The 57,671-nt window shown below is 35.4% G+C and carries 61 protein-coding genes and 1 pseudogene (1 of these 62 running past the window's edge); 14 read left to right on the top strand and 48 right to left on the bottom strand.

All coding sequences use genetic code 11. From position 1 onward, the window contains the following. Together LU301_RS00310 and LU301_RS00305 are read left to right on the top strand one after the other, a co-directional pair. Positions 1 to 53: the final stretch of a hypothetical protein gene (locus LU301_RS00310; RefSeq protein WP_305271381.1), read on the top strand. It extends 652 nt beyond the left edge of the window; the window shows 53 of its 705 coding nt (coding positions 653-705); its start codon lies beyond the left edge, outside the window; its stop codon occupies positions 51 to 53. Positions 54 to 68: 15 nt separating this feature from the next. Further along, positions 69 to 599: a hypothetical protein gene (locus LU301_RS00305; RefSeq protein ID WP_305271379.1), complete on the top strand. Its 531-nt coding sequence runs from the start codon at positions 69 to 71 to the stop codon at positions 597 to 599. 141 nt (positions 600 to 740) lie between these two features. Here the strand turns inward: LU301_RS00305 and LU301_RS00300 are convergent, their stop codons facing one another. From LU301_RS00300 to LU301_RS00265, 8 genes are all read right to left on the bottom strand, one after another. Continuing rightward, the gene (locus LU301_RS00300; RefSeq protein WP_305271377.1) at positions 741 to 1,226 is read right to left on the bottom strand and encodes a DUF934 domain-containing protein; all 486 of its coding nucleotides are present in this window, start codon (positions 1,224 to 1,226) and stop codon (positions 741 to 743) included. Next, positions 1,219 to 2,862: a nitrite/sulfite reductase gene (locus LU301_RS00295; RefSeq protein WP_305271374.1), complete on the bottom strand. Its 1,644-nt coding sequence runs from the start codon at positions 2,860 to 2,862 to the stop codon at positions 1,219 to 1,221. The genes LU301_RS00300 and LU301_RS00295 overlap by 8 nt, the downstream gene beginning before the upstream one ends. 190 nt (positions 2,863 to 3,052) lie before the next feature. After that, positions 3,053 to 4,000, bottom strand: coding sequence for an oxygen-dependent coproporphyrinogen oxidase (gene hemF / locus LU301_RS00290; protein ID WP_370692206.1), 948 nt, complete (start codon positions 3,998 to 4,000; stop codon positions 3,053 to 3,055). 63 nt (positions 4,001 to 4,063) lie between these two features. Next, positions 4,064 to 4,630 (bottom strand): hypothetical protein, encoded by a 567-nt coding sequence (locus LU301_RS00285; protein WP_305271371.1) that lies wholly within the window; start codon positions 4,628 to 4,630, stop codon positions 4,064 to 4,066. A 100-nt stretch (positions 4,631 to 4,730) separates the two neighbouring features. Further along, positions 4,731 to 5,084: a ComEA family DNA-binding protein gene (locus LU301_RS00280; RefSeq protein ID WP_305271368.1), complete on the bottom strand. Its 354-nt coding sequence runs from the start codon at positions 5,082 to 5,084 to the stop codon at positions 4,731 to 4,733. A gap of 10 nt (positions 5,085 to 5,094) precedes the next feature. After that, positions 5,095 to 5,889 carry a nucleoside triphosphate pyrophosphohydrolase gene (gene mazG / locus LU301_RS00275; RefSeq protein ID WP_305271365.1) on the bottom strand — a complete coding sequence of 265 codons (795 nt, stop codon included), beginning with the start codon at positions 5,887 to 5,889 and terminating at the stop codon, positions 5,095 to 5,097. Positions 5,890 to 5,955: 66 nt separating this feature from the next. After that, complete coding sequence (locus LU301_RS00270) at positions 5,956 to 6,294, bottom strand: HopJ type III effector protein (protein ID WP_305271362.1); 339 nt, start codon at positions 6,292 to 6,294, stop codon at positions 5,956 to 5,958. Between the two features lie 70 nt (positions 6,295 to 6,364). After that, entirely contained in the window at positions 6,365 to 7,114 is a 750-nt protein-coding gene (locus LU301_RS00265; RefSeq protein WP_305271359.1) for a hypothetical protein, read from the bottom strand. A gap of 312 nt (positions 7,115 to 7,426) precedes the next feature. Here LU301_RS00265 and rpsO point away from each other — a divergent pair, with 312 nt between their 5' ends. The 3 genes from rpsO (at position 7,427) to plsB (ending at position 12,975) form a co-directional block, all read left to right on the top strand. After that, positions 7,427 to 7,696 (top strand): 30S ribosomal protein S15, encoded by a 270-nt coding sequence (gene rpsO, locus LU301_RS00260; protein WP_305271357.1) that lies wholly within the window; start codon positions 7,427 to 7,429, stop codon positions 7,694 to 7,696. Between the two features lie 414 nt (positions 7,697 to 8,110). Next, positions 8,111 to 10,198, top strand: coding sequence for a polyribonucleotide nucleotidyltransferase (gene pnp, locus LU301_RS00255; protein ID WP_305271354.1), 2,088 nt, complete (start codon positions 8,111 to 8,113; stop codon positions 10,196 to 10,198). 206 nt (positions 10,199 to 10,404) lie between these two features. Continuing rightward, positions 10,405 to 12,975, top strand: a complete 2,571-nt coding sequence (gene plsB, locus LU301_RS00250; protein WP_305271351.1) for a glycerol-3-phosphate 1-O-acyltransferase PlsB — start codon at positions 10,405 to 10,407, stop codon at positions 12,973 to 12,975. Between the two features lie 91 nt (positions 12,976 to 13,066). Here the strand turns inward: plsB and LU301_RS00245 are convergent, their stop codons facing one another. Then, complete coding sequence (locus tag LU301_RS00245; protein WP_370692205.1) at positions 13,067 to 13,699, bottom strand: thiol:disulfide interchange protein DsbA/DsbL; 633 nt, start codon at positions 13,697 to 13,699, stop codon at positions 13,067 to 13,069. Between the two features lie 229 nt (positions 13,700 to 13,928). On the opposite strand from LU301_RS00245, the gene cysK reads away from it, so the two are divergent. Continuing rightward, positions 13,929 to 14,861 carry a cysteine synthase A gene (gene cysK, locus LU301_RS00240; RefSeq protein WP_305271348.1) on the top strand — a complete coding sequence of 311 codons (933 nt, stop codon included), beginning with the start codon at positions 13,929 to 13,931 and terminating at the stop codon, positions 14,859 to 14,861. 74 nt (positions 14,862 to 14,935) lie between these two features. On the opposite strand, the gene glnK is transcribed toward cysK, so the two are convergent. After that, the gene (gene glnK, locus LU301_RS00235) at positions 14,936 to 15,274 is read right to left on the bottom strand and encodes a P-II family nitrogen regulator (protein WP_305271345.1); all 339 of its coding nucleotides are present in this window, start codon (positions 15,272 to 15,274) and stop codon (positions 14,936 to 14,938) included. A 158-nt stretch (positions 15,275 to 15,432) separates the two neighbouring features. Between glnK and LU301_RS00230 the strand changes: the two genes are divergently transcribed. Beyond that, positions 15,433 to 16,095, top strand: a complete 663-nt coding sequence (locus LU301_RS00230) for a riboflavin synthase (protein ID WP_305271343.1) — start codon at positions 15,433 to 15,435, stop codon at positions 16,093 to 16,095. A 48-nt stretch (positions 16,096 to 16,143) separates the two neighbouring features. On the opposite strand, the gene LU301_RS00225 is transcribed toward LU301_RS00230, so the two are convergent. From LU301_RS00225 to hcaE, 9 genes are all read right to left on the bottom strand, one after another. Further along, positions 16,144 to 17,628, bottom strand: coding sequence for a YifB family Mg chelatase-like AAA ATPase (locus tag LU301_RS00225; protein ID WP_305271340.1), 1,485 nt, complete (start codon positions 17,626 to 17,628; stop codon positions 16,144 to 16,146). A 15-nt stretch (positions 17,629 to 17,643) separates the two neighbouring features. After that, entirely contained in the window at positions 17,644 to 17,874 is a 231-nt protein-coding gene (locus LU301_RS00220) for an accessory factor UbiK family protein (RefSeq protein WP_305271337.1), read from the bottom strand. Between the two features lie 78 nt (positions 17,875 to 17,952). Next, positions 17,953 to 18,849, bottom strand: coding sequence for a DMT family transporter (locus LU301_RS00215; protein WP_305271335.1), 897 nt, complete (start codon positions 18,847 to 18,849; stop codon positions 17,953 to 17,955). An 86-nt stretch (positions 18,850 to 18,935) separates the two neighbouring features. Beyond that, positions 18,936 to 20,144, bottom strand: a complete 1,209-nt coding sequence (hcaD, locus tag LU301_RS00210; RefSeq protein ID WP_305271332.1) for a 3-phenylpropionate/cinnamic acid dioxygenase ferredoxin--NAD(+) reductase subunit — start codon at positions 20,142 to 20,144, stop codon at positions 18,936 to 18,938. 12 nt (positions 20,145 to 20,156) lie between these two features. Continuing rightward, positions 20,157 to 21,110, bottom strand: coding sequence for a 3-carboxyethylcatechol 2,3-dioxygenase (locus tag LU301_RS00205; RefSeq protein WP_305271329.1), 954 nt, complete (start codon positions 21,108 to 21,110; stop codon positions 20,157 to 20,159). A gap of 30 nt (positions 21,111 to 21,140) precedes the next feature. Then, positions 21,141 to 21,953, bottom strand: a complete 813-nt coding sequence (hcaB, locus tag LU301_RS00200; protein WP_305271326.1) for a 3-(cis-5,6-dihydroxycyclohexa-1,3-dien-1-yl)propanoate dehydrogenase — start codon at positions 21,951 to 21,953, stop codon at positions 21,141 to 21,143. 2 nt (positions 21,954 to 21,955) lie between these two features. Then, positions 21,956 to 22,285 carry a 3-phenylpropionate/cinnamic acid dioxygenase ferredoxin subunit gene (hcaC, locus tag LU301_RS00195; protein WP_305271323.1) on the bottom strand — a complete coding sequence of 110 codons (330 nt, stop codon included), beginning with the start codon at positions 22,283 to 22,285 and terminating at the stop codon, positions 21,956 to 21,958. Further along, complete coding sequence (gene hcaF / locus LU301_RS00190; RefSeq protein ID WP_370692204.1) at positions 22,285 to 22,812, bottom strand: 3-phenylpropionate/cinnamic acid dioxygenase subunit beta; 528 nt, start codon at positions 22,810 to 22,812, stop codon at positions 22,285 to 22,287. The genes hcaC and hcaF overlap by 1 nt, the downstream gene beginning before the upstream one ends. Next, complete coding sequence (gene hcaE, locus LU301_RS00185; protein ID WP_305271320.1) at positions 22,809 to 24,182, bottom strand: 3-phenylpropionate/cinnamic acid dioxygenase subunit alpha; 1,374 nt, start codon at positions 24,180 to 24,182, stop codon at positions 22,809 to 22,811. Before hcaE ends, hcaF begins: the two co-directional genes overlap by 4 nt. 674 nt (positions 24,183 to 24,856) lie before the next feature. Here hcaE and LU301_RS00180 point away from each other — a divergent pair. Continuing rightward, positions 24,857 to 25,714: an alpha/beta fold hydrolase gene (locus LU301_RS00180; RefSeq protein ID WP_305271317.1), complete on the top strand. Its 858-nt coding sequence runs from the start codon at positions 24,857 to 24,859 to the stop codon at positions 25,712 to 25,714. 80 nt (positions 25,715 to 25,794) lie between these two features. Here the strand turns inward: LU301_RS00180 and hcaR are convergent, their stop codons facing one another. From hcaR to LU301_RS00160, 4 genes are all read right to left on the bottom strand, one after another. Further along, positions 25,795 to 26,691 (bottom strand): DNA-binding transcriptional regulator HcaR, encoded by an 897-nt coding sequence (gene hcaR, locus LU301_RS00175; RefSeq protein WP_305271314.1) that lies wholly within the window; start codon positions 26,689 to 26,691, stop codon positions 25,795 to 25,797. A gap of 352 nt (positions 26,692 to 27,043) precedes the next feature. After that, entirely contained in the window at positions 27,044 to 28,051 is a 1,008-nt protein-coding gene (dmpG, locus tag LU301_RS00170; RefSeq protein WP_305271311.1) for a 4-hydroxy-2-oxovalerate aldolase, read from the bottom strand. 11 nt (positions 28,052 to 28,062) lie between these two features. Beyond that, positions 28,063 to 28,956 carry an acetaldehyde dehydrogenase (acetylating) gene (locus tag LU301_RS00165; RefSeq protein WP_305271309.1) on the bottom strand — a complete coding sequence of 298 codons (894 nt, stop codon included), beginning with the start codon at positions 28,954 to 28,956 and terminating at the stop codon, positions 28,063 to 28,065. Between the two features lie 2 nt (positions 28,957 to 28,958). Further along, a complete protein-coding gene (locus tag LU301_RS00160; RefSeq protein WP_305271306.1) occupies positions 28,959 to 29,759 on the bottom strand; it encodes a 2-keto-4-pentenoate hydratase in 801 nt (266 codons plus the stop codon). A 538-nt stretch (positions 29,760 to 30,297) separates the two neighbouring features. On the opposite strand from LU301_RS00160, the gene mhpT reads away from it, so the two are divergent. After that, complete coding sequence (gene mhpT, locus LU301_RS00155) at positions 30,298 to 31,506, top strand: 3-(3-hydroxy-phenyl)propionate transporter MhpT (protein WP_305271303.1); 1,209 nt, start codon at positions 30,298 to 30,300, stop codon at positions 31,504 to 31,506. 76 nt (positions 31,507 to 31,582) lie between these two features. On the opposite strand, the gene LU301_RS00150 is transcribed toward mhpT, so the two are convergent. The 3 genes from LU301_RS00150 to nrdR are packed head-to-tail and all read right to left on the bottom strand — an operon-like array spanning position 31,583 to position 34,438. After that, positions 31,583 to 32,890 carry a DNA adenine methylase gene (locus LU301_RS00150; protein WP_305271300.1) on the bottom strand — a complete coding sequence of 436 codons (1,308 nt, stop codon included), beginning with the start codon at positions 32,888 to 32,890 and terminating at the stop codon, positions 31,583 to 31,585. After that, positions 32,887 to 33,984 (bottom strand): bifunctional diaminohydroxyphosphoribosylaminopyrimidine deaminase/5-amino-6-(5-phosphoribosylamino)uracil reductase RibD, encoded by a 1,098-nt coding sequence (gene ribD / locus LU301_RS00145; protein ID WP_305271298.1) that lies wholly within the window; start codon positions 33,982 to 33,984, stop codon positions 32,887 to 32,889. Before ribD ends, LU301_RS00150 begins: the two co-directional genes overlap by 4 nt. After that, positions 33,977 to 34,438 carry a transcriptional regulator NrdR gene (gene nrdR, locus LU301_RS00140; RefSeq protein WP_305274093.1) on the bottom strand — a complete coding sequence of 154 codons (462 nt, stop codon included), beginning with the start codon at positions 34,436 to 34,438 and terminating at the stop codon, positions 33,977 to 33,979. The genes ribD and nrdR overlap by 8 nt, the downstream gene beginning before the upstream one ends. A 119-nt stretch (positions 34,439 to 34,557) precedes the next feature. On the opposite strand from nrdR, the gene recD reads away from it, so the two are divergent. Further along, complete coding sequence (gene recD, locus LU301_RS00135; RefSeq protein WP_305271295.1) at positions 34,558 to 36,405, top strand: exodeoxyribonuclease V subunit alpha; 1,848 nt, start codon at positions 34,558 to 34,560, stop codon at positions 36,403 to 36,405. 272 nt (positions 36,406 to 36,677) lie between these two features. After that, positions 36,678 to 37,394 carry a ribonuclease PH gene (gene rph / locus LU301_RS00130; protein WP_305271293.1) on the top strand — a complete coding sequence of 239 codons (717 nt, stop codon included), beginning with the start codon at positions 36,678 to 36,680 and terminating at the stop codon, positions 37,392 to 37,394. A gap of 70 nt (positions 37,395 to 37,464) precedes the next feature. Here rph and tyrS read toward each other — a convergent pair whose 3' ends face one another. The 3 genes and pseudogenes from tyrS to LU301_RS00115 form a co-directional block, all read right to left on the bottom strand. Next, positions 37,465 to 38,679 (bottom strand): tyrosine--tRNA ligase, encoded by a 1,215-nt coding sequence (gene tyrS, locus LU301_RS00125; protein WP_305271290.1) that lies wholly within the window; start codon positions 38,677 to 38,679, stop codon positions 37,465 to 37,467. Between the two features lie 84 nt (positions 38,680 to 38,763). Continuing rightward, positions 38,764 to 39,030, bottom strand: a pseudogene (locus LU301_RS00120) (Txe/YoeB family addiction module toxin). After that, positions 39,023 to 39,286, bottom strand: a complete 264-nt coding sequence (locus tag LU301_RS00115) for a type II toxin-antitoxin system Phd/YefM family antitoxin (protein ID WP_305271287.1) — start codon at positions 39,284 to 39,286, stop codon at positions 39,023 to 39,025. The pseudogene LU301_RS00120 and the gene LU301_RS00115 overlap by 8 nt, the downstream one beginning before the upstream one ends. 135 nt (positions 39,287 to 39,421) lie before the next feature. On the opposite strand from LU301_RS00115, the gene LU301_RS00110 reads away from it, so the two are divergent. Further along, entirely contained in the window at positions 39,422 to 40,552 is a 1,131-nt protein-coding gene (locus tag LU301_RS00110) for an anhydro-N-acetylmuramic acid kinase (RefSeq protein WP_305271284.1), read from the top strand. A gap of 24 nt (positions 40,553 to 40,576) precedes the next feature. Here LU301_RS00110 and LU301_RS00105 read toward each other — a convergent pair whose 3' ends face one another. The 3 genes from LU301_RS00105 to LU301_RS00095 all read right to left on the bottom strand — a co-directional run bounded on the left by LU301_RS00105 (position 40,577) and on the right by LU301_RS00095 (position 42,010). Then, positions 40,577 to 41,050 carry a hypothetical protein gene (locus LU301_RS00105; protein WP_305271281.1) on the bottom strand — a complete coding sequence of 158 codons (474 nt, stop codon included), beginning with the start codon at positions 41,048 to 41,050 and terminating at the stop codon, positions 40,577 to 40,579. Positions 41,051 to 41,150: 100 nt separating this feature from the next. After that, positions 41,151 to 41,510, bottom strand: coding sequence for a hypothetical protein (locus LU301_RS00100; protein WP_305271278.1), 360 nt, complete (start codon positions 41,508 to 41,510; stop codon positions 41,151 to 41,153). Positions 41,511 to 41,530: 20 nt separating this feature from the next. Next, positions 41,531 to 42,010, bottom strand: coding sequence for a hypothetical protein (locus LU301_RS00095; RefSeq protein ID WP_305271275.1), 480 nt, complete (start codon positions 42,008 to 42,010; stop codon positions 41,531 to 41,533). 189 nt (positions 42,011 to 42,199) lie between these two features. On the opposite strand from LU301_RS00095, the gene LU301_RS00090 reads away from it, so the two are divergent. Both LU301_RS00090 and LU301_RS00085 read left to right on the top strand, forming a co-directional pair. Next, the gene (locus tag LU301_RS00090; protein WP_305271273.1) at positions 42,200 to 42,589 is read left to right on the top strand and encodes a helix-turn-helix domain-containing protein; all 390 of its coding nucleotides are present in this window, start codon (positions 42,200 to 42,202) and stop codon (positions 42,587 to 42,589) included. Between the two features lie 95 nt (positions 42,590 to 42,684). Continuing rightward, positions 42,685 to 43,998 (top strand): valine--pyruvate transaminase, encoded by a 1,314-nt coding sequence (locus LU301_RS00085; RefSeq protein ID WP_305271270.1) that lies wholly within the window; start codon positions 42,685 to 42,687, stop codon positions 43,996 to 43,998. Positions 43,999 to 44,127: 129 nt separating this feature from the next. Here the strand turns inward: LU301_RS00085 and tehB are convergent, their stop codons facing one another. From tehB to dnaA, 16 genes are all read right to left on the bottom strand, one after another. After that, a complete protein-coding gene (tehB, locus tag LU301_RS00080; RefSeq protein WP_305271268.1) occupies positions 44,128 to 44,994 on the bottom strand; it encodes an SAM-dependent methyltransferase TehB in 867 nt (288 codons plus the stop codon). A 55-nt stretch (positions 44,995 to 45,049) separates the two neighbouring features. Then, a complete protein-coding gene (locus LU301_RS00075) occupies positions 45,050 to 46,120 on the bottom strand; it encodes a nucleotidyltransferase domain-containing protein (RefSeq protein ID WP_305271265.1) in 1,071 nt (356 codons plus the stop codon). A 12-nt stretch (positions 46,121 to 46,132) separates the two neighbouring features. Then, entirely contained in the window at positions 46,133 to 46,585 is a 453-nt protein-coding gene (locus tag LU301_RS00070) for a GNAT family N-acetyltransferase (protein ID WP_305271262.1), read from the bottom strand. Then, positions 46,585 to 46,830: a type II toxin-antitoxin system TacA family antitoxin gene (locus LU301_RS00065; protein WP_305271260.1), complete on the bottom strand. Its 246-nt coding sequence runs from the start codon at positions 46,828 to 46,830 to the stop codon at positions 46,585 to 46,587. The genes LU301_RS00070 and LU301_RS00065 overlap by 1 nt, the downstream gene beginning before the upstream one ends. Before the next feature lie 64 nt (positions 46,831 to 46,894). Continuing rightward, entirely contained in the window at positions 46,895 to 47,671 is a 777-nt protein-coding gene (locus tag LU301_RS00060; RefSeq protein ID WP_305271257.1) for a nucleotidyltransferase domain-containing protein, read from the bottom strand. Positions 47,672 to 47,818: 147 nt separating this feature from the next. Further along, positions 47,819 to 48,274, bottom strand: coding sequence for a GNAT family N-acetyltransferase (locus LU301_RS00055; RefSeq protein WP_305271254.1), 456 nt, complete (start codon positions 48,272 to 48,274; stop codon positions 47,819 to 47,821). Between the two features lie 28 nt (positions 48,275 to 48,302). Continuing rightward, positions 48,303 to 48,515 (bottom strand): hypothetical protein, encoded by a 213-nt coding sequence (locus LU301_RS00050; RefSeq protein WP_305271252.1) that lies wholly within the window; start codon positions 48,513 to 48,515, stop codon positions 48,303 to 48,305. Beyond that, positions 48,515 to 50,986: a DNA topoisomerase (ATP-hydrolyzing) subunit B gene (gene gyrB, locus LU301_RS00045; protein ID WP_305271249.1), complete on the bottom strand. Its 2,472-nt coding sequence runs from the start codon at positions 50,984 to 50,986 to the stop codon at positions 48,515 to 48,517. The genes LU301_RS00050 and gyrB overlap by 1 nt, the downstream gene beginning before the upstream one ends. 124 nt (positions 50,987 to 51,110) lie before the next feature. Further along, positions 51,111 to 51,734: a hypothetical protein gene (locus LU301_RS00040; protein WP_305271245.1), complete on the bottom strand. Its 624-nt coding sequence runs from the start codon at positions 51,732 to 51,734 to the stop codon at positions 51,111 to 51,113. A gap of 124 nt (positions 51,735 to 51,858) precedes the next feature. Then, positions 51,859 to 52,227: a hypothetical protein gene (locus LU301_RS00035; protein WP_305271241.1), complete on the bottom strand. Its 369-nt coding sequence runs from the start codon at positions 52,225 to 52,227 to the stop codon at positions 51,859 to 51,861. A 45-nt stretch (positions 52,228 to 52,272) separates the two neighbouring features. After that, positions 52,273 to 52,977 (bottom strand): hypothetical protein, encoded by a 705-nt coding sequence (locus LU301_RS00030; RefSeq protein ID WP_305271238.1) that lies wholly within the window; start codon positions 52,975 to 52,977, stop codon positions 52,273 to 52,275. A 286-nt stretch (positions 52,978 to 53,263) separates the two neighbouring features. Continuing rightward, positions 53,264 to 53,611: a hypothetical protein gene (locus tag LU301_RS00025; protein ID WP_305271235.1), complete on the bottom strand. Its 348-nt coding sequence runs from the start codon at positions 53,609 to 53,611 to the stop codon at positions 53,264 to 53,266. Positions 53,612 to 53,614: 3 nt separating this feature from the next. After that, positions 53,615 to 53,803 carry a hypothetical protein gene (locus tag LU301_RS00020; RefSeq protein WP_305271232.1) on the bottom strand — a complete coding sequence of 63 codons (189 nt, stop codon included), beginning with the start codon at positions 53,801 to 53,803 and terminating at the stop codon, positions 53,615 to 53,617. An 11-nt stretch (positions 53,804 to 53,814) separates the two neighbouring features. After that, entirely contained in the window at positions 53,815 to 54,897 is a 1,083-nt protein-coding gene (gene recF, locus LU301_RS00015) for a DNA replication/repair protein RecF (protein WP_305271229.1), read from the bottom strand. 18 nt (positions 54,898 to 54,915) lie between these two features. Continuing rightward, positions 54,916 to 56,064 (bottom strand): DNA polymerase III subunit beta, encoded by a 1,149-nt coding sequence (dnaN, locus tag LU301_RS00010; protein ID WP_305271226.1) that lies wholly within the window; start codon positions 56,062 to 56,064, stop codon positions 54,916 to 54,918. Positions 56,065 to 56,225: 161 nt separating this feature from the next. Beyond that, complete coding sequence (gene dnaA, locus LU301_RS00005) at positions 56,226 to 57,671, bottom strand: chromosomal replication initiator protein DnaA (RefSeq protein ID WP_305271223.1); 1,446 nt, start codon at positions 57,669 to 57,671, stop codon at positions 56,226 to 56,228.

Below are 57,671 nucleotides of genomic sequence, written 5' to 3'. Positions count from 1 at the left end.
GCATTATTCTATTTTGCATAATTATTTTCACAAATGCTTATTTCAAGGTTTAAAGGGTGTACAAAACAATGATTATTCAATTCAACGAAGTACTAAACGACCTATATTCATACTTTTTGCTTGCCGATGTGGTAGTTTTAAGGCATTATCAACAACAAAACCAATTATCTAATGATTTGGCACACGAATTTACGACAACAAATTATGGTGATGAAGTGGTAACAAATGGCACCATGGTTGCTTTGGCAGGTATTGAGAATTATCCTTATACCATTTTATTTAATTTAGATGATACATCGGTTTTATTACAAGAAAATAATCAATTAATACTAAAAGAAAATGGTTATCTAATTAACATTCAAAGTGGCAAACTAACTTTATTGACTTGGCGAGTGTTACAAAATTTTGATGATAAGATGATGAATGATATTGCTAATCATAAACCCTATCCAAGACCAAGCATAGATTTGGATAATGGCTGGTATCAGATTGATGTTTTGGCAGGTATGAAAGATAATGAAAGAGCGTTTGAGTTTTTGATTAAACCTACCAGTGCACCAAAATGCACAGCAGATGTTTTTAGGTTATTTGATTTTTGATGAAATTAACTATCTAATTTTTATCATGTTTTTATAAAAATAGTATTCATCCATTTGTCTGTTTCATGTAATTATTTTCAAATAAAGGGGCAAATAATTTTTCGCCCCTTATTTTAGAGAAAATCTATCATTAAAAAATGATTATTTTCCTGTTTGATAATTGGCTTGTTCCACCGCTGTCGATGCTTGATACGGCGTGGTAAAATCATTGAGACCTTTTACTGCATCTTGAATATTTTTGCCTTCTTTTAAAACAAAACTATCAAAACCTGAACGTTTTAAATAATTGAGTACATCTTTAAACACATCACCCACAGCACGCAATTCGCCTTTAAAGCCTTGACGGCGGAGCAAAGTCGCAAAAGAATAACCACGCCCATCAGCAAAACCTGCAAATTCAATAAAAATTGCATCGAGTTCTGCAAGTGGAAATTGGTGTTCTTCTGGAGATGTTTCAACGGTAATCAATAACGCCTTTTTCCCCTGTGCTTGAGCCAAAGAGTCTAATTGCTCCACACGAAATAATACATCACCTGCAGGAATATTGCCATTTTCATCAATCGCTTGATAGCTATTGGCAATAATTGAACCATCTTTATATACAACATCAGCAGTTAAATTAAGCATAAGCACGCTCCTTAAAGGGTTTAATGCCCACACGGCGATAGGTATCGATAAAACGTTCTTCGCCTTCACGCAAATCTAAATAGGTATTGAGCAATTCTTCTACGACATCTGGAATTTTTTCCGCCGCAAATGAGGGCCCTAAAATATCACCCAATGACGCATCATGATTAGAATTACCGCCTAAGGTAATTTGATAAAACTCTTCGCCTTTTTTATCAACCCCTAAAATGCCAATATGTCCAACATGATGATGACCACAGGCATTCATACAACCAGAAATATTTAAATCTAATTCACGCAAATGATAAACGGTATCTAAATCATCAAAACGGCGAGAAATAGCTTCAGAAATCGGAATAGATTTAGCATTTGCCAATGAGCAGAAATCTCCCCCTGGGCAGCACACAATATCGGTAATAAAACCAATATGAGCACGGGCTAAATTCGCTTGCTCTAAAGTTTGCCATAATTCAAATAAATCTTTTTGTGGCACATCAACTAAGGCAATATTTTGTTCATGTGTGGTGCGTAATTCACCAAAAGTATATTTATCCGCTAAATCAGCGATTAAATTCATTTCTTCAGTGCTAATATCCCCAGGTGCAATACCCGCTCGTTTTAAAGAAATGGTTACAATACGATAGCCTTTCACTTTATGGGCATGAGTATTAATATTAAACCAATGTTTAAATTTTGGATATTGATTAAATAAATCATTAAAATCAACATCATCTAAATTTTGATAATCAAATGGTCTAAACTCATTGTCCATGTTGTGTAAAACATCAGCCTGAATTTTAAGTTGCTGTTTGGTATAAGCAAATTCTGCTTCTACTTTTTGTGCAAATACTTCTGGCGTTAATGCTTTGACTAAAATTTTAATGCGTGCTTTATATTTATTATCACGGCGACCATGTAAATTATATACACGTAATACCGCTTCTAAATAAGCGATTAAATCTTCTCGTGGAATAAATTCTTTAATCACGCTACTAATAATTGGTGTACGTCCTAAACCGCCCCCAACATTGATTTTATAACCTAATTCGCCTTGTGCATTGCGAACAATATATACACCAATATCATGGAATGCGGTTGCCGCACGGTCAGTTTCTTCTAAGGCGGATACTGCTATTTTAAATTTGCGTGGTAAAAAGGCAAACTCTGGGTGGAAAGTACTCCATTGACGAATCAATTCACAAGTCGGACGTGGGTCAGCAATTTCACCTGCAACCACGCCTGCATACTGGTCAGTGGTAGTATTACGAATACAGTTACCTGAGGTTTGAATAGCGTGCATTTGTACAGTAGCTAACTCTGCCAACATATCAGGTACATCTTCTAGGGCAGGCCAATTGAATTGAATATTTTGTCGTGTCGAAATATGTACATAGCCACGGTCATAATTTTTGGCTAATTCAGCAACTTTACGCAGTTGCTTACTGTTCATTAAACCGTAAGGTACAGCCACACGCAACATTGGTGCATAACGTTGTACATATAAGCCATTTTGTAGGCGTAATGGACGATATTCATCTTCAGATAATTCGCCCGCCAAATAACGTTGGGTTTGGTCTCTAAATTGAGCGACACGCTCATCAATCAGTTGTTGGTCAAAATCGGTATATAAGTACATGGCGATAGCTAGTCTTTAAAAAAATAACGTATAGCATACATGGATTTTATATATAATAAAAATATAAATTTTGCATATTCATTGGTTATTTTAGTGATAAAGATGAATAAAAAAGAAAACCGTAACCATTTTCTTAATCATAGTCTACGGTTTTTTATAATATTTTCATATAAAATACGATAATTTATTATCAATTTAACCAATCTCTTGGTTTTAAATAATAATCGGTCAATTTTTGCTCATCGCCTTGCCACTCTGGACGATACGACCAACCTGCTAAATTTGGTAAACTCACTAAAATCGATTCAATACGCCCACCCGTTTGTAAACCAAAAATGGTACCTCTATCATAAACCAAATTAAATTCAACATAGCGACCACGGCGATAAAGCTGGAAATCACGTTGTGCTTGTGTATAAGGTTTATCTTGATTACGTTGGAAAATCGGAATAATCGCTTGCAAATAGCCATTACCCACCGCTTGTATATATTGGAAACAGGTTTCAAAATCCCATTGATTTAAATCATCAAAAAATAATCCACCAATACCACGTTGTTCATCACGATGTTTCAAATAGAAATAATCATCACACCATTGCTTATGTTCAGCATATACATTTTCACCAAAAGGCTGACACAAATCGTAAGCTTTCTGATGCCAAGCGATACAATCTTCATCATTTGGATAAAATGGTGTTAAATCAAAACCACCACCAAACCACCAAATTGGCTCTTGTCCTTCTTTCTGTGCCACAAATAAACGTACATTTGCATGAGATGTTGGCACATTAGGATTTTTAGGGTGAATAACGAGTGATACACCTAAGGCTTGAGCTTTTGCACCTGCAATTTCTGGGTGGCGTGCTGTAGCCGATGCTGGGAGATTTTTAATATCGATATGTGAGAACATCACACCGCCTTTTTCAATCACTTCACCATTTTGCAATACTCGAGAACGACCACCACCACCTTCAGCACGTTGCCAATCATCAATAATAAATTCAGCTGTACCGCCACCGTTACGTTCTTGCTGTTCTAATCCTGCACAGATACGAGCTTGTAAATCCAATAAAAATTCACGTACTTTTTGGATTTTTTCATTGATTGACATATCAGCAGTTGTTGCAAATTGGCTCATGATAAGCTCCTAATAAATATTGATAAGATTGATTATAACATAATTCCATAAAATAATTATGGTTTATATCAACATCTGCTCTAATTGTTGGCGAATTTCACGTTCAACTTCGCCTGCTTTTTTACGATAAATGAGATATGAACCAATTGCCACAATCAAAAGTAACCAAAATGATTTAAACATCATCGCTAGAATAAAAGCACCTATCAAACCGCCCCATTTAATCATACTATAATGATTTTTTGCCAACTCTCGAATTTTACCATCAGCCCATTCAGATTGACGTAAATTCTTATTATTCATTACTGCATATGGACCTTGATTTTTCTTAGGCGGAATAATCCAAATCATCTGCACTTTATGTCCTACTCGGGTAGGTAATGTCCAATTTTGTAAATGAAAATGTTCTTCTTCTCCTTGTTCATTCACTAGGAAAAACTCATCATGAACAATGGTTTTTGATGAAATATTCACAGGTGCCGTTGCTCCTGTTCCATCATAAGTTGCTCCGCCGCCACCATAGCCAGAGACTAAAGTTTCACGTTGACGACTCGTTTCAGCAACATCTCCATGAAAAGAACAAAAACGATAAAGTTGATTGTGTATCATTACTTCTATTACATCAGACATAGTAGCAATCTCCGATTTTTTTTATATAGTTTTTGAATTATAACACAAAAATATAGGACGAATAATTTTCATTATCAATCCTACATAGTTTAAAATAGTTTTAAAGTCCAAGATGTGCTTTATTTTTATTGAACAATTCTTCGCCAATACCTTTCACTTCTTTCAATTGTTCAATCTTTTTAAAACCACCAATCTTTTTACGATAATTAATAATAGCTTTGGCTTTGCTTGCACCAATTCCGTTTAATTGTTGCAATTCTTTAGCAGTTGCCGTATTTAAATTTACTTTACCTGAAAATGCAGGTTTAGTATCTTTTGTAATCTCTTTCACAGTCGTGGATTTGACTACTGTGGAAGTAGGTTGTGCATTTGTAGGTTTTGTTGGTTCAACTGCCTGTGCTGATAGTGTGCCAGCGAATAATAAACCCGCCAAAACAAATTGTGAAAGTTTCATACTCACATTCCTAAGTTTCTAAAGTCTTGGCATAATCCCATAATTTATCCATTTCCGCAAGGGTTAAATCATCAATTTTACGTCCCTGTAATTGGGCTTGTTGTTCAATAATGGTAAATCTTTGGCGGAATTTAGCAATCGTTCCCAATAATGCTACTTCTGATGATATACCCAATTTACGTCCTACATTAATCAAGGCAAATAAACAATCGCCAAATTCTTGTTCGATTTCTGGCTGTTGTTGCTGTGTAATGGCGTGTTGTAATTCGGTTAATTCTTCATCAAGTTTAGCATAAGCTGAATCTACATCAGGAAAATCAAAACCAATTTGCTGGGCAACTTGTTGTACACTTTGTGCTTGCATCAGTGCTGAACCATGTTTGACTTGTGCCAAAATAGACCCCGCAAGTCGGCGTTGTTCATCATTCATGGTGGATAATTTTTGTTGCTTTTCTTGTTGTTTAATGTCTTGCCACAATTGTTTGATTTGTTGTGTATCATAATGTGCATATTGTTCCACGTGGAACACATGGGGATGTCGGCGAATTAACTTTTGTTCTAAACTATGTACTACATCATAAAAATCAAACGCATTTTGTTCGCTATAAATTTGTGCTTGAAATACAACTTGTAATAATAAATCGCCCAATTCTTCTTTAATCGCATCAATATTGCCAGAACGAACAGCTTGTTCAACTTCATACGCTTCTTCAATGGCATAAGGTGTGAGACTCCGTGATGTTTGTTGTTTATCCCACGCACAGTTTTGGCGTAAATATTGCATTAAAGCCAATAAATTTTGCATATTTTATATTCCAAATAAAACCCTAAACACTATAAATGCTTAGGGTTATCACATCAATAATAGCAATTATTTTGCAGTTAAAACCACACCATCAAATGTTACGCCATTCCAACCATGTTGTATAAATTGGCGAATATTTTGATGGTCCGTTGCTTCTGGTGTTGCTAATACAGCTTGATAATGCTCAGCAAATAATGGTAATGTTTGTTCAGCACTTAAACCATTTAATTGTGCAAAATACAACACTTTTGCACTACCTTGATTTTCAGTCGCTTGGTTTTGATTTGCACCATTTTTAAATGCGGTTGGCGTATGCGTATAGCGTGCTTCAATAAAAGCAATGACATCGCTAAATTGGATTTGTTGGTTTTGTGCTTGTTGCACCAAAGTTTGAATGTCTGACATAATCAATTCTCTCAATAATTTGTATTAGCATAACATAAATGAATGAGATTACAACTAGAGCATTAAATAACTAAATTTTACCAGGCCAATTTTTTACATTTTTTACAGCAGAAATTTGTACAGGTAAGAACAAAATATCACCCACTACAGCAAAAGGTAAAATCAAAATACGCTTTACTAAATTACCACCACGCACTGAGGTTTTAGTTTCTTGTGTTAATAAACTAAAGGTATATTGTTTACTCAATGGTTTTGCATTTTTGAGTAATTGACGTGTTGAGTCATTATGTTCATACATTTGCCCAGAAAGATACAATGGCGGGCGATATTGTCGTCCAATATTAGAAATATGCTCATCTTGTAGTAGAAGCCCCATCTGTTGTAAAAATTTAAATTCTTTTTCATCTTGTGGGATAAAAGAGAAGACAGCTTCAAAGGCAAACTTATTATCTGCTTTTAACAAAACACTATTACTTTCATATTTAGAAGGGATTCTATACTGAGAAGGAACTCGTGTTGTCCACGACATATTTTTTAACTGCAAAAATTGTGGATTTTGTAAAATCTGTTTTAATCTATCTGAATGACAATCTTTGCTTTCACAATTATTAAACACATACACATATTTGTTACCAAGCATAATCAACTGATTGTTTTCTTTATGAATGACAAAACCAACAATACTGTCTTGTGCTTGTTGCTGATAATCGGTATTATAATGTAAAACTTTTGTTTCCAGTAGTGCGACTGTAGTAAAACAGCCAGTAAGACTTAAGCACATCGCCCCTGTAATGGTTGTTGCTATCAATAATTTTTTCATCATATGACTCCTAAAGATGATATTTTCATCAACATATCTTGTTCAATATATAACATACTCTCAAAAATAACAACAATTAAAGCGTAAAAATAATCAGTAAGAACGAACTATCTTCTTATCCTACACAAAATCAATAACTTACAATGAGTTGAAGGTGGAATTAATATTGTGAAAAAATAGACAAATTATTTTTTACAAATACTAGAAAAAGGGGTATAATAGATAGAATTACGCTGTAGTGATGCACGGCGGAAGTATTTATAATACTTTTTATATCAATTTTTTTAAATTTAAGCATCTCGGAGACATCGAATGGCCTTAACAACTGCACAACGTGCTGAAATTATTGCAAAATTTGCTCGTGGCGAAAACGATACTGGTTCACCAGAAGTTCAAGTTGCGTTATTAACTGCTCAAATCAATGACTTACAAGGTCACTTCAAAGAGCATAAACATGACCATCACAGCCGTCGTGGTTTGATTCGTATGGTTAACCAACGCCGTAAATTATTGGACTACTTAAACCGTAAAGACCGTGAGCGTTATACTGCATTAATCGGTGCATTAGGTTTACGCCGTTAATTGTTCAGGTGATTTTGCTGATGATGGCAATAATAATGTATTGGACGCAAAATCATCGTGGTTTAATGTCGTTGGGCATTGAGCCGTAAAATAAATGCAGAAAGAGACGATGTGTCTCTTTTTGTTGTTTTTAATCGATTGAAAAATAAAGCATAGATGTTGATTTTGGGCTTCTAAGTTTTGTTATTAGAACATTGAAGATGATAATAAAACTTAGGGGCTGACAACAGTTTTATTTTTAATCAAAAGCTAAGTTTGATAATCAAGATTGCCCTTAATTATTGAATATTTAGAGATAAAAATATTTTCTAATCGTAAGGTGCGTAATACGCACCCTACAACAGTTCAATAGTAAAAATTGGTAATATTTAAAAATCAGCTTAGATGAAATCAAATATTTATTTAGGATATACAATGTTTAATATCGTTCGTAAAGAATTTCAATACGGTCAATATACCGTAACTTTAGAAACAGGACGTGTTGCACGTCAAGCAAAAAGTGTCGTGATTACCATGGGGGGTGTAACGGTTTTAGTTGCGGTGGTGGCTGCACCAACGGCAAAAGCAGGTACTGACTTTTTCCCATTAACGGTAAATTATCAAGAAAAACAATATGCTGCTGGTCGTATCCCAGGTGGCTATGGCAAGCGTGAAGGTCGTGCAACAGAAGCGGAAACCTTAATTTCTCGTTTAATTGACCGCCCAATCCGTCCATTATTCCCAGAAGGTTATTATAACGAAGTACAAGTAACGGCAACTGTCATTTCATCAGACAAGACGATGGAAGCGGATATTGCAGCGATGCTTGGTACATCAGCGGCATTAGCGATTGCAGGTACACCATTCCGTGGTCCAATCGGTGCGGCTCGTGTTGGTTTAATCAATGGTGAATATGTACTTAACCCAAATTATGAGCAAATGGCACAATCTGACTTGGATTTAGTGGTTGCAGGTACAGAAAGTGCTGTGTTAATGGTTGAATCTGAAGCAAAAGAATTATCAGAAGACCAAATGTTGGGTGCGGTATTGTTCGGGCATGATGAACAACAAATCGCCATTCAAGCGATTAACGAATTTGCTCAAGCGGTTGGCGTTGCCGAATCGGATTGGGTTGCTCCAACTCACAATGAAGAATTGCGTGCAAACTTAAAATCAGCATTTGAAGCAAAAATTTCTGAAGCCTATACCATTGCAATTAAACAAGACCGTTATGCCGCTTTAGATGCTTTGTATGAACAAGCGGTTGCTCAATTTGTGCCTGAAGATGCCGAAGAAGGCGTTGCGGAAGAAGTGCAATATTTATTTGAAGATTTAAAATATCGTACCGTGCGTGATAATATTTTATCAGGTAAACCTCGTATCGATGGACGTGATACCAAAACAGTTCGTCAATTAGATGTACAAGTTGGTGTATTGGAGCGTACACACGGTTCAGCGTTGTTTACTCGTGGTGAAACGCAAGCCCTTGTAACTGCAACATTGGGTAATACTCGTGATGCGTTAATGGTCGATACATTGGCAGGCACACAAACAGATAATTTCATGTTACATTATAATTTCCCTGCGTATTCTGTGGGTGAAACAGGTCGTGAATCTGGTCCAAAACGCCGTGAAATTGGTCATGGTCGTTTAGCACGTCGTGGTGTGCAAGCAGTATTACCACCAATTGACCGTTTCCCTTATGTATTGCGTGTGGTGTCTGATATTACTGAATCAAATGGCTCATCATCAATGGCATCAGTATGCGGTGCATCATTAGCATTAATGGATGCAGGTGTGCCACTCAAAGCCCCTGTGGCAGGTATTGCGATGGGATTGGTGAAAGAGGGTGAACGTTTCGCTGTACTTTCTGACATCTTAGGTGATGAAGACCATCTTGGTGATATGGACTTTAAGGTTGCAGGTTCAGCCAATGGTATTACCGCACTACAAATGGATATTAAGATTGAAGGCATTACCGAAGAAATTATGGAAATCGCTTTAAATCAAGCTTATACAGGTCGTATGCACATTTTGAATGAAATGAATAAAGTGATTTCTCGTGCAAGACCTGAAATTTCAATGTTTGCTCCAACTTTTGAAGTGATTAGCATTCACCCAGATAAAATCCGTGATGTGATTGGTAAAGGTGGTGCAACGATTCGTCAAATTACTGAAGAAACAGGTGCTGCGATTGATATTGAAGATAACGGTACAGTACGTATTTTTGGTGAATCAAAAGCCTCTGCTCGTGCGGCAGTAGCGAAGATTCAAGCGATTACTGCTGAAGTTGAAGTGGCGAAAGTGTATCAAGGTACAGTCGTACGTTTGGCTGAATTTGGTGCATTTGTAAACATTCTTCCAGGTACAGATGGTTTGGTTCACATTTCGCAAATTTCAAATGAGCGTGTTGCCAATGTCAGCGATGTATTAAAAGAAGGACAAATCGTCAATGTACTTGTTCAAGAAGTGGATAATCGTGGACGTATTAAATTAACCATGAAAGATATTCCGCAAGGTTAATTTGAGTTTAATCTGATATTAAGCCCCAAGAGTGAAATACTTTTGGGGTTTATTTTTAGGTTATGGTTTAAAAAGTATGCTAGACTCTTAATATAGTAAATATCAATTTCATCATACATTCTTGTTTAAATCTTATAATAAACCTACATCATTTCATCAAGATATTGTAAAATAGCACTTTTAAAATTCAAACAACGAGGCAAACTATGTTTGGTCAATTCTACCGTAAAATGTCTGGTAAAATGTTAGATTTAGTGGTTAAACCGACAGTTTGGGGAGAAGACCCTACACAACAACTGACACAAACTAATGATACTGCACAAAAAGTGGCGGTGTGTTATGTATTGCAAACCCATTCGAGTAGTAATGCAACGGTTGCAGATAATGAAACACGCCGTTTAAAACTCCCAGCATTGCTTGACCCATTAAAATTAGAAGGACAAAGCGAAAAAGTATCTGTTTTTTATTTACATCATGAAAAACAGCGTCGTGGTGAACAAAATTTTCCACCACGTTTAGAACGATTAATTCAATTTTTACAGCAACATCAAGATTGGGATATTCATTTGGTGCCGATTTCAATTTTGTGGGGTCGTGCACCAGATAAAGAAGATTCATTATTAAAACTTTTATTTACTGATACTTGGGCAACGCCAAATGCCATGAAACAACTAATGAATATCGGTTTACATGGACGAGATACTTATATTGAATTTCATGATAAACAATCATTGCGTGCCTTAATTACGACTGCTCAAGAAATTTCGCCTAATATTTCGCCTGTTACTTATATTACCAATAAGCTTAATCATGATATGGATAAAAAACGGGAAGCGATTTTAGGACCTGATTTATCTGATCGCCGTAATGTCATGAATAGCTTAATTAAGTCGCCTGATGTACAAGATGCCATTCGTAAAGAAAGTATCCGTGATAAAATTAGCTTACAAGAAGCTGAACAACGTGCGATTGGCTATGTTAATGAAATTGCATCAGACTATTCATTTTCAACAGTACGTTTTGCCGAGTTAGCTTTAACACGTTTATGGACACAACTTTATGATGGTGTAGAAGTACATAATTTTAATAAAGTGCGTGAACTTGCCCAAGATTATGAAGTGATTTATGTGCCATGTCATCGTAGCCATATTGATTATTTATTACTCTCTTATGTAATTTTTAATCGTGGTTTGCGTGTGCCATTGATTGCTGCTGGCGATAATTTAAATATGCCATTTGTCGGGCAATTATTGCGTGAAGGTGGTGCGTTCTTTATTCGCCGTTCATTTGGCGGAAATGCACTCTATACTTCTGTTTTTAAACAATATTTATATAGTGTGGTAGCACGCAATACGCCATTAGAATATTTTATTGAAGGTGGTCGTTCACGTTCAGGGCGTTTGCTAAATCCTAAAACTGGTATGTTAGCCATGACCACACATGCCTATTTGCGTGCTAAAACTCATGCAGCAGATAATCCAAATCAAATTACACCAAAACCGATTGTTTTCGTGCCAACTTATATTGGTTATGAACGTTTAATGGAAGGTGCAACTTATATTGGCGAATTACAAGGTAAGCCTAAAGAAGCAGAGTCATTATTTGGTTTATTACAAAGTATCCGTAAGATTGAACGTATTTTCGGTAAAGTTCATGTGAATTTTGGCGAACCAGTATTTTTAGAAAAAGCTTTAGCTAAAACAAATGCTGAAAATGTGCGTATTCAGCATAATGATGATAGCTTACCAAATGAAGTTTCACAGGCAATGAATAATATTGCCTATAAGATTTTAGCCAATATTAATAGTGCGGTAGTGATTAACCCTGTCAATTTATTAGCATTGGCACTATTATCAGCCGATAAATATACGCTTGATGAAAATTTATGTATTAAATTACTTGATAATTATCGTCAATTATTACACCTGAGCCATTATGATGATAATATGCAAATTACAGCATTATCAGGCAAAGAAATTATTGAATATGGTTTACAACTGAAATTAATTAAGCGTTCAACGCACGTTTTAGGTAATATCATCAGTTTAGAAAGTGAACAAGCTATTTTATTAACCTACTTCCGTAATAACGTGTTGCATACTTATGTGATTCCTGCATTAATTGCCACGCTTGTCGTGCGTAACGGACAAATGCAACGTGATAATTTAATGCAAATTATCAAAGAGTTATATCCATTCTTAAAAGCAGAAATGTTCTTAAAATGGTCAGTAACTGAACTAGACGAGCAAATTGAACAAAATATTAATGCTTTACTTGAATTACGTTTAATTGAAAGTGAAAATGGTGTTACTCTAACTGCACCATTGCCAAATACACAACGCTATCAACGTATTAAGTTACTTTCTGCATTGGTACAGCAAAGTTTAACACGTTATTATATGAGTATCATGCTCATGCAACAGCGTAATTCTGGCTCAATTTCAACTAAACAAGTAGAGGAATTAAGTCATTTATTAGGGCAACGTTTATCGGCATTATATGAATCTAATTCGCCAGAGTTTTTTGATAAAACGTTATTCCAAAGTTTCTTAAAAGAATTGAGCCGTTTGGATTATATCAATACCAACTCGCAAGGTCAGATTGAGTATGATGAGCGTATGGTGAATATGGCAAATTATGCACAATATGTGTTAGATGATACTACTTTGCGTATGTTGCAAGCAGTAACTAATTTGAGTGAAGATGAATTACAATCTGCACTTAATCAAGTTGCGGAACAAAATGCAAAACGCCGTGCAAAGCGTAAAGCAAAATAAGAATATACTTATAATGGTTCAGACAGTATGCTTAATATTCTAACATACTGTCTGAGACATAATCGAATTAAGTTATTTCAAGCGTAAATAATTATTTAGCTTTACGTTCTTTTTCAATTAAGAAATCAATCACTTGTGGTACTTTAGCATCTTCACCACGCACTAAATATTTACCATTGACGACCACTGCTGGTACACCTGCTAACTCTTCACCATAAGCTTGTGTCAGAGCTTTTGATTGAGCCACACGTTGAGCAACTGGAAACGAATCAAAAGTTTCTTTAAATTTATCTTCAGGGACTTTAAAGTGAACATTGAAGAATTGAGATAATGCTTTTGGACTTAAACCACCTTTTGCTGCATAATGTGCTTCAAATAATGGAATATGTGTATATTGACGAATACCTAAAGCTTCAGATGTAAAATAAGCTTTTGCACCCACTTCCCATACAGGATTCATCGCCGCAGGAGTACGTACAAAACGCACATCGCTCGGTAATTTTTTTAACCAAGTTTGCATATGTGGTTCTAAAGCATGACAATGCGGGCAACCATACCAGAAAAATTCACGAACTTCAATTTTACCTGCTTTTTCAACGGCTTGTGGTTTTGAAAGTACCGTATAATCTTGACCTTCCACAAAGTTATTTGCCATTGCTTGTGTGGTAAATACACCTGCACAGGCAATAACCATTGCACCTAATGCTAATTTTTTAAATGACATAAAATATGTTCCTAGACAATAGAAATTTATTATAATAATGCTAATCGATTCTTGCGTAATTTTCCATTGATTTTGTGTGATAAATGTTAATTTTTACTCATAGCCGAACTCATTTTATTGTTCAATATATTTTATATCACAAAAAAAGATAAAGAACTTACCTTTCTCTCTTTGTTTTTATAAACTTTTTCGGTATGATAACTAGATATTGTACAATCGAGAGTGAAAAATGAATATCGCAAAAAATATTACAGATTTAATTGGCAATACACCTTTGGTTGAATTAAATCATTTAGCAAAAGGTTTATCTGCACGTGTAGTAGTCAAATTAGAATTTTTTAACCCTGCTAGTAGCGTTAAAGACCGTATCGCTTTATCAATGATTGAAACAGCAGAACAACAAGGTTTAATCAATAGCAAAAGCACTATCGTAGAAGCAACCAGTGGTAATACAGGTATTGGTTTAGCCATGGTTTGTGCAGCTAAAGGTTATAAACTCATTATTACCATGCCTGAAAGTATGAGTTTAGAACGCCGTATGCTACTGCGTGCCTATGGTGCTGAATTAGTACTTACACCTGCGACTGAAGGTATGGCAGGTGCAATTGCCAAGGCAAATGAGTTAGTTGAAAAAAATAGTAACTATTTTATGCCACGTCAATTTGATAATTTAGCAAATCCACAAATCCATCGTGAAACTACTGCAGAAGAAATCTGGCGTGATACTGATGGTCAAGTCGATATTTTTGTGGCAGGTGTTGGTACAGGTGGTACAGTCACGGGCGTAGGTGAAGTATTAAAAAGCAAAAAACCAAGCGTACAAGTGGTTGCTGTAGAGCCTGAAGCATCGCCTGTATTAAGCGGTGGACAAAAAGGTCCTCACCCAATTCAAGGTATTGGGGCAGGTTTTGTACCAAGTGTATTAAATACTCAAATTTATGACCAAGTCATTCAAGCACCAAATGAAGCAACTTTAGCAACTTCTCGTGCAATGGCAGAAAAAGAAGGGATTTTAGTAGGGATTTCATCAGGTGCTGCAGTTTGGGCAGGTTTAGAATTGGCGAAAAAGCCTGAAAATGCAGGAAAACTCATTGTTGTGATTGTGCCATCATGTGGTGAGCGTTACTTATCTACTGTTTTATTTAAAGATTTAGTAGATTAATCACATTATGTTAAATAAGAAAATAGGTTAATACTCATCATATTAACCTATTTTTATTGTCTTATTTAAGTAAATTAAATCGCGTCATTGCCTACTTCGCCTGTACGAATACGAATCACTTGCTCTAAATTGCTCACAAAAATTTTACCATCGCCGATTTTTCCTGTACTAGCAACATTTAAAATAGCTTCAATCACGGCATCTAACATTTCATCAGCAATTGCCACTTCAATTTTAATTTTAGGTAGAAAATCTACCACATATTCCGCTCCACGATACAATTCTGTATGTCCTTTTTGACGTCCAAATCCTTTTACTTCCGTTACTGTAATGCCTTGTACGCCAATTTCTGATAATGCTTCACGCACATCGTCCAATTTAAATGGTTTTACAATCGCAGTTACTAATTTCATGGCTTTGCTCCAATCGCAATATCACATAATAAAATAGCTATATCATACATCACATAAATATCTTGCTTCAACTAAGAAGTGCAATACTGTAAAAAAAGAGTTAAAATATAGCATATGCGATTTGCATATTGTTTAAATCTGCCTATAGGTAAAGTCAAATGTTTACAGGTATTATTGAAAGTGTTGGTACGGTAAAAAGTTTACAGCGTATCGATGGTGATGTACGCATTCAAATTGCGGTGGGTGGATTAGATATGTCCGATGTCAAATTAGGCGATTCCATTGCGACAAGCGGAATTTGTTTAACCGTGATTGATTTTGGAACGGATTGGTTTAGTGCGGATATATCAGTAGAAAGTTTAAACCGTACCATTGTACAAAATTGGCGAGTTGGCACACGGGTTAATTTGGAAAAAGCACTGTTACCAACCACACGTCTAGGCGGACATATTGTCAGTGGTCATGTTGATGGCGTAGCTGAAATCAGTTTAAAACGTCAAGATGCACGTTCAATCTATTTTGAAGTTACTTGTCCGACTACATTAGCAAAATATTTATCAGAAAAAGGCTCTATTACCATTGACGGTATTAGTTTAACCATTAACCATTTACGTGGAAATATTGTCAGTTTAAATTTAGTACCACATACCGCAGAAAAAACCACAATTGGTGAATGGCAAGTGGGAACTAAAGTGAATATTGAAGTTGATGTATTGGCACGCTATATTGAGCGATTATTATTGGGCGATAAAGCGTGTCAAACATCGCCATCGTCTAATATTGATATGGCATTTTTAGCTCAACATGGTTTTATGAAATAATTCAATAATTTAGGGCGATATTTAATTATCGCCCTAATTCACTTTAATCTATCCCTGCCCACGATAAGACAGAGCTTCAGATAAATGCGTATTTTGTATCATTTCACTACCTGCTAAATCGGCAATAGTACGAGCCACACGTAACACACGATGATAAGCTCGAGCCGATAAATTTAAGCGTTGTTGAGCCATACTAATCAATTGTTTACAATTATCATCAAGCAATGCCACTTGCTGTAATTGTTGTGGCGATAAATGTTGATTTAAGCAGTTTTGACGTTGCATTTGTAATTGATAGGCTTTAATCACACGCTGTCTAACCACTTCAGAACTTTCACCTGATTGTGCGTCTTGTAATTCATTGGCATTGAGTGGCGGCACATCAATATGTAAATCAATACGGTCTAATAATGGGCCTGAAATACGATTTTGATAACGTTTAATCGCTTCGGCAGAGCATTGACAACGATGGTCTTGATTAAACGCATAACCACACGGACAAGGGTTCATTGCAGCCACTAATTGAAAATCAGCAGGATAGGTAATTTGTCGTGTCGCTCGTGAAATGACGATTTCTTTACTTTCTAATGGCTGACGTAAAACTTCCAAAACTTTACGGTCAAACTCGGGTAATTCATCTAAAAATAGCACGCCCAAATGCGATAGCGTAATTTCCCCTGGTTTAGGGTGAGAGCCACCACCGACCAAAGCAATCGCCGATGCAGTATGATGGGGTGCTCGAAATGGGCGTAAGCCAAATTGATAAGGTTGATTTGCAATCGAATAAATACTCGCTACTTGCAAACTTTCTTGGCTATTTAATGGTGGTAAAATACTCGGCAAACGTGATGCCAACAAGGTTTTTCCTGTCCCTGGTGGACCTTTAAATAATAATGAATGACCGCCAGCCGCTGCAATTTCTAAAGCACGGCGTGGACGTAATTGACCTTTCACATCAGCCAAATCTAAATGATAAGCACTTGGCTGTGGGCGAGTTTTTGGCTCATAAGTCGATAAACGTTGTGTACCAATTAAATGCTCACATACATCTTTTAAATGTTTAACCGCCAAAATATTTAAGCCTTCAAGCTGACTCGCCTCATCGGCATTATCTTGTGGTAAAATCAGCGTACGTCCTGCCTGTTGGCAAGCGATGGCAATACTTAAACTACCTGTTGTTGGACGTAAATAGCCATCTAAAGCCAATTCGCCTATACATTCAAAATCAGGGTCAGATAATTCAGGTAGCTGCCCCGATGCTATCAAAATTCCTAAAGCAATGGGTAAATCTAAACGTGAACCATCTTTGGGTAAATCGGCAGGTGCTAAATTAATGGTTAAACGTTTGGTCGGAAACTGAAAACCGCTATTGATAATAGCAGAGCGTACACGGTCTTTACTTTCACGCACCGCAGCTTCAGGCAACCCCACAATGGTTAATGATGGTAAGCCCTGACTTAAATGCACTTCAACTTCAATCAATGGTGCGTGTAATCCTAGCACACCACGTGTATAGATTTTGGCAAATGACATCGCTATATCACTATATTATTGATTTTTTTCTGCTAACTGTTGCTGTAATTGCTCAAATTGCTGTTGTAAATTAGCCAAACGTTGATTGGCAAGTGCTAAAGCCTGTTGATGACGTTGTAATTCTTCTTTCGATACAATATCCATTTTTTCAATACTTTCGCTCAATAAAGCACGCACATTATGCTCAAAATCTTTTTTAGGCTGTTCAAATTGCTGTAAAATACGTTGTACTAAAGGCTCAATCATGATACTTTACTCATTAAAATAAAACACATTATCGCACCAATATTTAGAATTTTCCAGTAAATAATGCAACAAAATCATTTATTTCAAACGGGTTTGCTTTTGCTCAGCATAAAAATACAAAATAATACCACTCATCGCAATACATACGCCAATCAACATTTTCACAGTTAAAACTTCATTATTTAGCCAAGAACCAACGATTAATGCAATCATCGGTGTCATGATATTACTTAAGGCAAATGTTGATGGTTTAATACGTGGAATCAACCAAAAATAGCAAAAAACAGCAAGAATAGATGAAAAAATTACCGTATAAAAAAATCCAAAGAGTGATTTCCATTGCGGTATTTGTTGCGGAAGTTCCGACCAAATAAAGGGCACTAGCAAAAAACTTCCTAACATTGAAATGAATAATGCTCCCGTCGTTTGTGCCATAGCAGATACAGGGGCTTTAATTTTTTTCACTAAAAATATAGAACAAGTATAAAAAATAATACTGGCAAATAATAAGCCCACACCAATGGGTTTTACTTGCGTTTGTGTTGGGTCTGCGAAAATAAATACCAATCCACTCACACCAAATATCATGCCAACCCATTGTAATAGCGATAATTTTTGTGTTTTAAAAATAAAATAGCCCATTAACCCTGCAATTAAAGGCGAAAAACCATACAATAAAACCATTAATCCAGAAGTCAAATAGGGTACTGAAAAATAAATTAACATTTGAGCAATAATAATATTTAAGCTTCCTGCTAAATAACTTTGTATCGCAAGTTTATCTAAAGGTAAACGCTCTTTAAGAAAGATTAAAATCATCAAACATAAAACAGAAGCACAAATATAGCGAAAAATTAATGCCCAAATTGGATATATGTCTTGTAATGTCCAAACAATTGCTAAAGGCGTAGTTGCCCATATAAATACCAAAATACTATAAATAATAATCAACGATATTTTTTGATTAATGAACATACTATTTTCCACATTTACTCAGATATTAAAATAAAATAGACCTAAATCTGGATTTAGGTCTATTGACTCTTTAGATATGAACTCTATTACACTTTCTTTAAATCAACACTTAAATCCAATAATTTATCTAATTCAAATACACGTTTTTGTGCAACCATCTTTTTTAGATGACGCATATCCTTTGCCTGATTAACGGTAATTCCTGCGACAATTGTGCCATCATCTACACCAAATAAAATAAAGTTTGGCTGTTCATGATTAATCTCTCCACGAATATACCATTGTTGAGCTGACATATCACCAACAAACTGAATGTTAATATTGTATTGATCTGTCCAAAACCATGCTGGATTAAAACTTGGAATATCCAATCCTAAAGCATGAGCAGCAAAAAGGGCTGCTTGATTATTAGCATTTTCCCATGTTTCAACACGGCGATATGAACCATCAGCTTGTTGTTGAATAGTAACATCACCAGCTGCATAAATATCTGGATCAGAAGTTTGACCAAACTGATTAATTTTTATCGCAAAATCAACATCAAGTCCTGCATTTTGAGCTAATTGTACATTTGGAATAATACCAATACCGTAAATGACTGCATCGCCAGTGAGTTGCTCACCATCCGTTAAGGTTAAAACCACTTGTCCATCACATAATTCAGCTTGGCTAATTTGAGTCAATAAACGAATATCCACACCTTGTTTACGATGTTGCTCTAATAAAAATTCACTCAAAATAGCAGGTGAAGAACGTCCCATCACCGTTGTTCCTTGTTCTAATACCGTTACTTGGCAATTTTTACTTCTCGCACTAGAAGCTAATTCTAAACCAATTACACCGCCACCAACAATGAGAATTTTTTTACCCTCTTGGAAAATAGGAATAAGTGCTTGTGCATCTTCAACATTACGTAAAGTATAAACATGCTTTTCTAGTGCATCAAGCATTGGTAAACGGCGTACCGAACCACCTGTAGCAAGTAATAATTTTGAATAATGTAACATTTCACCATTTTCTAATTGAATACGATGTTCAGATGGAAATAAAGCTGTTACTGCTTGATGGCGAATAAATTGTACATTGAATTCATCGAGTTTTTGTTGTGATAAAATCTCGATTTTGGTTTCATCAGGTTTTAAAATCGCATCTTTGGATAATGGTGGACGTTCATAAGGTAGATGATTTTCATCGCCCACAAGTACAATTTTTCCTTGATATTGATTTGCACGCAGAGCAATAATAGCACTTGCACCTGCTTGACCTGCACCCACAATTACAATCGATTCGCTCATCTTTAAGATTCCTTATTTCAAATCTGCTGTTACCATTGCAAAGCCTGCAATCCATTCAGAAATAGGCTCATAACAATGAATGGTTGTATCATACTGACCAATTTCATTTAAGGCAGCAAAACAAGCCATCCATGTACGCACTTCTTGACCACCACGACCACCTTGCTGACGAATATCAAACTCACTCATTTGTGCAAGTGCATCAAACTCAGCATTTTTTAACTTTTCTAATAAGCCTTTATCCCATTCTTCATCAAGTGGTAAAGAAATCGTCGTATCACCTGCAGCTAAACGTTGTCCTACACCAATCACACGTTCTTGGCGTGCCTGACGTGCTTCTGGTGTTGGGTTACGTCCAGCAATTAAAAACTCTTCTACTTCAGGTGGTACAGAACCCATTTGTGGTGTAGGTGGATCATGTGATAAACCGCCTGTACCTAACAACAATACACGCTCTTTATCTAAATCCAATGTTTTTAAGAAAGAACCTACCGCTCGACCTAAAGCAATTGTGCGTTTTGTTGTTGGTAATGGTACAGCTGCCGCATTCACAAAAATAGGAATAATTGGATAACGATCCGTTTGCCCATCAAACATTAAATGTAATGGTTGTGTAATCCCATGATCTGCTTGCATACGATAAGAATATGCCGTATCTATACCTTCATCAAGCACATGACGTACCATGTTTAATGCAATATCTTCTGGCACATCTAAATGACCGCCATAGCCCCAATCACCCACTGCGGTCGCACGCACACCTATACAAAAACTTGGCATTAAATCATAGAAAAAACCATTAAAATGATCAGGACCAACCACCACAATTAAAGTTGGGTTATAATCCTTAACGATTTGTCCAAATTTAACAAAAGTTTCATTCACCACATCTTCTTGACGTTTATCTCGTGGTGAAACATGTCCCATCAATGGACTATGTGATACACACATTAATTTAACTGACATAATATCTCCTTTCGTAAGCATAAAATGACGTTATTCAAAACGTCCTAGATTCGGCTGACGTAAACCACGAATCCCTAAACCACAATCAGCGTTAATAATTACCCCAGTCAGTGGGCGATTATTTTCACGAGAAGCCAATAGGACATATGAGCCTGTCATCTCTTCAACTTCAGGCAAAAATTTTAAAGGCATACCTTGTCCAATTTTAGTCATATCACGGGCATCAAGTAAGCCTACATTTTCCTGCCCCAAAGCAGATGTACCTTTAACATTGGCATTCATACCTGATGGAGCGACCGCATTGACACGGATTTTCGGTGCTAATTCATAGGCTAACTCTCGTACCAAACCTACACCAGCATGCTTTGAAGCTGTATATGCAGGACCACCACCAGAAGGATAAAAAGCGGCATTTGATAAAGTGAAAATCATGGAACCTTCAGTTTTAATCAGTTCATCAAGTGCTGCTTTAGCACCTAATAAATAACCTTTAGTATTAATATCAACCACTTCATCAAATACTTTTTCTAGTTGTTCACCAGTCAATGTCAGAATATCTGCATAATGATCCCAAATACCTGCATTACCAATAAAACAATCTAATCGACCGAAACGTGCAACTACAGCCTGAACTGCTTTGACATTATCATCATATTTAGCAACATCCCCAACAACAGCAACGACTTCACCATTGTACTTCGCCAATACTTCATCAACTTTTTGTTGTGAACGTTGCAAAATACCAACTTTCGCACCTTCTTTTAAAAAACGATCGACCAATGCCAAGCCAAGTCCTGAGCCACCACCTGTGATAAGTACCACTTGATTCTCTAGCCAACCCATTGTCATACTCCTGACATATCTACATATAAAGCATCATCTTCAATCAATACAGGGAATGTTTGGATTGGATCTGTTGCAGGTAAGCATAATGCTTGTCCTGTTTCTAGGCAGAAACGAGCAGCATGTAATGGGCATTCAACAGAGCCATCATCCTCAATATAACCTTCAGACATTGAAGCATTACCATGACTACAACGATCATTCATTGCAAAGAACTTACCATTAGCATGGAATACTGCAAGGGCTTCGATACCCTTGATGCCACAGTCTACTTTCAGTGCTTCGCCTTCATCTAATTCGTCAATTTGACAAACAAAAATTTTTTCACTCATTAGAAGAACACACTCAAGTTATGGGTTGTATAAGTTGCTTGATCAAGCGTAATTTCTCGTTTGCAAATTTGCCAACCTAAACCATCTTCCACTTTACGGATACGGTCTTCACGCTTACCCACATAAATCGCAATATCTTTCTCTTTTTGTGAACGATAAAGCAAGTAATTGGTAAATACATGATATTCTCCTACTACATCGGTTTCTTCTACACGAATATTTGTGATTAAATGACGTGTACGTGATGGTGGTTCTTCTGCCCATGCCATACCTGTTTCTAAGCGAGCTACACGGCGTTCAAGCAAATGCTTAGTATCATTAAAAACCCATGTTGATGGCGGAGCTACACTACGACGACGGTCACGTGTTTGTGCATTGGTAATTGTACGCAGGGTATAATGAATATCTTCCGCTAAAACATCTAACCAAGCACGAAAATCCCAATCATCAATCATTTGAGCTTCAGCATACATAAATTGGCTAATTTCATGATAAAGCTCAATATTTACTGTTTTGATTGCACTCATTTACCCATTACCTCCTGTTCAAAGGCTTCAGATGCTTTATCAACATCTTCCCATTTTTCATGAATTAATAAATCAGCCCAACGACGATACAATGCACGTGCTGCCGTTTCAGAGAAAATATAATTGGTAATACCTGGAATACCATCATCACGGATTTTCTCATTGCCTAAGCCCATTTTTAAAATCAATGGTGTTTGACGTGCTTTATAACCACGTAAAATCTTTTGAATTTCAATCCAGTTTTCAGAGTCATCTTGTTCTAAGAAACCAGCAGGACCAAAAGCACGTGTTGCAGAGCGTTCAAATGCTTCTTTAACATGTTGTGGTGCCTCTTTATCTGCAATACAGAATGCCCAAACCTCTGTTTTATTTGGTCCACGTGGGTGCCAAATACGTAAAGTTGCTGTACCATTTAACCATGATAAAGTTGGAAACATATTGTTATGTCCTGCTAAACGTAGGGCACGACGTTCGCCTAAACGTTCTTTTGCTTCTTCATAGGTTTCACGGAAATAATTAGCCACTTCACCATCAACCCAAACATTTGCATCTGGTTTTTCAGTAAAGAAGAACCCTGAACCATGACCACGCTGACCATATTGCACAGCATCTTTTGCAGTTTCCCATACTGGACGAGCAGTTTGAGCTGCTCCAAGTTGTTTACTAGCATCATCATCTGGCTTAGCACCAAGTACTTGTACTGCTGAAGCATGCGAAAATAATGCATGATATTGGTCAGAGGCAAATTGTTCCGCAGCAAATTTCCAATTACATTCAATTTCCCACTTATGGATACCACCAACGATTTCTGTACCACCTTCACGACGATCAAGTACACCATCGAGATACCATGCTATATCCCCCATATAAGTTTCTAAATCTGGCGTTTCTTCACTCCAACAACCAAAAATTAAACCCTTATAAGTTGCTACACGATTCACTTCAATCAATCCCCATTTTTCTTTACATGCAGAATTTTCAGGGAATGCACGATCTTCTAAAGGAATATCTTTGAGTGAACCATCGGTACCATATGACCAACCATGATAAGGGCAAGTAAAGGCACGTGTATTACCACAATCAGCATAACTCACACGCATAGAACGGTGGCGACATTGATTCAATAGTGCTTTAATTGAGCCATCTTTTTGGCGTACTACAATAATAGGATCTTCACCCATATAAGTATTGAAGAAATCACCAGCTTTTGGAATTTGGCTCTCATGACATAAAAATAACCAACAACGTCCAAAAATACGCTCTAGCTCTAATTCATACAACGCTGGGTCAGTATAAATGGACGGTGAAATATGTCCGTTTCGTGCATCGACTAAAGCATCGATTTGTTGCACATCAATTTTTCCACTCATAATTACACTCCTGCTAATATCTATCAAAACAGATTTGGCTTGGTGTTGATAATGACGATAAATTGCATTTTAGTGAAATATTTTATATGTTTTGATTAAGATATTTTTTCAATAATTATTCTATTCTCATCAAACGCTATCAAACTGATTAATTAGACAAAATCATCGGATTTAACGCTGTATAGTCAGGGAATACGCCATATTTAAAGTATACTAATTCAACCTAAAAATTGGTACAGGCTTGTAGGGGCAAATCACATTTGCCCTTATGCAAACCTTGTGTTTATTGGGCGAATATGATTCGCCCCTACGACACAATGGTGAATGTTGTACCAGCTCTTAAGTTTTTTGACTATATATAAATTCTACGTTATAAGTGATTTGGATAGACATAAATCATCAGACTAAAGTTGGTATTTTTTATTTTAAAATCAATTATATAAAATATAGACTACGTCATATTTAAATTATCTAAATAAAATAATATACTTTTTTATTTAATATAAAAAACAATAGGTTATTTAGATATAAAGCATTTAACGATAATTATTTATATTTATATCCATGGAATGACGGAAATTTTTATCTAACTTGGAAACTTTAGTCTTATTTAATTTAAATAGAAAATATCGATATTATCCACTCATAAATCTTCGTATCACACAAATGAGGTTATGATGACTATACAAGTTCCAAATTACCAAACCGATGCCTTTTTTGGCTTGGAAGACAAATGGATTGAAACCGCTGAAGGTGAATTAACCCACTATCATGAAGTAGGGACAGGGACACCTATCTTATTTTTACACGGTTCAGGCACAGGTGTATCAGCAGCTGCAAACTGGTGGTTGAATTTGCCAAAACTTGCAGAAGTTGGACGTTGTATTGCCATTGATTCTATTGGTTATGGACAAACGATTGTTGCTCCTAATACTGCATATGGTATCCGTGCATGGGTAGACCATGCTGTACGTGTATTAGATGCGTTGGGCATTGAAAAAACATGGATTGTAGGCAACTCATTAGGCGGTTGGTTAGCATTCCAATTTGCTTTAGATTATCCAGAACGTTTACTGGGTATCGTTTCTATGGGGACAGGTGGTGCAAAACAAACTGCGGCATTAAAAGCTCATTCAAATCCTGTATTAACGCATGAAGGTATTCGCAATACTTTAGAAATGTTCGTGGTTGATAAATCATTAGTAACAGATGAATTAGTCAAAGTACGTTTTGAAGCTGCACAGAATGATTATGCATCTGACCGTCTACATGATGTTGTGGCAGCTCGTGATCGTGATCGCTTTGAATTCCCACTTGATTTTGACAAAATGAAAAATATTACAGTACCTGTATTATTAATTCATGGAACACAAGATGTCGTTATTCCTGTATCTCGCACTTGGGATATTTTAAATATTGTACCAAATGCAGATGCACATATTTTTAGTCAATGTGGTCATTGGTCTCAAGTGGAAAAAGCTGATGAATTTAATACAGTAGTTAAAAACTATTTATTAAAACATAGTGTATAACCCCATTTATATTCTCTGATTATCAAAAAATACAAGCAATAATCATTGCTTGTATTTTTTATTTTCCATAAAATAATGGCCTAATTTTGAAATGGATTTAAATGAAATACTTGATTTAAATGCTGTATAAAATGTTTTACCGTAATCAAATCAGTATTTTTACGATAACTCACATATAAATCAAAAAAAGGTAAATCCGCATCTAATGGTCTTGTTACTGTTTTCATTGCTAAAGGGACAATATATTCAGGCAAAATAGTACATCCTAACCCCATTGCAATCGAATTAATATTAAACAAGATATTTTCTGCCTCTTGAACAATATTAAATTGAATATTATGTTGTTGTGCAAAGTTTAATATCTTATGATGTAACGGAGATGATGTTAATGCTGATGGTATCACAAAATCTATATCATTTAATTCAGATAATGGAATACGTTTATAACGTGTTAAAGGATGGTTTTCTGGTAATAAAAAAACCAATGGATCTCTTAATACAAAGTGACTTTGAATATCTTCATCAGAAATACTTTCTCGCAATAATGCCAAATCAATTTTACCAGCACGCAATTGTTCAATTTGTTCAGCATGATTTAAGCTTAACAAATTAATTTTCAAATCAGGATGTTGTACTCTTAACTGTGGTATCACATAAGGGAAAATTTTCATCTCTGCTACAGGCACAAAACCTATACTCAACACTTGTTGCTTCGATTTAGATACTTGTCTAGCCATTTGCACAGCCTTTTCTGCTTGAGCTAAGGTATGTTTAGCTTGTTCTAAAAAGACGGTACCTTCTTCTGTGAGTTCAACTTTACGTTTGGTACGGTGAAATAATTGTACCCCAACATAATCTTCTAAATCTTTAATTTGCTGACTTAGAGATGGTTGAGCTGTATATAGCTTCTCTGCTGCTCGACTAAAGTTTAACTCTTTAGCGACCATCACAAAATAACGAAGATGACGTAATTCCATCAATATTCTCCACAAACAACTTTTACATTTTGGCGGTTAGCGAATGTCATTCTATAACATATACAATATTGGCAATTTGCTAGATATCGTGATGTTTATAGAATGCGTTGCAATCAATAAAATCCTTCCTTTAAATAAGTTAAAAAACTTATATGTTTCCATCATTTCACATGACGGAATCATTGAGCATGACTTATTTATATCATAATTATCATTAGTTTAGTTAAAATTTATCATTTTGGTAAGACATATTAAATATAAATTAATTGGAAAAATATCTTAATAATAGGACATATCAACATACGCCCTATTATCTGATTAAATAAGTATACAAATACAATATGATTAAGATTTATTTTGCTTTCATCATAGTTAATGCAAGGTCTTCAATCATATCTTCTTGACCGCCTACTGTACTACGACGACCTAACTCTAAGATAATTTCTCGAGCAGATACACCATATTTTTCTTCAGCACGTTTAGCAAACCATAAGAAAGATGAATATACACCAGCATAGCCTAAAGTCGCAGCATCACGATCTGCACGAATTGGATTTAACATCATTGGAATGACTAAATCTTCCGCAACATCTTGAACTTTAAATAAATCTACTCCTGTTTCAATCCCCATACGATTTGCAACTGCAATAAATAATTCAAGCGGCGTATTCCCAGCACCAGCACCGAGACCTGCTGCCGCTAAATCAACACGTTTTGCTCCCATTTCAACAGCCATCACAGTATTAGCAACGCCCATACCTAAATTGTGATGTCCGTGAAAGCCGATTTCAATCTCACTATCTAAATGCTCACGCAATAAACCAATACGAGCTTTGACATCTTCAGGTAGCATATAACCAGCAGAATCAGTAACATAGATACAGTTTGCACCATAAGAGACCATCAATTTGGCTTGTTCTAAAAGCTGTTCAGGTGTTGCCATATGTGCCATCATCAAAAAGCCCACCGTATCCAAGCCTAATTTACGTCCCATACCAATATGTTGTTCAGAAACATCGGCTTCGGTACAATGAGTTGCCACACGAATAGTTGAAATACCGATATCAGCTGCCATTTTTAAATGATCAACTGTGCCAATCCCAGGTAAAAGTAAAGCGGAAATTTTTGCCTGTTTCATACGTGGAATTACGGCTGATAGATACTGTTCATCAGTTGCTGCAGCAAAACCATAGTTTACTGAACTACCGCCCAAACCATCTCCATGTGTTACTTCAATGAGAGGCACACCTGCTTCATCTAAAGCTGTGGAAATAGCAATCATTTGCTCAATCGTTGTTTGATGACGCTGTGGGTGCATACCATCACGCAAGGTCATATCGTGCACAATAATTTTAGACATGAAAAATCTCCTTAAGCGTCCGTTGCCAATAAACGTTCCGCAAACATTTCTGCTGTGCGTGCTGCGGCTGCTGTCATAATATCAAGATTACCCGCATATTTTGGTAGATAATCACCCAAACCTTCTACTTGTAAGAAAATGGAAACACGGTTGCCATCAAAAATTGGACCATTGACTAAAGTATAACCTGGTACATATTTTTGCACTTCTGCAATCATGTCTAGTACTGATTGCGTAATTTTTTCTTGGTCTGGTTCGCCTTCAACTAAACAATGTACTGTATCACGCATAATTAATGGTGGTTCCGCAGGGTTAATGATAATAATCGCTTTACCTTGTTTAGCATTACCTACTTTTTCAATCGCTCCTGCAGTCGTACGTGTAAATTCATCAATATTTTTACGTGTACCTGGACCTACAGATTTCGTAGAAACCGTTGCGATAATTTCAGCATATTCCACAGATTGTACACGAGAAATCGCGGCAACCATTGGAATTGTTGCTTGTCCGCCACATGTTACCATATTCACATTTGGTAATTCACCAGCATCTAATAAATCATTTAAATTCACAGGTGGAACACAAAATGGACCTATTGCAGCAGGTGTTAAATCAATCATTTGCACACCTAACTCATTCAGTTTACGACTATTTTCTGCATGTACATAAGCTGATGTTGCATCAAAAGCAATTTTTATCTCATCTTCAACTACATGGGGTAATAAACCATCAACACCATCAGCAGTTACTTTTAATCCCATTTGTTTTGCTCGGGCTAAACCTTCAGATGTAGGGTCAATACCCACCATCCAAACTGGCTCAAGTACTGGACTGCGTTGTAATTTATATAATAAATCGGTACCAATATTACCTGGACCAATTAATGCACATTTAATTTTACCCATATTTACGATTCCCCATCTGAAAAACGTGTACTCAGCGTATCAAAACCATCAATTTCAACAATAAATTCATCGCCTGCTTGTACTACAACCATTGGACCTAATGCACCTGTCAGTACAATATCTCCTGCTAATAATGGACGACCACGACGAACCATTTCATCAGCTAACCATACTGCTGCATTCATCGGATTTGCTAAACAGGCTTTACCCGAACCCTGTGATACTACTTCACCTGCACGTGTCATCTTCATTTTACAATTCACTAAATCAAGTTGTTCCAATAATACAGGACGTGAACCTAATACGAATGCTGCAGATGATGCATTATCCGCAACAGTATCAATTAATGAAATTTTCCAATTTTCAATACGACTATCTACAATTTCAATAGCAGGCAAGGCATAAGCCGTTGCATTAATAATATCAGCATAAGTATGCTTGTTGTGTGTTAAATCTGACTTGAGTACTAAAGCAATTTCTGCTTCAACTTTTGCCTGAATAAAACGTTGAAATGGTACTAATTCGCCATCACCATATGCCATATCAGCAAATAACATACCAAAATCAGGATTATCAACTCCCAATTGCTTTTGTACCGCAACTGATGTTAAACCAATTTTACGACCAACTAAACGACGACCTTGTGCTAAAGCACGTTGCGTATTAATTTCTTGTACAGCATAGGCATCATCAACATTCGCTTGTTCACCACCTAAGGCTGGCTTAATCGGTGCAATAGCTTGTTGTGAATTTTCAGCTTGCCATAATGCTGTCGCTGTAGATTCAATAATAGGATTTGACATGGTAGAGTCCTTTTTAAATATCAAGACAATTTAGATATTAGTTATAATGAAAAAAAAGTACCTAAAATACCAATATTTTTTTTCTTTTAATTAATAGAAATCGTCTATTAAACATCTCATTTCTTTTTTAATGAAAAATAGTAGATTAAAAAATATAAAATTATCATCTAAATCTAAATATTAATTTATAATAATTATCATTTACTTAACTTCATGACAATCTTGATACAAATTGTGTTATACAAAATTAAAAGATTTTAATTGTTTTTAAGACTAAATTCATTTCATCATTTAATCTATTTTTTATATTAATCTCTCAGCATTCACCCTTTAAATACATGGTTATTATCATACATAGAGATAAAATATATCGACTTAAAAAATATATTGATTATAAATTTGATAAAAATACTCGGAATTATATACCTATTTTCTGTTTATGCATTAGTGATAATATAACTTAAGTCTAATTAAGAAAATAATTCAGTTTATCCTATGATAAAAGGACATTTTCCCTGAGTATAAAAGGATTTGAAATATGAATTCTTTAGATAAAAAACATGCCATCATTACTGTTGCTATTTGCTTTATTATTGCAGTCATTGAAGGTATTGATATCCAAGCTGCTGGTATTGCTGGCGTTGCAATCGGTGAGCATTTTGGTTTAGATAAATCACAATTAGGTGTCTTCTTTAGTGCAGGCATTTTAGGATTATTACCGGGTGGTCTCATTGGTGGACGTTTCGCAGACCAAATTGGTCGTAAAAAAGTTCTTATTTGGTCTGTAGCTGTCTTTGCGATTTTTACCTTAATGACTGTTTGGGTAGAATCATTCTACAGTTTATTAGCAGTACGCTTCTTAGCCGGTGCAGGTTTAGGGGCAGCTATGCCAAATTTAATTGCCTTAGCAGCAGAATCTGTTACTGAACAAAATCGTGGTCGTGCAGTAACTTTAATGTATGCAGGTATGCCTTTAGGTGCGGCTCTTATCTCATTTATTGCACGTTTAGACATTGGTGCAGATTGGAAAAATATTTTCTATATTGGTGGTTTTGCTCCACTAATTGTTATTCCACTAATGATTTGGTTCTTACCAGAATCTAAAGTATTCTTAGCAGAAAAAGATAGCCAAACTAAAGCAACTGAAAATGAAGCACCTAAAGAGGGTCTATTTAAGAAATTATTTGGACGTGAGCATATCAGTAAAACACTATTATTAGGAGTTAGCTATTTTCTAACCTTAATGGTTGTTTATATCATGTTATCATGGTTACCATCATTATTTAAAGAATTAGGTTTTTCTCGCCAACAAGGTAGTACAGCTCAATTTTTCTTTATGATTAGTGCTGCTGTAGGTACAGTCCTTCTAGGTGTATTGCTGGATAGCTGGAAAAAATCTTATGTTATCATCTTAATGTATGGTGGAATCGTATTAGGTTTATTTGGTTTAAACGCTGCTAACAGTCTAAATGAAATGTATATCGCAGCGATTATGTGTGGTGCATTTGTTATTGGTTGTCAAGGTGTACTCTATGCTTTAGGTAGCATGGTTTATCCAACAGATGTACGTGCAACAGGCGTAGGGTTGGTATCATCAATTGGGCGAATTGGTGCAATGATAGGTCCAATGGTTGCTGGTCAATTATTAATGCTGAACTATGGTGCAACAGGTGTAATTTCCGCATGTATTCCTGGTATCATCATTTCAGCCATCTGTATGCTAATTGTGATGCGTAAAACAAACTAAGTAAAACTTTACATTCTCCTAAAAAAACGGCTTAAATTAAATTTAAGCCGTTTTCTGCTCAAAATTTCAATACATATTACCACAACTCTAGTTGTGTACTTGGTCCTGTAGTATCTACACCATTTAATTCAGCATAATGGAATAATTGACCCAATAACTGACGAATTGGAGGACCTGATTTAGCTTTAGTATCAGTAACTACAATAAACTCCACCACTTTCGCTCGTTCACTTTGTCGCTGTTTACTCACACGGTAACGTGGTACATCTTGAGTTAATAGTTGTACAAAACCACGTTTTAAATTGGCTTCCAACACATCTTGAGCCGAAATATTACCATCAGTTGAATAACTCGTAATAATATAACGTGCATTAATCGTCTGTAATAATGCTTCATAGGCTTCTTTAGCATGTTTTGATGAATTATACGCACTCGGACGTTCTTTCCGCCATGCACGGTCAATACCACTTTTATAACCTTTAGTATCAGGTGGTGGCAAATCAATTTGATCCCACAATGTTAAAGCATTCAATACATGGTAATTACTACTATAAGCATGTTGATTATACGGTGGATCTAAATAAGCAACATCAACTTCAAAACCCTGCATTTGTTCTGCTAATTGTTGTGCATCCATACACCACATTTCTGCTGATAAACGTTTTGGGTCTCCGTTAGGACAAAAAATACTTGGTTCCAACCATAATTTTGATTCAATGCGTTCCAATGCTGTTTTCGTACGCCCTCCCCAACCCTGATGAAAACTTTTAAATACACCACTAGTATTACTCACAAAACTCGCTGCATACAACAACGGTGCTAATAAAGCACTGGTTTCTACATCATTAATCACGCCTTGCCATTGCCATATCGCAATTTGCTGACGAATCGCATCAATACGCATACCATTACGGCGTTTAAAAAATAAACGGTCTCGGCTTGGATCATATTCATCATCATTGCGTGGACATAAATTATGCGTTACCCAACCTTTTACTTCAGGTAAATGATTTAATGTAGCAATTGCCTGTTTATATCCGCCTAATTGAGCAAATTCAGGTTCTTGACTACAAGCTAAAATTGCATAATTTAAGGCTTGACTATATGGTTCCCAATCATTAGCAATCACACGATAGCCCTTTTCTCGTGCAAAACGTGAAACCACGCCACTCCCCGCAAAAAAATCAACAAAAATTGGTGGATTTTTTCTACGGCGATGATTAATTGTTCCTGTTAATTCTAAAGCTTCCAAAATCAAATGGAGCAAACGGCGTTTATTACCCAAATAAGGCACTAATTGATGAAATAAATATTCATCAGTTGTGCGTGCAGAATGACGGCGTTTATGATAGACAGAGTTTTCTTGTTTTTCTATTGCTGTCATGTTGATATACTCTTACGATTATCAGGCTTTAAATGAATGCGTAAATCATCACCTATATAATAAACGGCTTTTATTTTAAATCGCTGTTGTTGATTTAAATACTCAAATGGTGCATTAAACATTGAACGAGTATTTACCCCCAATAAAGTTGGTGCAATATAATGAATCATTTCATCAACAAGATTTTGCTCAATAAATGATGTCGCTAAAGTCGCTCCAGCTTCCACCAATAAATCATAAAGTTGATATTCACGGCATAATGTTGCTAATAGCTCATCTAATGGCTGGTCTGGTAATTGTATTATACCTAAATCTGCTAACTCCTTGCGATATTTCCCAACCACAATCACTTGTTCAGGTTGAGCAAGAATTTTAGCGATTAAAGGTAAACGCCCTTGTCGGTCTAAAATAATCCGTTTAGGCTGTACAATATCGTCAATATTGACATCTGACAATTGACGTACATTTAACTGGCAATCATCAGCTAAAACCGTATTAATACCTGTAATCACAGCACCCGAAATCGCACGCCAATGTTGCACATCTTGACGTGCGAGTTCGCCTGTAATCCATTTTGATTCGCCTGATGACATGGCAGTACGCCCATCTAAACTACTGGCGATTTTTAAACGTACATAAGGCATTTGCGTTGCCATGGCTTTTAAAAAGCCTTGATTTTGTTCACGAGCTTGCTCTGCCAATATGCCAACTGATGTCATAATTCCTGCTTGTTCTAACATGGCTTGTCCTTTGCCTGCCACTAAAGGATTGGGATCTAAATTGGCAATTACCACACGAGCCACTTTAGCTTGAATTAAAGCATTAGCACACGGCGGTGTACGTCCATAATGAGCACAAGGTTCTAAAGTTACATAAGCCGTTGCACCAATCGCATTTTCGCCTGCTTGTTGTAAGGCAAACACTTCTGCATGAGAGCCACCTACAGGTGCAGTTGCCCCTCGTCCAATGATTTGTCCATCCTTGACTAATACACAACCCACCGCAGGATTAGGACGTGTACGATAAATTGCAGTTTGTGCTTGGGCAATGGCTTGAGACATGAAAAATTCATCAGTCTGTAGTAACTCAGTCATGTTTACGTTTTCTCAACTGCTCAATATTTTGTAAAAAAACATCTAAATTTTGGAAATCTTGATAGACCGATGCAAAACGAATATACGCCACTTCATCTAAAGAATATAAACTTTCCATCACAATTTCACCAATAGTGCGTGAACGAATATCTCGCTCGCCAATGCGTAAAATTTTAGATTGAATATCGCCTACAGCCACATCAATTTGGTCTAATGTAACAGGACGTTTTTGTAAAGCGTGCATTAAAGAACGGCGTAATTTCTGTTCATCAAAGGGTTCATTAGTCCCGTTACTTTTAATTACACGAGGCATTAATACATCATAACTTTCAAACGTAGTAAAACGCTCACCGCAAGCATTACACTCTCGGCGACGGCGAATTTGCCGACCTTCAGCAACAAGGCGTGAGTCAATCACTTTACTATCGGCGGTATGACAAAATGGACAGTGCATAGATTTCCACGAACTAGATAATGCTAACATCTTTATATCTAACAAATTTTACACTAAAATAGCATAAAATGATATGCTTATGTACCACTTCCATGATTTTGATAAAATGAGAATCTGCTATGACACCTACAAACTTATCAATCCTAGCATCTAATCCTACATTATCATGGATCACGCATTGGACAAATTGGTTGATTGAACAATATCAATTAACCGAAGAACAACAAGTTTATCATCTGATTACACAAGTCATGGAACAATTAACACAGGGTAATAGTGTTTATTTTACCAATGATGTTAAAGCCTTAAAATACGCTTGTCAATTACAACAAGATTATTTACAAGATATTGATTTATCAGTCAAAAACACTAAATTTATTCCACAAATCACCACCAAATCTGCTATACCTTTTATTTATGATGGGCAAGCACTCAGTCTCTATCGTTATTGGTCATGGGAAATGCAACTTGCATGGCAACTCAAACGTCTCAGCCAACAGCACATCAGTCATGATATTGATTTAAGCCCATTTGATGATATGCTCAATCCATTAGACCAACATCAAATGAATGCTATCAAATCAGCAATTCACCATCAGCTCAGTTTAATCACAGGTGGGCCAGGAACGGGGAAAACTTTTACATTAGCACAAATTATTGCCATCTTACTAAAATTAAATCCTGATTTACGCATTGCTATGGCTGCACCCACAGGTAAAGCTGCTCAACGTATGCAAGAAGCTCTGCAAAATGCTATTAAATCTCTGCCACAACACATCAAAAATGATAAATTAAATCAATTACAGCCGATGACTTTACATCGTTTACTGGGTATGGGAACATCACAAAAGGCGAAATATCACATTAAAAATCCACTACCTTATGATATCGTGGTGGTCGATGAAGCATCGATGTTAGATTTAAATATGGCTCATTTATTGTGCAATGCTTTACATCATGATACACGTTTAATATTATTGGGCGATGCTCATCAGCTTGCGTCCGTTGATGTAGGGTCAGTGTTGGCAGATATGCAAAATGTGCCCGATTTAGAACCTTATCATCAAAAATTAGTGTATAGTCGCCGTTTTGATGACCAATCCCATATTGGTAAAATCGCCAAATTTATTATTGATGATTGTCAAACTATTCATCAGCAAAATCAACATCATTTTTTACAACAATTCGAACAAATTCTCCCACCAACCACTTTTAGTTTACCGCCAAATACAACTGATAACTTTGCCCAATTATGCTATTTTGACAGCACATCACAACAGACTGATTTTTATCAATATTTAATACAAGGTTATGAGTATTATCAACAACAAATTAAACTTGTTTTACCACAATTAGAAAATATCATGCAACGTTGGATAAATGGAGACCCTGACAGTCAGCAACTGATTCAAACTTTGTGTGATAGTTTCGATCGTTATCGTATTTTAACAGCCACGCAAATGGGGACTTTTGGCGTAACTCAGCTCAATGAACGCATTGAATCAGCATTATTACAGCAGTTACATCAACAACAAGCTCATATTCATCAAATCAAAAAGACCGTTTGGTATATCGGTAAAGCAGTAATGATGACTTATAATGATTATACGCTAGGGCTATCTAATGGTGATATTGGTATTTGTTTAAGTCAAAATCATCAACAATATAGTGTATTCTTTCCAAGTTTACAAAAATGGTTTATCGCATCACGTTTACCACAAAATATTCAACCCGCTTTTGCCTTAACTATTCATAAATCGCAAGGGTCTGAATTTCATCATACCGCCGTGATTTTACATGATGATGCTGAACGCTTACTCAGCCAAGAATTAATTTATACAGGCATTACCCGTGCGAAAAAACAACTGACTTTACTCTGTAGCCGTGAGAGTTTAGCAAAATTACTACGTCAAAGAACACAACGCTATAGCCAACTGGCAAATAAAATAGCATTACTGGATAAATAACACAAAGTATAAATAATGATAAATTTTAACGATAAATATAATTGAAATTTAGAATAAAATGATATAATATAACAAATACAAGCTAATCAAGATGATTAGATATAGCATACAAAACACAAATCTAGCCGATGTTTTGTATCCGTTCAATGGATTAACGTATGTAGACCTGAACCTTGTAATTTTGGGAGAGATTGCAAGGTTTTGTTTTGTCTATAGCTCATAAAAATGATATGATATTTCAAAAATATGTATTTTATTGATAGGTTAAAAATATGCGTAGCGATCAACGTGCTTTAAATCAACTCAGAGATGTTAAAATTACTCGCCAATATACCCGTTATGCTGAAGGTTCTGTGCTTGTAGAATTTGGACATACCAAAGTATTGTGTACTGCAAGTATTGATTCAACTGTACCACGCTTTTTAAAAGGTACAGGTCAAGGTTGGGTTACTGCGGAATATGGTATGTTGCCACGCTCAACGCATACGCGTACCGACCGTGAAGCCGCTCGTGGTAAACAAACTGGACGTACACAAGAAATTCAACGCTTAATTGGACGTAGTTTGCGTGCAATGGTTGATTTAAATAAATTAGGCGAACATACCATTACTATTGATTGTGATGTGATTCAAGCAGATGGTGGTACACGCACAGCGTCAATTACAGGGGCTGCTGTAGCATTGGTTGATGCAATCAATCATTTATTAGCCGAGAAAAAAATCAAACATGACCCACTTGTTGGCTTAGTAGCTGCCATTTCAGTAGGTATTTATCAAGATGAAGTATTACTTGATTTATGTTATGAAGAAGATTCAAATTGCCAAACTGATTTAAATGTAGTGATGACACAAACAGGCGAATTTATTGAAATTCAAGGTACCGCAGAAGATAAACCATTTACTCGTCAGCAATGTAATGCGATGTTAGAAATGGCTGAACAGGGTATTCAGCAATTGATTGAACAACAAAAATCAGCATTAGATTGGTAAATAAATCTGTTTTAAAACAAAATGCCGTTTAACAAAATTTAAACGGCATTTTGTTTTAAATGGAATGATATTAATCTACAAAAGTCACTTCAGCAATGGCTTTTTTACCTGCTTGAATAATTAATGTACAATTTTCTTTCACCGAGAATGATGCTTCAACCACTTGTTGATTAACTTTTACTGCACCACGAGCAACAGTATCTTTGGCTTGAGCAGAATTTTTAACCAATCCAACTAAACGTACAATCGAGCTAATAAATAATTCGCCACCATTTTCCCCACGAGAAATTGTTACTTGCGGAATATCATCAGGGATTTCACCATCTACAATACGATTACCTGCTGATTTATGTGCATTTTCTGCTGCTTCTTTATCGTGGAAACGCTCAATTAATTCTAAAGCTAAAATACGCTTAATCTCTTGTGGATTGCGACCATCAGCCATTTCTTTAAGTAATACGTCAATTTCATCAAGCGGTTTAAAGCTCAATAATTCAAAATAACGTGGAATTAAACTATCAGGCATCGATAAGATTTTTTGATACATCGTACCCGCACTATCAAACACGCCAATATAATTACCTAAAGATTTAGACATTTTATTGACACCATCTAAACCTTCTAAAATTGGCACTGTAATACAAACCTGTGGCTCTTGGTCATAACGTGCTTGTAGTGTACGTCCCATTAAAATATTAAAGGTTTGGTCAGTTCCACCTAATTCCACATCAGCACGCATCGCAATCGAGTCATAACCCTGTACAAGCGGATATAAAAACTCATGAATTGCAATCGGTTGTTGTGCATTATAACGCTTGGTAAAATCATCACGTTCCAACATACGTGCTACGGTCTGTTGGCTCGCTAATTGAATTAAATCTGCCGCCGTGCGTTGATTAAACCATTGTGAGTTAAACATGATTTGTGTTTTATTTGGGTCTAAAATTTTAAACACCTGCTCTTGATATGTCTTGGCATTGGCTTCAACTTGCTCACGTGTTAATGGTGGACGTGTCGCACTTTTACCTGTTGGGTCGCCAATCATTGCCGTATAATCGCCAATCAAGAATAAAACTTCGTGTCCTAAATCTTGAAACACTTTCAATTTATTAATCAGTACCGTGTGTCCAAAATGCAAATCTGGAGCCGTTGGGTCAAAACCTGCCTTAACACGTAAAGGACGCCCCAATTTTAATTTCTTTAATAAATCTTCTTCGGATAAAATTTCATGCGTACCACGGCGAATTAACGCCAATTGTTGCTCTGCTGGTAAAAAATTTGTCATGTTTATCTCGCTTGGCTTATTTATGTGGGCTATATAGTAGCATTTTTTTTAGTTTTAGAATATGGTTAAAATAGGATTTGTCTTTTAATCATCATAATGAAAGCGACAAGCAATGACAGTAATACTATCATCACTCACAGCATAAACTAAACGATGTGTATCATCAATCCGTCTTGACCAATAGCCAGATAAATTTTCTTTCAATGCTTCAGGTTTACCAATTCCTGTAAAAGGTGTACGAACGATTTCCTTTAATAGTGCATTAATACGCTTTAAAGTCCGTTTATCTTGGGTTTGCTAATAAAGATATTGCTCCCATGCTTCAGGAACAAAACTGATTATCCTACTCATCATCAACTTCAATCAATGATTTTACTTGTGCTTGTCCTGATTTATGTTGAGCAATTGCACGTTCTAAAGCATTACGATTCGCTTTACTAGAAAGTAAATATAGCGTTTCCATCAAACCATTAAAATGTGTTTCACTCATTAAAACCGCATTTCCACCTTGTTTACGATGAATGAGAGTAACATCAGCATCATTAATCGTACGGTCAATATGTGTTTTTAAATTACTGCGAATATCACTATAACTTACTATATGCACAACATCACTCCCAATATTTTATCTAAAATTTTATTGTACTGATTTTAAATCTAAAAATCTAGTCTCATGTTTATCTTACACATTTTCACAGAATACGTTATACTAAACCATCTAATAAAATGAGCAAAATTTCCCATGAGTTTAATCTATATCGGTGTGATGACAGGCACAAGTATGGACGGTTTAGATGTTGTTGCGGTTTCTTTTGAACCTTTAACGCTACATGCGACACTTACTGTACCATTCGATGAAGATTTACGCAGTCAATTAATGGCATTAACCTTGCCTGACGATAATGAAATTGACCGTATGGGCATTGCTCACGTTGCATTGGGTAAAATGATTGGTCATGCCATCAACCGTTTAATTGATGAAAATCAGTTAGATAAAAATAAGATTAAAGCGATTGGTTCTCACGGACAAACCATTCGCCACCGCCCTGAAAATGGTTTTAGCTTACAAATAGGCGATGCCCATACCATTAGCGAAATGACAGGTTTACCTGTAATCCATGATTTCCGTATGCGAGATTTAGCTGCTGGTGGGCAAGGAGCTCCTCTCGTACCAGCCTTTCATCAAGCCTTATTCCAACATGACAGCATTCATCGTGTGATTTTAAATTTAGGCGGTATTGCTAATGTCAGTATGTTACCTGCTGGTCAGCCTAATCAAGTGTATGGTTTTGATACAGGACCTGCAAATATTTTAATGGATGCATGGTGTGAACGTCATACAGGACAACCTTATGATGAAAATGGCGATTGGTCAGCCTATGGACAGCCGATTCGTTCCTTATTAGAACGATTATCAAGCCATGATTATTTTGCTAAAGAACCGCCAAAAAGTACGGGGCGAGAAGATTTTAATATTGAATGGCTTGATGACCAAATCAGCGATTGGCGTAATGATTTAGATTATGACGAACTAGAAGATACACCAGAAAATATTCAAGCCACGTTAATGAAATTAACCACACGAGCAATTAAAAAGGCGATTTATCGTTGTGAATTGATGGATACAGGCGAAGTTTATGTCTGTGGTGGTGGTGCATATAATTCACATTTATTGGAACAATTACGTTGGCGACTGCGTAAACATAATTGGTCAGTACAAACCACTGCGGATTTAGGTATTGCACCAACATGGGTAGAAGCAACGGCTTTTGCTTGGTTAGCCATGCGATATTGTCAGCATTTAGCAGGGAATTTACCTGCGGTAACGGGGGCAAGTGGTTATCGAGTGTTAGGAAGTATGACGCATCCTTAAAATTTTAAGGGTGTTGAATAGGAATTAAAAACGTAATGAACCTTGCATTTGTTTAATAACATTATTCATTTTTGCTTTGTCAGATGTTGGATATTCAAAATAAATTGAAATATTCCTATTTCCTTTTACTTTGATGGTTTCATAGAAAATAATACCACGATTATCATAACCGCTTACTGTATAAGAGTTATTCTTTAGCAACTCATAAGTAACACGATAATATTGATGGTAAAATTGTTGTCGTTCTTTTAAATAGGCTACACCAGTTAAAATACCATTAGATGTAGTATTATAATCCGCACTACTCATAATATAAGCATTAGAATGAGCTAATTTAAACATACGCCCATTACCTTGTGGGGTTGCTTCTTTTACAGTTACATTACTTGGGAAATCTACACAATAGCCTATTTGTTTATCGCAGTATGTTCCTGCATAGCTAAATGTAGAAACTGTAGCTAAACCAATAATAAAGAAGAATTTATTTAAAATATTCATTACCACCTACTACAATATAAGATAAATAACGAGTAAGGTGCTTATTATGTACCTTACTCTTGTTAGATGAAATAAATTTCTGTTTAAAACAACCTTATTACTATTTACTAAGCGTTTGAATACACTTAGCCTCATAATTATATGGCGTTGGACATTCCATCACATTCTTTCTCTCATCAAGCCATTGAATTTTATTACCTACAATTTTGTAATAACCATTTTCAACAGGCATAAGAGATTTGTATTTACCTTTATAAATAACACCTGTACTTACTACACCATGCAATTTGATAGTTGTAGTACCATCTTTACGAATAGTAATACTTTGTCCTGTACCACTTCCAGTATCAAAATTAAAATGACGAGTACCTACAAATGGTAAATTTTGGGCATTACTTATTGTTGTTATAAAACAAGTTATAACAATAACACTACCTAAAACTACTTTTTTCAATAACATTACAAATCTTCCCAAGTAAATTAATATCCACAACTGTTAGTTGCAATCATTTTTTTAGCGTCTTGTTTGAGACTACCAAAATCTTTACTATGTACATCGTTAATTAAACATGAACTACCATTACAAGCTAATTTGAAGCGTAAAGATTCTTTATTGCCCCATAATGTATAAGTAACTTGTACATCACCGCCTTGTAACACATTCGCTTTTAAATTTTTAAAGTCTTGTTTCTCTGGACCGCCATTACCATGTCCTAAATAGTAATGCTCAGCAAACTCACAACCCATTCCTTCATAATCTGGGAGCAAACTCATTTTTTTATCAATTTGATGAGCTTTTTGTAAAATTGATTTAAATTCTTGTGTGGCATATGGACTAACTTTTCCATTGAAAACCGCCTTTTTCACAACATCAATTTTCGCCTGATTATTTGCAAAACTCACATTTGGCACTAATGCCATACCTGCAATTGCAAGTGTAAGTCCTAATTTCTTTAACATTTTACACCTTCATTGATTGATTGAAATCCTTTTTATTTACTTTGCAGTAAATAAAACACCATGAAATTTTACACAATACTTGACTATTTGCTGTAAAATTACTCATAATGTATCATGTTTGTAAAAAATAGCCAGCCACAATTTAGACAATTTCTGTCCAATTTGTATAATTTACAATAGAGTTTAAAAATGAAAGCACATGAAAAAATTCGCATTTTCCGAGAAATTAATCAATTATCACAAGAAGATGTCGCAACTCAACTCAATATGTCTAGTGGTGGTTATGCTAAAATTGAACGTGGTGAAACCAATTTACATATCGACAAATTACAAAAAATCGCTCAAATTTTTAATGTAAATGCTCGTGATTTACTTGATGATACGCAAACTGATATTTTTATTAATATAGGGGATAACGTACATAATTATAATAATCTAAAAAATAATAGCAATAGTGAATTAAGTTATGAAATTCAAAAACTTAATTTGATTATTCAACATAAAGATGAAATGATTCATCAACTTAAAAATGAAATTGAAACTTTAAAAGTTGCCTTAAATCAGCTCAATAATCGCTAAAAAATACACCTAGATGATGTAAAACGGTTGTTATCTCTATTTTTTCTTATACTTAAAATGTTAAAATAGCTGTTTTAGATGATTTAGGCTTTAATATGAACATTTCAAAATTTGGCAAAAAATTTACTCAAAATAGCGGTATTTTACAACTCATGGACGATTTAGGTAATGCACTCAATAGCGAACAGCCAATTAATATGCTTGGTGGTGGTAATCCTGCACATATTGAAGCAGTTAATCAAATCTATTTAGAAAGTTTACAACATATTATTCAAGATGAAAAAAATCTAAGTCAAAACATTGCCTTAGATAGCATTAATAATTATTCTACACCACAAGGCGATGCAAAATTTATTCAAGCCTTAGTTGATTTTTTCAATCGCCATTATGATTGGAATATTAGCAAAGATAATATTGCTTTAACCAATGGCTCACAAAATGCTTTTTTCTATCTATTTAATTTATTTGGTGGACAATTTGATGATGGAACGGATAAATCCATTTTATTACCACTTGCTCCCGAATATATCGGCTATGCTGATGCCCATATTGATGGTAAACATTTTATTGCCATTCAACCTGAAATTGAACATACGCAATATCAAGGGCAGGAAGGATTTTTTAAATATCGTGTTGATTTCAATGCCTTAGAAAATTTACCAGAACTCAAACAAGGTAAAATTGGGGCAATTTGTTGCTCACGTCCAACCAATCCAACAGGGAATGTTCTAACTGATGATGAAATGGAACGTTTAGACAACATTGCCCAGCAATACAACATTCCATTAATTATTGATAATGCCTACGGTATGCCATTTCCTAATATTATCCATCGTGAAACCACTTTAACATGGCATAATAATATTATTTTGTGTTTTAGCTTATCCAAAATTGGTTTAGCAGGTGTACGCACGGGAATTATCGTAGCACACCCTGATGTAGTGAAAGCAATTAGTAGTTTAAATGCAATTATTAATCTTGCACCAAACCGTTTTGGTTGTGCAATTGCTACACCATTATTAAATGATGACCGTTTAAAAACGTTATCACTAGAGCATATCCGCCCATTTTATTTACAGCAAGCACATACTGCCATTCATTTATTAAAAAAAGAGTTTAAAGACTTTCCACAAGTGAAAATTCATCAGCCTGAAGGAGCAATATTCTTATGGATTTGGTTTGAACATTTACCAATTTCTACACAACAACTTTATGAAATACTTAAACAAAAAGGTACATTAATTATTCCAAGTGAACATTTCTTTGTTGGTGTGGATACGCAAAATTTTGCTCATGCTCATCAATGTATTCGTATGAGTATCGCTCAAGCCGATGATGTATTAGAAAAGGGAATTCAAACCATTGGCGAAGTAGTCAGAAATATTTATAAAAATCATGCTATAAAATAGGTAGGAAAATCATCTACTCAAATAGATTTTTCTTTCGCAGTGATGAAAAATATCATTTCATCACTGTAAATAGCTCAAATAAAACTCTATCAATATCTATCATTGCAATGTTTCACGTGGAACATCAATTTACGCTATTCTTTGTGCCAATAATGTTGCAAAACGGAGTTGAATGCGTTGCCCATTAGCATCAACTTTATGTAATTGTCCAACATCTTCATTATACTTCACAATATTCCACTGTCGATAATAACGCTGTAATTCATTCGTTTTAAAAGTGAATGAAAAAGGCATATTCACAGGATAATCTTCACTATCCATTGCACAAACAATTAAATTAAAACCGCCAATTTTTGTTGCATTTTGCATACTTTGAATGAGTGGTGCTATACACTGTGGTTGTAAAAACATAAATACAACGGTCGATAAAATAAAATCATACGCTTGCTCAATATGAACATTTAAGTTTAAATCTCGTATTTCTGTTTTAATTTGTTGAATTTGTTCATGTTGTAGTATTTCATTCAGTTTAGCCAAACTGTTTTCATTATTATCCCACGCATCTACTTGAAAACCATATTGGCTTAAAAATAGACTATTTCTTCCCATACCACAGCCTAAATCTAAGGCTCGTCCCACATTTAGTTGCGGTAACGCCTCTTTAACCTCTGAATGCACTGCGGTTATTTGATACTTTTTTGCAAAATAATCAATCTCTTCACAGTAAAATGACAATTGACATTCTACATCATCACTCACTTCAACAATTTGATGCCAAACTTGTGGTTCAATCATTGGTGGTTGTGTGTTTTTATCAAAATCATGCAGTGAAATCATTTCACCCTCAGACGTAACAAAAGCAAACGTTAATGTTCCCTTAAGAATTTCTAATTTTGCCCATGTTCCTTGTTGAGTATTATGTGGTTGTTTAAAACCTTGTGGAATAAGATTGGCAGACCATATTGGAAATTGTTTATAGCAGATTAGATTCGACATGGTTATTTCCTAAACTTAAATATGTATTTATATTATATCTTTTAGAATACAAACTTCAAGTCTCAGCATATAATTGCTCACGAATTTTAGCTAAAGTTTGTACTATTTTATTTTCATCTGGTTTTGCAGGTAGTGAACTCTGTTGAAATGCTATTTTTATTTCATCTTCCAATCGCTCTGCCCAAACAATCAACGCATCATATTCAAAATTACCTGCTTTTATGGCTAACAATTCATCACGATTTGCTCGTTTTACATTGACCTGACCCGTTTGAGCAATATCCAACGCAGTTTGTAACAAACGAATGGTATGCATCATATTTTTGCTATCATAACCTTTACCGTGTTGTTCGGTTGTTTGATAGCGTTGCTCATTGCGATGCTCAACCCAATGCCAATAGGCTTGATAATCATTGCAATATTTAGAAAAGCCCATCTGATTAAATGACAAATAGGCGATTGGATTTAAACCTTTAGGAATAGAACTCAATAACACTTGCGTATTATCCTCATGACGGATAATACCTGAAAAATTCATTGTTCCATCATCAACAAACATGGCATACATTTGAGTTGCGTGGGGCATAGCAGATAAACCCATTTGAGATTGTTCAAGATGATTTTTTTCGAGCCATTTTTTAACATCGATACTCTGCCCACCTTGAAAAACCACACAAAAATCTAAAATATTTTTCTTTTCTTTCGCAATTGGATTGACAATTTTTTTATTAAAACCTCGAGCTTTTTTAATTTGTGCCGTTGCAAACCCTGCAAATGTTTGCATACATAATTTGCTAATAAACCATTCTGGTTTAAAGTAATTCATCAATGGATGTTTATATAAGATTTTATCGCTTGGTGTTGCCAACAACTCCATCATATTAGGATTATTTTGTAATAATAGTTCAATAAATCGTCCTAATTCATAATAGACAATGTCATTGGTTTCATTCGCAATTTGTGGAATATACTGTTTATGTAAACCATAATAATAAGATTTTGGTAAATAAAATACCCCTTTAATATCCGTATCTGATGTAGGTGTATCTAAACCATAGGCTTTTGACCCTGAAATACATTCTAGTAAAATTAAGTTTTGTGATTTTAAATCGTGAATTGTGAGCATTTTATTTCTACTTTATGATTGTTGAATGGCTAGAAGTAATAATCCATCTATCGATTTAAAGCCTAAACGCTGATAATATTGTGAGAGTTCATCCGTTTTTGCATCAATCATAACAAAGGCAATACCTGTATCTAAACTTAAAGCCTGTACCTTATTGATAGCATGAGACAACAATGTTTTTGATAAACCTTGTCCCTGATATTTTACAGATACCCCCATTCGACCAATTAACACTGCTGGAATTTGTCTCGGATAACCTTTAATAAAACCTGTCTGATTATCAATACTAATATTTGATAATGTATAAAAGCCCAAAATTTCATCACCATCGACTAATAAATGTGTCTTTGAAATACCTTTTTTATGATGTTGATTTGCCATATTCCACAAATAATGATTGATAGCTTGATAACCACAATCAAAGATGGTTCTATCGTATTTGACATCAAAACGCTCAAATCTCATCACATATCCTTCGTTAAAGCCAACAAATTTTGTAACTCTTGATTAAATACTGGCGGATTATCTAACAAATCTTGAATAACTTCAGCCTGCTCCTGATTAGGTACAAATTGCGTTAAATCGCTATTTAAAAACAATTCTTGTTCCTTATATAACAATTTATCCAACAATTCAGCCACGCTAACGCCCTGCCGTTCAGCAGTTTGCATAATTACTTGTACCGTTTCTACAGGCAAATCGAGCAACATAATTTAACTCCCAATGATTGATTTTATCTCCATTGTACAAAGATAAATACGATATTGCAATTCATCATAACCTATCAATGGTTCGTTTAAAAAAGTCATTGAGTAAACGAATATCACCTTGTTTTATTTCAGCAAATGGCAACTGTTCTGCTTGTTGCCATAATCGAATAATTACCTGCTGTAAAATAGGGTTGAGTTGATGTGTATATTGTTCATCAACTTGAGTTTTTATTACTATCAATTGTTGAATAGCTAATAATTCATCTGTGTTTAAAAGCTCTGCCATATCCATCATCTCTACTGGAATCGGCTGATTTTTTATTTTTACCCAAATACTGGCTAATAATGCTCGCAATACATAAAAATATTTTTTCAATTTAATGGGTTGAGTACAATCTAAATCAACATTTTTTGCCATATTGTGATAATGATAAAAACAGGCTTTGGCATTAAAAAAGTCATATTGTAGTGATTTTAATTCAGTGATAAACACATGATTTGCATGATAAACGATTGGCGAATTTATCCATTCTAAAATCACACTATTGGATTTATACAGTAATTGCAATGCTTTACGCAATTCCCAACCGCCAATATCAAACGGTACAGCATATACATCATTTTGAATAAATTCAAACGTATCTTTTGCTGGAAAAATTTGCCAATAATAATCAGACTGTTCGGCATAAATCACACGCACATCAAAATCACTATCAGGCGATGCAAAACCCCACGCACGACTACCACTTTCAATCGCATGTAGGCAATGAATATGCTCATTTTGACACACATCAAGGATTTTTTGACAAATCGTTTGCCTATCAGGTTGTATAGAACTCATGGATAATTTTCTATCGATTGATTGATAACGCTGTCATTTTATAATAAATATCACGCACAATCGAGAAAAATCTCATCATTTATCATATCACGCTTACGTTTATGTTTTAAACGTGCAATATGATGACGGTGGATATTTTTCATAGTATTACGCTTTAACCGACCACTCATAATTCAACCACTCAGTATTTTCCTTTGCTCCTAAACGTTGATAAAAACGTTGCCCACGTTCATTCCAAGGAGCAACAGTCCATTTTATCGTTTGACAACCATGTTGCTGAGCCACATCATACAAGGCATTCATCAATTGTTCACCAATTTTCTGATTACGATACGATTCAGCCACATATAACTCTTTCATATAGATTGCAGGGCAATTTTGTGCAGTATAAGGTAGAAAATAATACACTAACATACCTGCAATCGTACCATTATCATCAGCGACCAGACTATAAAAATCAGGCGGATTTTTCTCGAATCCACGCTGTTGCACCACATCAGGCGTAATCGCAAAACTGTCAATATATTGCTCAAAAATCGCCAGTTGTTTCATCAACTCAAATAATTGGGGAATATCTTGCGGTTCAGCTAGGCGGATTTTCATATTTTTATCTCATGTTTCACGTGGAATATCATTTATGCGACAGGGAATATCCTAATTTTTGACAATGCTTGATATGCTGTAGATATATCGTATATTCTGGACTATCAAATGCTGGTTTAGGTTGATGATTTTCACAATTTTTATCCACTCGGTTAAAGTCCGAATATGAAGAATCAGACTCGGGCAGAGCTGTACAAGCACTCAAAATGAGTAATGGAAAAATAATGATTGATAATTTCATCACGCATCAATTTCCGCATTTAACGCATTTTCTTCAATAAAGATACGGCGTGGTTCAACATCATCGCCCATCAAGCAAGCAAACATTTTATCGGCTTCAATCGCATCTTCAATGGTTACTTGCAACATATTACGGTTTTCAGGGTCCATTGTGGTTTCCCAAAGTTGTTCGGCATTCATTTCCCCCAAACCTTTATAACGTTGAATCGTCATACCACGTCTGCTATCGAGTAAAATTTGCTGCCACACTTGATGGAAATTTTCCACCATAATTTTGCGTTCGCCTTTTTGTAAATATGCACCTTTTTCCAACAAATTAAACCAGCTTTTCGCATTTTTTAATAAACGATGATATTCAGCTGATTGGAATAAACTTAAGTCTAATAAATAATGTTGCGGTAAATTATGCACATAAATGGTTAAACGTGGGAAATAAGCAATATTCTTTTCGCCATCTTGTTCCACTTCAAATTGTTCTAAACTGATTTCTGGGCGTAAATTTTCTTGCATTTGCTGAATTTTTTGCTGAATTTGATTCGCCCATTGTTGCACATAATCACGGTCAAAACGTTGTTCCACGTGGAACATTTCTGTCGCCAACATGGTATCAATCAATACCGCAGGGTAACGCTGTGTCAAACGGCTAATATTCTTTTGTGAACCTTGATAATCAGCAATTAACTGCTCCAACGCCACGCCTGTCATCGCAGGTGCATCTGGACTAATATGTAATGCTAACTCATCAATAGCATTGGAAATCAGATAGCTATTTAAAGCATCATCATCTTTAATATATTGTTCTTGCTTGCCTTTTTTCAATTTATAGAGTGGTGGTTGTGCGATATAAATATGTCCACGTTCCACCAATTCAGGCATTTGACGGAAAAAGAATGTCAATAATAAAGTACGAATATGCGAACCATCGACATCCGCATCGGTCATAATAATAATTTTATGGTAACGCAATTTATCTGGATTATATTCTTCTCGACCAATACCACAACCCAATGCAGTAATCAATGTGCCGACCTCTTGACTAGAAATCATCTTATCAAATCTTGCACGTTCCACATTAAGAATCTTACCTTTTAATGGTAAAATCGCTTGCATTTTACGGTTACGCCCTTGTTTTGCTGAACCACCTGCCGAATCACCTTCGACCAAGTACAATTCTGATAATGCAGGATCTTTTTCTTGACAATCTGCAAGCTTACCCGGAAGTCCAGCGATATCTAATGCACTTTTACGGCGTGTCATTTCACGGGCTTTACGAGCTGCATCTCTCGCACGAGCCGCATCAATAATTTTTCCAGCAATGGCTTTTGCTGCTTGTGGATTTTCCAGCAAATAAGCTGAAAATTCTTTATTCATCGCTTGTTCTACAGCAGGTTTTACTTCACTGGAAACCAATTTTTCTTTGGTTTGTGATGAAAATTTAGGGTCAGGCACTTTCACCGAAATAATCGCTGTTAGCCCTTCACGAGCATCATCACCTGTAACGCTGACTTTTTCCTTTTTCAGCAGATTTTCATTTTCCATGTATTGATTGAGACCACGAGTCAAAGAAGCACGAAAGCCTGCTAAATGCGTTCCACCATCTTTTTGTGGAATATTATTGGTAAAACAGAGTACATTTTCTTGATAACTATCATTCCATTGTAATGCGACTTCTACGCCAATCCCTTGTTCAGCTTCAACGGTAAAATGGAAAATATCATTGAGATGTTGTTTCCCTTCATTAATATATTTGACAAATTCGGATAAACCACCTGCATAATCAAAAATATGTTCCACATTAACACGTTCATCACGCAAAATAATTTTTACACCTGCATTAAGAAATGATAATTCACGCAAACGGCGAGCTAAAATATCCATATTAAAAATGGTTTGGCTAAAGGTTTCAGCACTCGGTAAGAATCGTACTGTTGTACCTGTCTCTGTCGTTTCGCCAATTTCACGCAAAGGATATTGTGGATCACCATGACGATATTCTTGTTCAAAAATTTTTCCATTGCGTTTAATCTTTAGAAATAATTGACTGGATAATGCATTGACCACCGATACCCCAACACCATGCAAACCACCTGATACTTTATAATTATTATCGTCAAATTTTCCGCCTGCGTGGAGAATAGTTAAAATCACTTCCGCCGCTGACACGCCTTCTTCTGGGTGAATATCTGTTGGAATACCACGCCCATTATCCGTAACACTCACCGATTCATCTTCATGAATAATCACGCTAATCTCATCACAATGTCCAGCTAAGGCTTCATCAATGGCATTATCCACGACTTCAAACACCATGTGATGTAAACCTGAACCATCGTCCGTATCACCAATATACATGCCTGGACGTTTACGCACAGCATCTAAACCACGCAAGACTTTAATACTTGACGCTTCATAGTTATTATTTTGCTCAGTTGTTGTTGTGCTTTGGTCGTGATTGCTTACATCAGTGGTCATAAAATATTCCTATTGGCGAACATAAATCGGGGAATGGTTTGTCATTTTTAAGATAAAAATTAGGCTTATTTTTATTCAAATAAGCCTTAAAATTATAACATATTTTTCAGATTTACGCTAATTTTTACGCAAATGGATTGCCTTTCGGACGTGGTTTATGTTCGATTGATTCGGTTACATTGCCTTGACTGTCAATGATTAATGTAATGGTTAAAATTGAACCATCATGTTTAATCGGCGGTAGTTTTTCATGACCAATTAATTCATGCTGACGCTGTTGTGTGAGTTTTTTAGGATAAATCGTGTGTTTTTTCCATGCTGAAGCAGGTGCAGACTGAGCATAGGCTAACGCTCGGGCATCAATTTGCTGATAATGAGCATTATACGCCTGTGTCCATGCATCCTGTGTAGGAAAATCACTCAAATATTTGCCAAATTTCGTATCTAATGGATCTTTATTGTGAATAAGATATTCAACAGTAAATGTTTCTGGCACAAATTGTCCAACATTACATTGTAATGGGGAATGTGCATAAGCTGTTCCTTTAATCAGACCTGTACAACCTTGATTATGTGGCGTAATTTTATAAATCACATCTTGATTTTCGTAAATATTTTCATTGACATTAACAACCACAAAAACTTGATTGACAAATGCTTTATCAATCGCATCAAATATCATTGGTGTGATACAACCTTGTAATGTGAGTGGCAATATTGACAGTAATAAAATCGGTTTTAATTTCATTTGATAAACTCCTTCATCATTTTTCAGTAGCCTAGCACAATAAAAATCACTTTTCAATTATCATAGTCGCTCATATCATCAACACAAATACAACCTTGTTCCACGTGGAACATTTTCATCATTTTTATTGATGTAGAATAAATTGCAAATCATCAATCTGTTTTTGTAGATTAGCGATGACACGCTCATCATCACCCCAATTGTCAAGAAAGTTCCATAAATCATTCGGTGGATTGAGCATATTCTGCAAAATCTCAATCGATTTTAAAATCAACATTTCTCTTTGCTCGAGATATTGCACTGGAAAAGCATAAGCCGAGCCAAAACAACACAATGTATGAATTGCCGCACGCACGCTATCAAATTCTTCCTGTTCCACATCAAAATTAAGAATGGTATCCATCACCAATTCAAAATGCCCATTTTTCCAAAAAAGATGAAACCAATCGGCGGCTTCATCATTCGCCCAAGCATAAATATCTGTTTCTGCCATATCACATCACCTTTTAGATTTCTCGAAGTTTAAGATATTTTACAATCAATAGATTGGCATACGACCCGTTAATTTATAGGGAAGTAGATGCGAATTTAAAGGAATATTCACTTCTCTAATATTTTCAATCATCGCTCCCCAATAACTAAAATCATTGATGATATTTTTATCAATCGCATACAATCGCTCTTGTAGAATATCCGCTTCTCGCTCGGCAACTGTGGCTAAAGATTGATCATACGCCTTAAAATTCCCTTTTAGCACATAAACCGCCGATAAAAGAAAACTATATGAATTCACAAAATCTAATAAATTTTGATTCACATATTTCAAATGAATACCATCTTGCAAAAATGATTGATATTGATTAATCAAGTTTTTATCAACATCGACATCATCATCGCCCACAAAACAAAACTCATCGCTCAAATGTGAACTTGAATATTGATCACATAACATATAAACCTGACCAATATCATTCAATACAAAATAGCCACCACTTTCTCGACCAAAACAAGCAAATGATTGATGATTTTTGCGAAATTGAATCAATTCATCAGGAAAATTGATAAATTTAAACCCCGCATGTCGATAATCATCTAAATAATAGTATAAATTATGATAGGCTTCGTTTACACTCATTTCTCGAGTGTTGATTTCTTTAACAATCGTAAAGCCACTTTGTTTAAAAAATGCAATATCAGCAACGCATTCTTTGCACGTTAAATCATCATAAAAAACATTCACCATAACTACACTCAATAACGCATTTCTACAAAACTAAGCCCTTTAAGCTGTTTTTTCTTCAACCAAAGATTTGAATCGTTCTGTACACATCAATTTATTATTTTCAGCACAAATAAATACATCAGGCACATCAATTTCTTTGGGAATAAATTTTGTAATTTTTTCATAGACAATCCCACTCATATTCACCAGTGTAGCATTTATCTTTAAAATGACGACCACCCGTAAAATGTGGGCAATCTGTACCATTCGCCTGATATTTTACAAAATAAAGTTTTTGCATCATTATTCACATCATGTTTGACATTCTTGCCATAATTTCATCTTCATTTCTTTGTTGATTGCTATTTAATTCAGTATGAATCAACGAATCATGCACAGAAAAATAAGCGTCGATTTGAACACCAGAAAGCTCTACTGCTTTTAACCAACATTCTCTAAACCAGTTTTCAAAATAATCATGTATTTGATCAGAAAACTCATCCATAATATCGATGACTTCATCATCATCAAAATCATCGTATAAATCATCTTCCAACTCTATTTCTTTTCTTTGAAATTCCTGCGAAAGAAAATCTCCGCTTTTTTCTGTAGGCAAGTTTATAGGCATAGAAATAATATCACCTGTTTTATTCATCGCCTAAAAAGATGAGGTAAAATATTCATAACAATATTCGCCATAAAAATATGCTAAATTGGAATTTCGTTCATTCTCCAAATAAATGACCGTTTTTCCTAACAACATATCCAATAAATCATTGACCATGATTGGTTGATAATTTTTCAAATCTCGTTCAAATAACTTAAATACAATCTCATCTTTTCTCATCAAATACACCCTTATCCCAAACTGACTGATACTCCACCTTGTTCCACGTGGAACATCGCATATTTTAAACCTAATTCATCAAGCTGTTGCTGAACCAAACTCGGCTCAAGCACAGTAACAAAAACCTGACTTCCCAACTCAACCAAACGAGTGATTAAACATTGTTGTGCTTGTATATCAAGTTCTGCGGTTAAATCATCAAGCAACACCACTGTTTCACGATTTTGTGCTGACAGCATAGCAATTTGTGATAATTTCAATGCCATCATCAACATTTTTTTTTGCCCACGAGAAAGCACATCATCAGCATCACCCAAGGACGTTTTAAAACGCAAATCCGCACGATGTGGTCCATATTCTGTGGTTTTACGCTCCACATCTTTATCATGATGAGCCAATAAATCCTGCCACAGACCTAATTCCGCATGAAATCCAGCTTGATAATTCATTTTTATACTGATTTGTGGTAATAATTGTTGTAATTCTTGTTCAAAAAAAACTTGCCATTGTTCCATAATTTGAATACGTTGCTGATGTAAGGTCTCGCCATATTCTGCTAATAATTTATTCCATACCTCAAGCTGATTAAAAGAAACATAACGCTGTGTTTTTAATAAATGATTTCGTTGCTTTAGCACACGTCCATATTGCTGCCATGTATGATAAAAATCTTGTTCCACGTGAAACATCAACCAATCCAACATTTGACGGCGTGGTTTTGAACCATAATCCAAAATATCGGTACTTTGCGGGTCGATATGTTGTACAGGCAATAATTTCGCCAATTGTCCTTGTGTTGCAATATTGTCGCCATTGATACGAATCACTTGTTCACCAGATAAATATTTTTGCATCCCCATTTTATCTTGATGAGATTGTGCAAAGACCAGCATATCTTGTTGTTGATGTTGAATATAAAGTTTAGGTAAATGTGTACGAAATGAACGTCCCGTTGCCAATAAATGTATCGACTCTAAAATTGATGTTTTTCCTGAGCCATTTTGTCCATAAAAAACATTAAACGGTTGTAAATCTGAGATTACAACCGCCGATAAATTACGCACACGCTCAATATTTAGTTTATTGATTTGCATATTATTATCTAATTTATTTTAGTTACGCATCGGCATAACGACATAAGTTTGCGTTGCACATTCTGGATCTTGCACCAAAATCGCACTATTAGTTTCACTTAAAGTCATTTGTACTTGTTCACCATCAAGTGCATCAATCGCTTGTAATAGATAATGCACATTAAATGACATTTCCAAATATTCAAATGGATACTCAATCGCTAAATCTTCCGATGCCTCGTCTTGCTCTGGGTTATTGGCACGCAATTGCAAATTATTATTTTCAAATGTTAAAAATACACCATGCAATTTTTCATTACTTAAAATTGCCACACGATGTAATGATTGACGCAACACATCATGATACATACGCACGGGTTTATCGCCATTACGTGGAATCACTCGGCGATAATCAGGATATTTTCCATTAATCAACTTGGTAGTAAAACGTACTTCAATATCCGCTTGTTCTTTTTCTTTACTCGGTACTTGAATAGTCACATGCAATAATTCTTGACTCATGGTCAATACTAATTCACGTTCATCAGCACCTAATAAACGATGTAATTCATTGACTGCTTTGCGTGGAATAATTGCTTGTACCAATTGCTCAACATCTGCTTGTGCGGTGGTTTCACAAACTGCTAAACGATGACCATCAGTGGTTACCGCACGCAATTGATTTTGTTCAATTTCTAGTAAAGTTCCTGTTAAATAGAAACGTACATCTTGTACCGCCATGGCAAATGCAGTTTTTTCAAAAAGATGTTTTAATTCTTTTTGTGCCACACTCACTTGTAAACCGTGAATTTGTTCCACACTTAATAATGGATAATCTTCAGCCTTAAGCGTACCTAAGACAAATTTACTTTTACCAGATTTAATAATACAACGCTGATCTTCAGTAATATTTAAATCAATCAACGCTCCATTTGGCAATGATTTACAAATTTCCATTAATTTACGTGCAGGAATTGTTCCCTCACCAGCCTGTACACACGCACCTTCAGCCAACTCAACCGTTGCTACTAATTCAGCTTCCAAGTCAGAACCTGTTACAATTAATGTATTTGGTGTAACTTGAATTTTAATGTTTGATAAAATATTAATGGTATGACGACGCTCTACCACACCAACTACATGAGATAAAACATTAATTAAACTTTCTTTACTAATTTTTAAATACATAACCCACCATTCTCAACCAATGATCATCAAATTAATGTGTGAAATTTTAACATTTTCCCTATATCATTGGCTAGTTTTATCTATTTCTAGTTAAAACTTTATTTTTAGATGAGTATGAAAGTGCATAGCATATTGATAAGAAAACCAATATTCACAATCACTTAGCATTGTAATAATTTTAAAAGATTCTTATAATCTTCATCAAAACTAATATCTTCAGCACACAACTCTTGTACTTTTTCACAAGCATGCATCACCGTACTATGATCTCGACCACCAAATGCCATGCCAATTTCAGGATAACTATCTCCTGTTAATTCACGCGATAAACCCATAGCAATTTGACGTGGGCGAGCATAAATACGCGTACGCTTAGGACCAACCAAATCTTTAACCGAAATACGAAAATATTCACTTACCACTTTTTGAATATTTTCTACACTAATCTTTTTAGCACGTATTGATAAAATTTCTTTTAATGACTCACGCACTAAATCCATATCAATACTACCTCCACGGAAACGAGCAAATGCATTTACTTTGTGCAAAGCACCTTCCAATTCACGTACATTTGCAACTACATGTTGTGCAATAAACAAAGCACAATTGCGTGGCAAATCCATATTCGCACTTTCTGCTTTTTTCAATAAAATTTCTACACGTGTTTCCAAATCTGGCGGTTCAATTTGTACCGATAACCCCCAAGATAAACGTGATACTAAACTTGCATCTAAACCTGTTAATTCTTTAGGATAGCGGTCAGAAGTCAAAATAATTTGTTTAGAATCTTCCAATAATGCATTAAAAGTATGAAAAAATTCCGTCATACTTTTTTCACCACTTAACAAATGAATATCATCTACCAACAACAAATCTAACGAACGATACTCCTTTTTAAATTCTTCCATTTTATCCAATTTAACTGCAGTTACATAAGCACGCACAAAATCTTCCGTAGTCATATACAATACACGAGCTGTAGGGCGTGCCTGCAACAGTGCATTACCCACAGCTTGCATTAAATGTGTTTTTCCTAAACCTGTAGCCCCATACAAAAATAATGGATTATTTTGCGTTTCTCCCAAATGCGTTAGCACTTTACGGCAAGTTTCCGCTGCCATACGATTGGAAGGACCTTCAACAAATAATGAAAATGTAAACAATTGATTTAATTCACGATGCTTAGCAATTTTAGAAATTTGATGTATTTTTTCTTCTTTTTTGGCTTTAAATGATGTAGCAGAATGCTCAACAGCAACAGGTTTAACAGGCTTGGTTATCGTAGTGGTAGTTTGAATAGGGTTAATGACTGATACTTGCTGATTATTTTTTTCTTCAGGTGTTAAAATTTGATCACCAGGGCGACTATCAACCAGCAATTCAACATTTTCAGCCAAAATACGCCCTTCAGATGCCTGCTCTACAGCAATCGCAATAATTTCTAAATAATTCTTTTTAACAGCATTATACCAATGCTGATTTGGTGTATAAATCTGCACTTTATTTTCAACTTCATCAACATGAACCTGTAAAGGTCGAATCCACATAGTATAAGCACTGGCTGGTATAACTTCCTTTAAACGAATAGAACAAGTTTCCCACAGCAT

Origin of the sequence: Moraxella sp. ZY210820, assembly GCF_030674635.1 — a bacterium.
In the GTDB taxonomy this organism is placed as follows: domain Bacteria; phylum Pseudomonadota; class Gammaproteobacteria; order Pseudomonadales; family Moraxellaceae; genus Acinetobacter.
Note: the sequence above shows the minus strand (reverse complement) of the source record. Positions and strands in the feature narration are given on the sequence as shown.

What these genes read in the sequence shown, in the direction of transcription:
- LU301_RS00090 (WP_305271273.1), top strand. Translation starts at nt 42,200, where the DNA reads ATGAAAGCACATGAAAAAATTCGCATTTTCCGAGAAATTAATCAATTA.
- LU301_RS00280 (WP_305271368.1), bottom strand. Translation starts at nt 5,084, where the DNA reads ATGAAACTTTCACAATTTGTTTTGGCGGGTTTATTATTCGCTGGCACA.
- plsB (WP_305271351.1), top strand. Translation starts at nt 10,405, where the DNA reads ATGTTTGGTCAATTCTACCGTAAAATGTCTGGTAAAATGTTAGATTTA.
- tyrS (WP_305271290.1), bottom strand. Translation starts at nt 38,679, where the DNA reads ATGACAAATTTTTTACCAGCAGAGCAACAATTGGCGTTAATTCGCCGT.
- dnaA (WP_305271223.1), bottom strand. Translation starts at nt 57,671, where the DNA reads ATGCTGTGGGAAACTTGTTCTATTCGTTTAAAGGAAGTTATACCAGCC.
- LU301_RS00265 (WP_305271359.1), bottom strand. Translation starts at nt 7,114, where the DNA reads ATGAAAAAATTATTGATAGCAACAACCATTACAGGGGCGATGTGCTTA.
- LU301_RS00060 (WP_305271257.1), bottom strand. Translation starts at nt 47,671, where the DNA reads ATGAGTTCTATACAACCTGATAGGCAAACGATTTGTCAAAAAATCCTT.
- hcaB (WP_305271326.1), bottom strand. Translation starts at nt 21,953, where the DNA reads ATGGGTTGGCTAGAGAATCAAGTGGTACTTATCACAGGTGGTGGCTCA.
- mazG (WP_305271365.1), bottom strand. Translation starts at nt 5,889, where the DNA reads ATGCAAAATTTATTGGCTTTAATGCAATATTTACGCCAAAACTGTGCG.
- LU301_RS00030 (WP_305271238.1), bottom strand. Translation starts at nt 52,977, where the DNA reads ATGGTGAATGTTTTTTATGATGATTTAACGTGCAAAGAATGCGTTGCT.
- nrdR (WP_305274093.1), bottom strand. Translation starts at nt 34,438, where the DNA reads ATGCACTGTCCATTTTGTCATACCGCCGATAGTAAAGTGATTGACTCA.
- LU301_RS00305 (WP_305271379.1), top strand. Translation starts at nt 69, where the DNA reads ATGATTATTCAATTCAACGAAGTACTAAACGACCTATATTCATACTTT.
- hcaR (WP_305271314.1), bottom strand. Translation starts at nt 26,691, where the DNA reads ATGGAATTACGTCATCTTCGTTATTTTGTGATGGTCGCTAAAGAGTTA.
- hcaD (WP_305271332.1), bottom strand. Translation starts at nt 20,144, where the DNA reads ATGAGCGAATCGATTGTAATTGTGGGTGCAGGTCAAGCAGGTGCAAGT.
- LU301_RS00295 (WP_305271374.1), bottom strand. Translation starts at nt 2,862, where the DNA reads ATGTACTTATATACCGATTTTGACCAACAACTGATTGATGAGCGTGTC.
- recD (WP_305271295.1), top strand. Translation starts at nt 34,558, where the DNA reads ATGACACCTACAAACTTATCAATCCTAGCATCTAATCCTACATTATCA.
- hcaF (WP_370692204.1), bottom strand. Translation starts at nt 22,812, where the DNA reads ATGAGTGCAATCAAAACAGTAAATATTGAGCTTTATCATGAAATTAGC.
- pnp (WP_305271354.1), top strand. Translation starts at nt 8,111, where the DNA reads ATGTTTAATATCGTTCGTAAAGAATTTCAATACGGTCAATATACCGTA.
- LU301_RS00105 (WP_305271281.1), bottom strand. Translation starts at nt 41,050, where the DNA reads ATGAATATTTTAAATAAATTCTTCTTTATTATTGGTTTAGCTACAGTT.
- tehB (WP_305271268.1), bottom strand. Translation starts at nt 44,994, where the DNA reads ATGTCGAATCTAATCTGCTATAAACAATTTCCAATATGGTCTGCCAAT.
- ribD (WP_305271298.1), bottom strand. Translation starts at nt 33,984, where the DNA reads ATGACTGAGTTACTACAGACTGATGAATTTTTCATGTCTCAAGCCATT.
- LU301_RS00220 (WP_305271337.1), bottom strand. Translation starts at nt 17,874, where the DNA reads ATGATTGAGCCTTTAGTACAACGTATTTTACAGCAATTTGAACAGCCT.
- LU301_RS00300 (WP_305271377.1), bottom strand. Translation starts at nt 1,226, where the DNA reads ATGCTTAATTTAACTGCTGATGTTGTATATAAAGATGGTTCAATTATT.
- LU301_RS00050 (WP_305271252.1), bottom strand. Translation starts at nt 48,515, where the DNA reads ATGAAATTATCAATCATTATTTTTCCATTACTCATTTTGAGTGCTTGT.
- LU301_RS00040 (WP_305271245.1), bottom strand. Translation starts at nt 51,734, where the DNA reads ATGAAATTAAAACCGATTTTATTACTGTCAATATTGCCACTCACATTA.
- glnK (WP_305271345.1), bottom strand. Translation starts at nt 15,274, where the DNA reads ATGAAATTAGTAACTGCGATTGTAAAACCATTTAAATTGGACGATGTG.
- recF (WP_305271229.1), bottom strand. Translation starts at nt 54,897, where the DNA reads ATGCAAATCAATAAACTAAATATTGAGCGTGTGCGTAATTTATCGGCG.
- LU301_RS00150 (WP_305271300.1), bottom strand. Translation starts at nt 32,890, where the DNA reads ATGACAGCAATAGAAAAACAAGAAAACTCTGTCTATCATAAACGCCGT.
- LU301_RS00180 (WP_305271317.1), top strand. Translation starts at nt 24,857, where the DNA reads ATGATGACTATACAAGTTCCAAATTACCAAACCGATGCCTTTTTTGGC.
- LU301_RS00070 (WP_305271262.1), bottom strand. Translation starts at nt 46,585, where the DNA reads ATGAGATTTGAGCGTTTTGATGTCAAATACGATAGAACCATCTTTGAT.
- dmpG (WP_305271311.1), bottom strand. Translation starts at nt 28,051, where the DNA reads ATGTCTAAAATTATTGTGCACGATATGACCTTGCGTGATGGTATGCAC.
- LU301_RS00020 (WP_305271232.1), bottom strand. Translation starts at nt 53,803, where the DNA reads ATGAGAAAAGATGAGATTGTATTTAAGTTATTTGAACGAGATTTGAAA.
- LU301_RS00095 (WP_305271275.1), bottom strand. Translation starts at nt 42,010, where the DNA reads ATGTTAAAGAAATTAGGACTTACACTTGCAATTGCAGGTATGGCATTA.
- LU301_RS00270 (WP_305271362.1), bottom strand. Translation starts at nt 6,294, where the DNA reads ATGTCAGACATTCAAACTTTGGTGCAACAAGCACAAAACCAACAAATC.
- dnaN (WP_305271226.1), bottom strand. Translation starts at nt 56,064, where the DNA reads ATGTATTTAAAAATTAGTAAAGAAAGTTTAATTAATGTTTTATCTCAT.
- LU301_RS00215 (WP_305271335.1), bottom strand. Translation starts at nt 18,849, where the DNA reads ATGTTCATTAATCAAAAAATATCGTTGATTATTATTTATAGTATTTTG.
- LU301_RS00035 (WP_305271241.1), bottom strand. Translation starts at nt 52,227, where the DNA reads ATGGCAGAAACAGATATTTATGCTTGGGCGAATGATGAAGCCGCCGAT.
- rpsO (WP_305271357.1), top strand. Translation starts at nt 7,427, where the DNA reads ATGGCCTTAACAACTGCACAACGTGCTGAAATTATTGCAAAATTTGCT.
- LU301_RS00075 (WP_305271265.1), bottom strand. Translation starts at nt 46,120, where the DNA reads ATGCTCACAATTCACGATTTAAAATCACAAAACTTAATTTTACTAGAA.
- LU301_RS00160 (WP_305271306.1), bottom strand. Translation starts at nt 29,759, where the DNA reads ATGTCAAATCCTATTATTGAATCTACAGCGACAGCATTATGGCAAGCT.
- rph (WP_305271293.1), top strand. Translation starts at nt 36,678, where the DNA reads ATGCGTAGCGATCAACGTGCTTTAAATCAACTCAGAGATGTTAAAATT.
- LU301_RS00100 (WP_305271278.1), bottom strand. Translation starts at nt 41,510, where the DNA reads ATGTTATTGAAAAAAGTAGTTTTAGGTAGTGTTATTGTTATAACTTGT.
- LU301_RS00205 (WP_305271329.1), bottom strand. Translation starts at nt 21,110, where the DNA reads ATGTCAGTTAAATTAATGTGTGTATCACATAGTCCATTGATGGGACAT.
- hemF (WP_370692206.1), bottom strand. Translation starts at nt 4,000, where the DNA reads ATGAGCCAATTTGCAACAACTGCTGATATGTCAATCAATGAAAAAATC.
- LU301_RS00065 (WP_305271260.1), bottom strand. Translation starts at nt 46,830, where the DNA reads ATGTTGCTCGATTTGCCTGTAGAAACGGTACAAGTAATTATGCAAACT.
- LU301_RS00285 (WP_305271371.1), bottom strand. Translation starts at nt 4,630, where the DNA reads ATGTCTGATGTAATAGAAGTAATGATACACAATCAACTTTATCGTTTT.
- LU301_RS00230 (WP_305271343.1), top strand. Translation starts at nt 15,433, where the DNA reads ATGTTTACAGGTATTATTGAAAGTGTTGGTACGGTAAAAAGTTTACAG.
- LU301_RS00110 (WP_305271284.1), top strand. Translation starts at nt 39,422, where the DNA reads ATGAGTTTAATCTATATCGGTGTGATGACAGGCACAAGTATGGACGGT.
- LU301_RS00025 (WP_305271235.1), bottom strand. Translation starts at nt 53,611, where the DNA reads ATGAATAAAACAGGTGATATTATTTCTATGCCTATAAACTTGCCTACA.
- LU301_RS00245 (WP_370692205.1), bottom strand. Translation starts at nt 13,699, where the DNA reads ATGTCATTTAAAAAATTAGCATTAGGTGCAATGGTTATTGCCTGTGCA.
- hcaE (WP_305271320.1), bottom strand. Translation starts at nt 24,182, where the DNA reads ATGAGTGGAAAAATTGATGTGCAACAAATCGATGCTTTAGTCGATGCA.
- gyrB (WP_305271249.1), bottom strand. Translation starts at nt 50,986, where the DNA reads ATGACCACTGATGTAAGCAATCACGACCAAAGCACAACAACAACTGAG.
- hcaC (WP_305271323.1), bottom strand. Translation starts at nt 22,285, where the DNA reads ATGAGTGAAAAAATTTTTGTTTGTCAAATTGACGAATTAGATGAAGGC.
- LU301_RS00165 (WP_305271309.1), bottom strand. Translation starts at nt 28,956, where the DNA reads ATGGGTAAAATTAAATGTGCATTAATTGGTCCAGGTAATATTGGTACC.
- LU301_RS00055 (WP_305271254.1), bottom strand. Translation starts at nt 48,274, where the DNA reads ATGAAAATCCGCCTAGCTGAACCGCAAGATATTCCCCAATTATTTGAG.
- cysK (WP_305271348.1), top strand. Translation starts at nt 13,929, where the DNA reads ATGAATATCGCAAAAAATATTACAGATTTAATTGGCAATACACCTTTG.
- LU301_RS00085 (WP_305271270.1), top strand. Translation starts at nt 42,685, where the DNA reads ATGAACATTTCAAAATTTGGCAAAAAATTTACTCAAAATAGCGGTATT.
- mhpT (WP_305271303.1), top strand. Translation starts at nt 30,298, where the DNA reads ATGAATTCTTTAGATAAAAAACATGCCATCATTACTGTTGCTATTTGC.
- LU301_RS00225 (WP_305271340.1), bottom strand. Translation starts at nt 17,628, where the DNA reads ATGTCATTTGCCAAAATCTATACACGTGGTGTGCTAGGATTACACGCA.